Raw genomic sequence first — 55,536 nt, 5'->3', positions numbered from 1 at the left:
AAGCGTCGCTGAGCGGCGTTGCCCAGCGGCTGGTGGACGAGATTGCCCAACAGCTGCACTCCCCGGCCTTTCGCCGACTGTTGGAGCAGACCGCCGACAGCGGCTTCGATAGCTGGCTGCAGGTCGACCAGGGTAGCCAGCAGGTAACCGAGCAGGTGCTGCTGGATATCCTGGAGATGCTCAAGGAGCAGGTAGCGCGACAGCGCTGGAAAGATCGTTACGAGTGAGGCGGCTGGCCACGGGCCCTGGCATCAAACGGTGGTGGTGGCCAGCGGCGGCTGCGCCAGGCTGGCACGTACGGTGTTCAGCGCCGACACCAGGGCGGTCTGGTCCGGTGCTGCACCGATACAGATGCGTATGGCCTGAGGTGCCGGGGCACTGCCCACGCAGAAAGGCTCGGCGCTCTCCACCTTGACTCCCTCCTGCTGAAGCCGCGTACACAGCTCCAGGGCACGCACGCCCTCGGGCAGCGCCAGCCACACATTGCTTCCAGATGGCCGACGGCCCAGGGCATAGCCTGCCAGGAGCTGTTCGGCAAGCGTCTGGCGGGCCGTCAACTCACCGGTTTGCCAGGCCAGCAACTCGCTGGCCGCTGGCTGAGCAATCCAGTGGCAGACAACATCCACCATCAGCGGCGGCACCATCCAGCTTTGCGCCCGCACCCCCGCCGCAAGCCGCTCCAATAGCGCTGGCGGTGCACGCAGCACGCCGATACGCAGGCCACCCGCCAGCACCTTGGCCGTGCTGAACACGAACAGCGTGCGCTCCGGGGCCAGCTGGTAGAGCGGCGTACCGCGCTGCTCTACCGGCAGGTACTGAACGCCATCTTCCAGTAGCCATATATCGTATCGCCGGGCTAGCGCCACCAGCTGGGTGCGGCGCTCTTCGCTGAGGCAGGTGCCCGTCGGGTTGTTCTGATCGGGGGTCAGATAGATCAGCCGTGGCGGCTGGCGCGCGCACTGCGCCTCCAGCGCTGCCATGCTCATGCCCTCCTGGTCGAAGGGGATACCGACCATTTTCAGATGGGCCTGCTGCGCAGCGCTGATGGCGCCGGGATAGGTCAGGGCGTCGGCGGCGACCAGCTCGCCGGGGCGCAGCAGGGTGCTCAGCACCAGGCTGATGGCATGCTGCCCACCCTGGGTCACCAGCAGTTCGTCGGCCGCCAGGGCCATGCCAAGCCGGCCCAGCCAGCGTGCCAGCAGCTGGCGATGGTGCTCGCTCCCTTGCGCCCCGGAGTAGGTAATTCCGCGTTTCAGCACGTCCGGTTCGCTGCTCAGGGCCTGCAGCGCCGTACTCAGCGCCTGGGCTCTCAATGGATGGGGCGGCGGCAGGCTCAAGCTGAGGTCGGTCAGACCGCTCTCCCGCTCATGGAGCGTATCGAAGACGTGGCGAGCTTGGAGCGGCTTGACATAGGTGCCACTGCCCACACGAGCCGTGACCCAGCCGCGGTGCTCTGCTTCGGCATAGCCGCGGGTGACCGTACCTACCGTGACGCCCAACACATCGGCCAGATGCCGCTGAGGTGGCAAGCGCGTACCGGGCGCCAGCTCACCCCGCTGGATGGCCTCTCCGATGGCCAGCGCAATGGCGCGATAGCGAGGACCGCTATGCGAATCAATATGTGGCACCCAAATTGTCATGGTGACAATAAAAACCTTTGACGGTGATCAAGGGGCAATTATGCTGGAAATCAGGCAGGCAAAACAACTCAAACCAAAAATTGTATGGGTACAAAATGAACAGTGAATGGCTAGTATTGGGCCCGGCAGCGCTTTACATGATGTCCATGACACTCACCCCAGGGCCTAACAACCTCATGCTGACCGCCTCCGGGGCCAACTTTGGCTTTCGGCGCACGCTGCCTCACATGTGGGGCATTCTGGGCGGCTGTTTTTTGCTGTTCTCGGCCATAGCGCTGGGGCTTGGCGTTCTGTTCGAACGCTTTCCCGTGGTGCAGAACCTGCTGCGCTGGGCAGGCAGCGGCTACTTGCTGTACCTGGCCTGGAAGATCGCCACGGCACCGCCGCCCAACCTGAACCGCCAGCAGCGCAGTGTGCCGCTCACCTTCTGGCAGGCTGCCATGTTTCAGTTCGCCAATCCGAAAGCGTGGGTGATGGGACTGGCCCTCATGGCCAGCTTTTTGCCGCAGAGCGGGCAGCCCGTGGTGAACGCCCTGGTATTGGCAAGCTTTGCCGAACTGGTCGCGCTACCCTGCATTGCCCTCTGGGCCGCGTTTGGCAGCGCCATCGGGCAATGGATCAAGAGCGACCGGGCATGGCGGGCCTTCAACATCACCATGGGGGTGCTCACCGCTGCCTGCGTATGGCTGATACTGCGTTAGCCGCAGCGCACGGCCTCGATCAGTTCGTCACTGCCCAACACAATGTTCAAACGATCTTCCCGGTAATCCATGGTCGCCGCGCTGTCAGGCCGCAATACCCGCACATGCCGGGAACCGCTCTCGTCGCGCAGCGCTTCGACAAGGGCTTCGTCGAAAGGCGAGCCAATGGCATGGGCCACGGCATCGGCATCACAGACCGCCTCGGCGTCCACCGGCGCGCTGCCGACCACGGGAGGTTCGGGAGCTGGTTCACTGGGAGCCTGGGACGTACAAGCGGCCAGCAGCAAGGCAGCCAGCAGTGCCGTCAGGGCACGTGTATGTCGGAAGGTGAAACGGGGAAGTGGCATGCGTGTTCCTCAAGAAAAGCGCTTAATGGTCGTCCTCTAAAAGCAAGGGTCAGGCATGACTGCCTGACCCTTGCTTGCTCAAAGCCCGCCTTGATCAGCTAGCGGCATCCTGAACGGCACGACCACCTTCCTGAACATCCTGGCCTGCGCCTGCCACGGTATTACAGCCCGCCAGCGCACCGGCAGTGATCAGCAGGATAAAACTTGTCGCCAGTAATTTTTTCATCATGTTCTCCTTAACAAGTGATGTCGCCTTCGAGCCTCCCTTCGTCGAGAACGAAGCGGCTCCCGTCTTAGCGTAACAGATTTTCGGTATTTCGCCTGCTATGCTGCAGCCTTGAACCTACGCTTGCCATCAAGCCCCACCTGGAGACGTCACTTGGCCGACCTGATTCTCGACCCTCGCCTGGAAGCAGACACTTTCCCACTGGCCGACTTGCCCCTGTGTCGTGTGCTGCTCATGAACGATGCCCGTTACCCTTGGGTGGTGCTGGTGCCCCGCGTCAACGATGTCAGCGAAGTCTTCGAGCTAAGCGACACAGACCAGGCCCAGCTGTGGCGAGAAGCTTCGGCCCTGGGAGCGGCCATGAAAGAGGCCTATCACGGCGACAAACTCAATATCGCCACCCTGGGCAATGTGGTGAGCCAACTGCACCTTCACGTAGTGATCCGCTACCGCGACGATGCCAGCTGGCCAGCCCCGGTATGGGGCAACGGCACGCCTGAGCCGTATGAGCTTCCCGGCCAGGGCAAGCAGCGTGAACAGCTGCTCGCCCTGATCAATGGCTTGAGCGTCTAGGCTGCCTCAGCCGCCGGGCAGTACACTGCGACTCGGCGGCTCGCTCAGCAGCGGGCCGCTGGCAGGCTGCGCTGCTCCCGCCAACGACAAGGAGACGCCCAGCGCCACGATCAGCGCGCCCCCCGTGAGGGCGACCCATCCCGCGACTTTCTCCACCACTTGCTGGCTCTGCTGTCGTTCCAGCCGCCGTGTCGCCCAGCCCCGCGCCACGATACTGGCCATGGCCAGCGCCGAAACGGTGATACCGGTACCGAGCGACATGACCAGCACCGAGGCCACCCCCACATGGAACTGCCCCAGCAGGCTGGCAGCCCCCAGCATCAACACGGCCCCGGTACAGGGGCGCATGCCAATGGCCCCCACCGTCATCAACGCAGTACGCCACTCCAGCGCCTGCTGTGGCTCGATATGGTGGGCTCCGCCGCAGCAGTGGGCATGATCGTGGCTGTGGCTGTGGCTGTGCTCATGATGGTGGGGCTCGGCCACCGGCGCCTGCGCACGATGGGCGTGGCGCAGTTGCCTGATGGCACGCCAGCATAGCCAGACGCCCAGCAGCGCCACCAGCAGAAAGCTCGCCTGTTCCACCCAGACCACGCTCCCCATGGCCTGCCGAGTGACCCACCCCAGTCCGTGCACCAGCACCACGACCATGACGATGGCCGTCACACCCTGCAGCAAGGAAGCCGCAAACGACAGCCCCAGTGCACGCCGGGTCGCTCCCCCATGGGAAGCCAGGTAAGTGGCCAGCACCGCCTTGCCATGACCAGGCCCCGCAGCATGAAACACGCCATAGGCGAAGCTGACTCCCAGCAGCGTCATCCACGCACCCGTAGACGGCGTGCGGGAGAGTTCCGTGATGGCCAGCGTCAGGCTGCGATGCAAGTCGCGCTGCCAGCCCAACAACTGATAGCTGACGCCCTGCAGATTGCTTTGCACGACCCAGACCAACAGGATGGCACACAGAATACCGCCTGCTGCCCAGGCCAACTGTTGTCGTGTTACCGGCATCCTCCCTCCACGGCAAAAAAGTTATAAAGTAACAAATTGATATACGATAGCAGGCGTCTGCGTCAGCGGCAATCCACCCTGCCGGTCTCGGCAAAGTGGCGGCCCAGGCCCGGCTCACCCTCTTCGTCCACGTCCAGCAGGGCTGCCTGCAGCACCAGTTCGGGGTCTGGATCGGCCGCGATGATGCTCAGCTCGCAGGCGGGCTCGCCATTCAACACCAGCGCCCCCTTGCTGGGGCCATCGTTATCGGCCTCATGCACCACTTCGATGTAATAGGTAGGGTCAAAGACCTGGTACTCCAGCACGTTGCCTTGCAACGGCTGAGGGCTCTCCAGGGGCAGTATGAACATGAAGGTCAAACGGCCATCCCGCTCCATGGCGGTATACTCCGTCACCTCGCCAAAGGCCAGGCGCTGGCGGTTGATACGCAGCTCGGTAAAGTAATGCTGGGGCACCAGATTGTCGCGGATATCGCTGCCCAGCTGGTCCAGGCCCTCTTCCAGCGACGCGCCGGGCACCTGCTGCAGCTCCTCGAACACCACCAGGCTGTAAAACGGATCCATGCGCCAGGTTTGATGCACGCCAGTGGCCTCACCCGCCTCGTTGGTGATCACGCGCATGCTGAGATCGATCCAGCCATGGGGGTGCGCCCATACGTTACCACTGGCCAGCCCAAGCCCCATGCCCAGGGCTGCTCCTTTCATCCACCCCCAGCGTTTGGCTGTTTTCCACGTCACGGTAACTCTCCTAATCTGCTTTGCAACTCCACCAGCCACGGGTCCAGCACGTACGGGGGAATCGGCTGGCTGCCGCTGAGCGCAGATACCCGCACCAGCGTGCCGCCGCCCGATTCGCTCACTTGAAGCTGCAACCGGTAGCCGGGCCAGCGGGCCAGCACCGCTTCCGCCCGCCCCAGGGACATATCGGCATGGCGCACCACATACCCCTGTTCGATCATCATCGCGACGGCCTCACGGAACGTCTGCTCGGTATCGGCACGGTAGTGCAGGTCGCGGCTTTCCAGCGGCTGCGTCGTTGCACATCCGGCCAGCCACAGCAGTGTGACCAGCGCGGCTCCCCACTTGATGAAACGGCTCATAAGCCCCCCTGCCCCTGGGCCTGTTGAAAGGCCGTTTGAAAGCGTCCGCAAAAGTCATCGTTACTGGCGCTGTAGGCCTCGCGCTGCTCACCGAAGTGATCGAAACGGCGAATGTCCCGAGACAGGCGTAGCTGCGCATCACTGACCAGCACCGATACACGCTCCACTTCCGTGGGCGTTTGCCCGGCGCCCGCACCAAAACGCCCGCCCACGCCCAGGCCGATGCTGGAGCCGCGTCCCACGCCCATCCCGCCAAACAGCCGGAAGCCGCTGCCGTAGGGGGAGTAATAATCATAACGGTCATAATATCCCACCAGCTCGCGCTCGCGGGAGGCGCTGACCAGGCCAAGCCGAGTGTCGGTGGCGTCCAGGCTAAAGCCCCACGCTTCCAGCACATCGACAGCACGAGTGACCGCCGCCAGGGAGTCGGCTGCCTGATGGACCGGGAATGCACAGGCCGCAGCAGGCCCAGGCTCGGCCTGGGGCAAGCGGTCTGGCACTGTCTGGCAGCCGGCCAAGGCCAGCAGGCAGGTCATGCTGATCGGGATAACCTTCATGTGAATTCCTCTTGCCCTTTGTGCGACTGGTGTGCGGTCCAGCAGCACGCTAAGCTCGCTGGCTAACACGAAAAAGAACGACAATACGCTGAGACAACGTTTCAAGGAGATTGTGCGATGAATGTACTGCTTTGCCCGGATAGTTTTAAGGATGCCCTGAGCGCCGAACAAGCGGCCCAGGCCATGGCACACGGCATTACACGGGCGGCACCCTCGGCCATCACGCACCTCTGCCCGCTGGCCGATGGCGGCGAGGGCAGCCTGGATGCCTTGATGGCAGCCACTCAGGCAGAGTGTCGCACGCTCACCGTTCAAGATGCCCTGGGCAGACCCCGCCAGGCCCGCTGGGGCTGGCTTGGCGAGCAGCGTACCGCGTTTATCGAGCTGGCAGAAGCCAGTGGCCTGCAGCACTTGAACAGCGACGAGCGCAACGCACTGCATACCAGCACCCATGGCGTGGGCGAACTGCTCCTGGCGGCCCTGGACGCCGGTGCCACCCAGGCCCTGCTCCTGCTGGGCGGTAGCGCCACCAACGATGCGGGCGCCGGCATGCTTCAGGCGCTGGGGGCCAGGCTGCTCGACCAGCACGACCAACCGCTGCCTCCCGGTGGGGCTGCCCTGCAGCAGCTGGCCACGCTGGACCTCACCACCCTGGACCCGAGGCTGGCCAGCCTGGACGTCACGGCCGCCGTGGACGTGGATAACCCGCTGCTCGGTGAGCGCGGTGCCAGCGCCGTGTTCGGGCCGCAAAAGGGGGCCAGCCCCGACGACGTGGCCACCCTCGACCGCGCTTTGGGGCACTTTGCCACGCTCGCCGTAGAAGCCCTGGGTCGCGATGACCGAGACATGCCAGGCGCGGGTGCCGCGGGCGGCATGGGCTTTGCCGCCAGCAGCTTCTTGAACGCCAGACTCTCGCCGGGTATCGACATGATCATGCAGCAAGCCCAGGTGAGCAGCCTGCTGGCCAAGGCGGATCTGGTGATCACCGGCGAAGGCCGCCTGGATGGCCAGAGTCTCTCTGGAAAGACCCCGATTGGCGTGGCCCGCGCCGCCCAGCGCCTGGGTAAGCCGGTCATCGTGCTGGCGGGCAGCCTGGGGGAGGGCTGGCAGGCCTGCTTGAATGAAGGCGTGACCGCCGCCTTTGCCCTGGCCGATGGCCCCATGGGCCTGGAAGACGCCCTGCCGCGTACCGCTGAACTGCTCAGCGACCGCTGCGACAGCATAGCCCGGCTGTGGCTGGCCCATTGACGGCGGCGGCCCCCTTGAAAAATCGCCGGGTCGCCAACATCTCTTGATAAGTCGCGATGAGTCAGCCGTCGCCAGCTCACCGCCGGTCATGGCAGGCCGCTATGGTAGCGATGCAAAAAACCTGTTTTGCATTGGCCAACCAGGGCCTTAAGCTGGAAAAAACGAAACGATGGAGGAGCAGACAATGGAAGATACCAACAGCATTGGCCTACACGAAGGCAGCGCCAGCCAGCTTGCGGAAAAGCTGAATCATCTACTGGCCAACTACCAGATTTTCTACATGAACGTGCGGGGCTACCACTGGAACGTCAAGGGTAACGACTTTTTCGAGCTGCATGCCAAGTTCGAAGAGTTCTACACCGACCTGCTGACCAAAGTGGACGAAGTCGCCGAACGCATCCTGACTCTGGGGCACAAGCCTGTCCACGCCTACAGCGACTACATCGCCCTGTCGCGCATTCAGGAAGACAAGGACGTTCACGACGGCAAAACCTGCGTCAAAGGCGTGCTCACCGGATATCAGACATTGATCGAGCTGCAGCGCGAACTGCTGTCGCTGGCCTCGGACGCCGACGACGAAGGTACCGCTTCTCAGGCGGGCGATTACATTCGCGAGCAGGAAAAGACCGTCTGGATGCTCAACGCCTACCTGGGCAAGTAGGCCTCTCGGCGGCGCACCGCCGAGACACCACCCACGGCACCCTTGCGGTGCCGTTTTTGTTGCCCGCCAATGTTGCTGGGCGGGCATGGCAGATCAGACCTGGCGACTGGCCGAGTCGGCGGTTTGCCTGGCCAGGGTTTCGATCAGATCACGCAGCATGGCCCAGAACTCCGCCACGGAAGCGATTTCGACGCGCTCGTCCGGTGAGTGAGCCCCGCGAATCAAGGGCCCGAACGAGATCATGTCCAGATGAGGGTACTTGCTGCCCAGAATCCCGCACTCCAGTCCGGCATGAATGACCTTCACCTCCGGAGCATGCCCCATCAGCGCCGCATGGCGAGTGTTGAAGGTGGCCAGCAGCGGGCTTTCCGGGTTGGGCGCCCAGCCTGGGTAACCATTTTCGACCTTTACGCGGGCACCCATCAGCCCGAACAGCGCCTGGAAGCGCCCGGCCATGGCCATCGCTGCGCTGTCGTGCAGCGAGCGCACCAGCGCGCAGAGGTGAAAACGTCCCTGCTCCACGCTCAGCACGCCAAGATTGTTGGAGGTTTCGACCACTCCCGGCACATCGGCGCTCATCCGCTCGACCCCACAAGGAGCCGCATGCAAGGCGGCCAGCAGCATGGCGCTGGCGTCGCGGGTCAGCGGTTCGGCCTCGGCAGGGGCCGCTTGCGTAGCCGTCAGCACCAGGCCAGGATCACCGCTTCCCAGCTCCGCCTTGAGCGTTCTGGCAAGGGTTTCCACCGTGGCCAGCGCGGCCTCGACATCGTCGGCGGGCAGCGCCACCTGGGCAAAGGCTTCACGGGGAATGGCATTGCGCAGGGTGCCGCCCTGATAGCTCACCAGCCGTGCATCGAAGGCTTCCAGCGCCCACAGCACGCGTACCAGCAGTCGGTTGGCGTTGCCCAGCGGCTTGTCGATATCCATGCCCGAATGACCGCCCTTGAGGCCGGTCAAGGAGAGCGAGATGACCTGCTCATCGGGCTGCAGCGCAGTACCAGGCAGCTGGGCATCCACCACCACGTCGGCACCGCCCGCGCAGCCGATGTAGACCTGGCCACGGTCTTCACTATCGAGGTTGAGCAGCAGTGAGCCCTCGAGCCACTGCTCGGCCAGATTGAGCGCCCCACCCATGGAGGTCTCTTCCTCCAGGGTGAACAGCGCTTCCAGCTGCCCGTGGGTCAGTTCCGGGTCCTCCAGCACGGCCAGAATGGCGGCCACGCCCATGCCATTGTCGGCCCCCAGCGTGGTGCCTTCGGCGTGCAGCCACCCCTCCTTGACCACCGTGCGAATGGGGTCCCGCGTGAAATCGTGGGCCTGGCCAGCGTTGGCCTGCGCCACCATATCCAGGTGCCCCTGCAGGATGATGCCCGGCGCTGCCTCACACCCTGGCGACGCGGGCTTCTGGATACGCAGGTTGCCGAAGGCATCCCGGTCATGGGCAAGTCCCAGGCCATCGGCCCAGGCTTCCAGCTTGGCGACCAGCGCTGCCTCGTGGCCCGATGGCCGAGGGGTATTACACAGCGTGCGAAAATGCTGCCACACCAACGTGGGCGCGAGCGCTTCTAGATGTGCGTTCATGGAAACTCTTCGTCATCGATAACCGAGCTACTTTAACCGCTCCTGCCCATCCGAGAAAAGCATCGACGCGGTCATCAGCTGCTGTGTCACTCGGCGCAGTTGCTGCGTGGCTTCGCGCGGGGCATCGGCCAGCGGCTGATTCTGGTAAGCCCAGGCCACCAGCTGCTGATGCGCTAGCCGGGCCTCTCCCAGCGGCGCACGGCTGGCCTCCCGCCCCAGCGCCTGCAAGGCAGCCCGCGCCAGGGCGGGGTCGCGATGGGCATAGGCCACGTCGTGGATCGTTTGTCGCTCCACGGCACTCAGCGGCCGTTCAGGCAGCTCCGACAGCAGCAGCGCTACCACCGGCGCGGGCAAATCGCGTAGCTCGAAGGCCAATAGCCCCTGCAAAGACGCCACAAAACCTTGCTGCATACTGTGCAATACGGCCTGGCCGGTCTCGCTCAACGGCTTGGCGACCATGATGGCATACTCCCCCGTGGCGGCTTCCCGGGTCACGCCCAGGCGTACCGGAGTGAACCCAAGGGCCAGCCAGAATGACAGCAGCCCCGCCTCCGCGCCGAAGGTGGCGCCATACAGCGCGACGCCCTGCTCTGCTGCGCTGGCCATATCGGCTGCCAACAGCCTGCGCCCCAGCCCTTCGCGGCGCCGTTCAGGGTGAGCTGCAATGCGCACCACCCTGCGCCAGCGGGCGGTCAACGCCTCGCGATGCCCTCCGTGAGCCGCCAGGGACTGGGCCAGCAAATGCCCCTGGGGCCGCCGTTGGCCCAGCGCCACCTGTTCGGCCAGCGCCGGGTCAAAGCCGCCCTCCTCCCGAGTGACCAGCACTGCCAGCGGCGCCGTATCGGTGGCCCCCGTGGAAGCAGCCGAGGCGTGCCCCTGGCTTGCCATCACCATGCGCAGCCGCGTACCGGGGCCATCCATCAGCTGTCGCAAGTCGCTGGGGGTGGTGCGATAGTGCGACTGCACCAGCAGGCCAAACAGCTGCTCCAGCAGCGGTTCGTTGGCGGCCAGCTGTGCCTGGTTCAGGCTGAGGGTCTGCGCGTCGATGAGGCCATGCGCGTGGGCCTCAGGCAGCGGCGCGTTCAGCAGCAGTGCCTGTTGAATGACGCTTTCCAAAGAGTCATTGGCTGCCCAGCGAATCGGGGTTTCCAGGGTCAGCTCCCGCCACTGGGGCGTCTGGCGCTCGAGCACCTGCCGAAAGCGCAGCGCAAAGCCCCGGCCAGAGCCCTCGTAACCATGCACCGTCGTGGCAAAGGCCATACGCGGGAACGCGGCCAGCCAGCGGGCCAGCATGGCCGCTGGGAGTGCCGCGGCCTCATCCACCAGCAGCAGCGCCCCGTTGCCTCCCAACGTGCCCTGATCCAGCTGGGTATCGAGCAGGTCGGGTGGCAAGAAGCACAGCGAGCTTCCCGTGGCAGGCAGCTGCACCTCGTGGCCGCGGCGCTGCGCCTCAGGGCACAGCGCCATGACACGCTCGAACAGGCTGTCCAACGCGCTGGCTCTGGGGGCGGTGACCAGTAGCCGCGGGTAGCTCCCCTGTTGCAGCAAGCGCGCACAGGCAATGCCCAGCGCCGCACTTTTCCCGCGCCCTCGGTCGGCCGTGATGACCAGCGGGCGGCGACGCTTGAGCTTGCTCAGGGCCGTGACCGCACGGGCCTGGTCGGGCGTCAGGCAGGCGGGGTCTTCAGGGCGGCGTGGCGAGGGCTGCCCGGCGGGCAGCCTGGACAGCACCAGCGGGCCAGCCACCGGCCAGCGCACCACCTGAGGCGAAGCACCCAGCTGGCGCGCCAAACGTGCCAGGTAAAAGCTGCTCAGCGCGGTCCATTCCCAGGGGTGGTCGGCAAACCGTGCGTAGTTCGGGTCGGGGCGCTCACCCCATGGCTCGGGGGTTACCAGCAGCAGTATGCCGCCCGCCGTCAGCGTGCCGGCCAGCGCCCCCAGGGCGTCCGGGTCCAGCCCGTCACGACCGCTGACGTCCATGACGATCAGCTGATGCTCGGCCCCCAGCCGCGTGCGCGCTTTGGCTGCGGGCAGGCAAGGCGACACGGGGGCTTCCTGCGGGTCGCCCACCCACAGTGGCGCTTGCCACGGCTGGGCGTGCCACAGCGTGAGCGCCAGTCGGCGAACGTGCTCGGCAGGCCCGCTGAGCCACACGAGCCCCCGCCAACGGCGGCGTTGCCAGCGCCGCGCATGGCCCACCAGTAGTGATATGCGGCGGTCATCACTTGCTTCGCTCATCACGCTCCTCAAGGGTCGATTGCTTACAACTTTGGTACAACAAGGCACACATTTTCAACGCTTCAACGCGCCATCCAGACCTGCCTAACCGTTTAAATAATGATACAACCAAATGTTTTTAAACAACTTTTACATCAATCGATGTTTCATGGCGTGCGTTAACTTCCTGCAAACTCTGATATTGCGCCGCAGCGGGGGGAGTGTGCTAGCTTAGCGGTACAGCCTTGGCCGCTTTTACTTTACGTAAACGTCAGGCCTGCTCGCTGTGCTTTCCTGCTTTCAGGTAATCAACACTAATAACGCCAACCGCCAAAGTACCAGGAAATTGATAATGAAAAAGACTACAAAATTTTCCTTGACCAGCCTTGCTGCTGGTGTCGCATTTGCCGCTCTCACCACGACTGCTCAAGCACAAGAGCAGTGGACCATGACCTCCACCTGGCCCGAAAACCTCGACCTGATCAAGCTCGATCAGCACTGGGCCGAGCTGGTCAACCAGCTGGCGGGAGACGAAGTACAGATCAACTTCCGCGCGGGCGGTACGCTGATGCCCGGCACGGAAGTGTTCGATGCCACCGAAACCGGCAGTATCGAAGCCGCCGGTGACTGGCCAGGCTATTGGGCAGGCTTGAACCCCGCGTTCTCGCCGCTGGCCACCACCACCAGCCTGTTCAACGCCGTTGACTACATCAACTGGATTCAGCAGTGGGGCGGCCGTGAACTGTACGAAGAGATTTACGGCCAGTACAACATGATGTACCTGCCCTATGCCGCGCTCAACAACGAGTCCGGCTTCATGGGCCGTACGCCCATCGAAAGCATTGCCGACCTGGAAGGCAAGCGTCTGCGTCTCTCTGGCCGTGACCAGGGACGCGTACTGGAAGCCCTGGGTGGCTCTCAGGTAACCCTGGCCGGCGGCGAAGTCTATCAGGCCATCGAACGTGGCGTGATCGATGCCGGTGAGTTCTCCACCCCCGGCGTGGATTACAACGCAGGCTTTGCCGAAGTGGCCGACTACTGGGCCACGCCTGGCTGGCACCAGTCCGCCAGCGTCTTCGGTGTCATGATCAACCTCGACGCCTGGAACGCGCTGTCGGAAGAGACCCAGCAGAAGCTGCGTATTGCCGCCGACGCCACCATGGCCTGGTCGCTGGCCTGGTCCGAGCGTGAGTCCACCGATGCCACCCAAAGGTTCATCGATGCAGGCATCACCATCAACCAGTTCTCTGACGAAGACCTGGCCCGTATTCAGGAGATCACCAACGAGGTCATCGTGCGCGGCGCCTGTGAAAACAGCGACCACGCCAAGGTCTACCACTCCATGGTGACCTACCTGGAAGACTACGCCAAATGGCGTGACGTCTCGGCTCCTTTCAACATGAGCCGCACCATGGATAACCTGCCCTCACTGGAAGAGATCGAAGCCTGCCTGTAAGGCGTTTCTGCACCGCCCCGGGCTGCCCGGGGCGGTTTTGTGTGCTGACCGCGGAGATCTTCCATGAATGCGATTGCCAAGGCGATCGATGCAATCAATGAGCTGTTTGGGCGATTGATCGCGCCATTGATTGCCATCATTACCCTCATCGTCCTGTACGACATTGCGTCACGCTTTTTCTTCGGCCGCCCCAGCGACTGGGCGTTCGATGTTACCAAGATGCTGTTTGGTGCCCACTTCATGCTGATGGCTGCCTACGGCTTGCGCCACCACGCCCATGTCGAGGTCGACGTGTTGAAACGTTTGCTGTCACGCAAGCGTCAGGCCCTGATCGAAGTCGTGGCCTACGTGATTTTCTTCGTTCCCTTCATCTGGATGCTGCTGACCTACGGCTGGCGCTTCTTCGAACGCTCCTATACCCGGGGTGAAACCACCTACGGCATGGTGTCGATTCCCGTCTACCCGATCAAAGGCGTTATCGTGGTGGCGGCTGCCCTCATCCTGCTGCAGGCCATTGCCATCGTACTGCGGGCCATCATGCAGTTGCGCGAGGAGAAATCAGCATGAACCTGAGTCCTGAACTGCTGGCGCTGGTGATGTTTGGCGGGCTGCTGATCGGCCTGTTCATGGGCCACCCTCTGGCCTTCGTGCTCGGCGGCGTTGCCGTCATCGGCGCTTTTCTCGGCCCTGGCGAGCGAGTGCTGGGCACCCTGATCAACAACATCTTCGGCAACGCCATGGACAACTACGTGCTGGTTGCCATACCGCTGTTCGTCCTGATGGCACGGTTTCTCAACGATTCCGGGGTCACCGAAAAGATGTTCGATGCCATGCGCCTGCTGCTGGCCAACCTGCGGGGCGGGCTGGCACTGACCGTGGTCATCGTCTCTGTCCTGCTGGCCGCCACCACCGGTATCGTGGGCGCCTCCATTGCCGTCATGGGCATGATTGCGCTGGTGCCGATGCTCAAGTATGGCTACAACAAGGAGCTGAGCACCGGGGTCATCATGGCCAGCGGCTGTCTGGGCATCCTGATTCCGCCCAGCATCATGCTGATCCTGATGGCCAGCTACTCGCCGGTATCGGTAGGCGCCCTGTTTGCAGGGGCGATGATTCCCGGCCTGATGCTGGGGGTGATGTACGCGCTCTACGTACTGCTGATCTGCTACTTCAAGCCCTCCTATGGCCCTCCGGTACCCAAGGAAGAGCGTGCGGAAGTCAGCACTCGGCAACTGCTGATCATGCTGGGCAAGTACGTGGTGCCGCCCATGTCGCTGATCCTCGGGGTACTCGGCGCGCTCTTCACCGGCGTGGCCACCGCTACCGAGGCCTCGGCCATCGGCGTGTTCATTGCCTTTATCCTGTTTTTGATCTTTGGTGACCGCCGGGTCTCCACCTGCTTCAAGACACTGCTGGAAGCAGGCAAGACCACTACCATGGTCATGCTGGTGCTGGTGGGCGCGACCGCCTTCACCGGGGTGTTCTCACGGGGCGGCGGCATGCAGGTGATTCAGGACCTGCTGCTGGCCATGCCGGGCGGCACCACCGGCGCGCTGATCATGATGCTGTTTCTGGTGTTCATTCTGGGCATGTTCCTGGACTGGACGGGCATCGTCCTGCTCAGCTTCCCGATCATGCTGCCCATCGTTCAGCAAATGGGCGTCGATCCGCTGTGGTTCGTGGTGATGGTGGCCGTGGTGCTGCAAACCTCCTTCCTCACGCCACCGTTTGGCTATGCGCTCTTCTATCTGAAAGGGGTTTCACCGCCTGGGGTGGAGATCGTCGACCTTTACAAAGCGGTCGTTCCCTTCGTGGCGCTGATCCTGCTGGCGTGCGTATTGATGTCGTTCTTCCCGTGGCTGGTCACCGGCCTGCCCCGCATGCTGCTGGGCTAAGCTGACGCCCTCGCGTTGCCGCCTTGCCGTGCAAGGCGGCAAACTTCATGAAGATGACGCAACACCACGCCCCGTTGCCGGGGCGCTGGCCCTTACGATGGGCGTCACCGGCAATACTTTCCGCTCCCCCGCGACCTGCCCACTGGCGATTTGCGCCAGCAGCAGAGCCACCGCCTCGTCCACCATGGGCTCGACCGACTGTTGAACGGTGGTGAGCCGATAGCTCGGCCAGGCCGCCATGGGGATATCGTCGAACCCCACCACCGCCACGTCCTCAGGCACCCGCAGCCCCAGCTCGCCGCTGAGCGTATCGATCACCGCAATGGCCATATGATCATTGGCAGCAAAGACTGCATCCGGGTAGGGCGCCGCCTCGAACAGCTTGCGGGTCGCCGCCTGGGCTGTCGCGAAGTCATAGTCGCCGCATGCCTCCCCCCAACAGCTGACACCCTGCGCCGCCAGCGCCGCCATGAAGCCATCACGCCGCTGACTGCTGGTAGAAGAGTCGGCAAGCCCGGCCACCAGCGCGATGCGCCGATAACCGCTAGAGACCAGAAACTCACCCACCCAATAGCCTCCACGGTAGTTATCGCTGGCGACCTGGCTGACCCCCTCGAAGGCCACCGTACGGTTGATCAACACCACCGGAATGCCCCGGGAGACGCACTCGCTGGCCAGCGAAGAGGAAAGCGTCGCTGCCAGCATCAGAATGCCGTCTGCCTGGCTCTGCAGAATGTCCGCCATGACGCCCGCCGTCTGCTGCTCGTTGCTGCTCATGAACAGCAGCAGGTGATAGCCATGCTGCTGAAACCGCCGCGCGGCATACTCCAGCATCTGGGCGTAGAACGGGTTGTCCAGCTGGGTCATGACGACCGCAATGGTGCGCGACGAACGCGTAATCAAGGAGCGGGCGATGGCATTGGGGCGGTAGCCCAACTGCTGGGCCGCCGCCAATACCTTTTCCCGGGTCTGGGGGGCAATGCTGCCGTGGGGAGAGAAGCAGCGACTGACCGCCGACTGCGACACCCCCGCCAGTTCTGCCACTTGCCGTGACGTCACGGGCCGTTTTTTCATGCTCATCCTCTGGTTGGTCGCAAGGCCCCGACACCCGCCGCGCTAGGCGTGTTGACGCTGGTGGGCCATCAGCGCCATCAGGCGGCGGTCACGCCAGGCCTGGCGTTCGGCCAGCTGTGCTTCCGACAATATCTCGCGACGCTCCTGCGCCAGGCGTTCGAGTGTTTCGGGCTCCCAGGGGTTGGCCGCGCTGCGCTGGGTATCCACGTCACGGTAGAGCGGGCCATAGCGCCCGGCGTAGTCCACGACACCGGCTGGGGCGTTCAGGTCGATGGTCTCGAAAGGCCCCATGAACGACCAGCGCAGGCCCAGCCCGTGTTTGACCGTCTTATCCAGGTCCTCGGCGGACACATAGCCATCGCGGAAGAGGCGCAGCGCTTCGTTGAGCAAAGCGCCCTGCAGCCGATTGAGAATGAACCCCTGCACCTCACGCTTGACCAGAATGGGCGCCTGCCCCACTTCCTGCATCAGCACCAGGGTACGTTCGACCACCGCGGCATGGGTCTGCTCCGAGGGTGCGACTTCCACCAGCGGCACCAGATACGGTGGGTTGACGGGGTGCGCCACCAGACAGCGCTGCGGATGCTGCAAGTGGCCTGCAAACTGCGACGCCACGATACCTGACGTGGAGCTGGCCAGGATCGTGTCAGGCGTCACGACGCTTTCCAGCTGGCTGTACAGCGCTTGCTTCAGGGCCACGTTCTCCGGCCCGCACTCCTGCACGTACTCGACGTCCGCCACGGCGCTGGCAAGGTCAGCGCAGTAGTGGATACGCGCCGCGATGGCCTCCGGCTGGTCGATCAATCCGGCGTCCTGCAGGTCGAACAGCGACGCCATCACGAGCCCCTTGGCCAGCGTCAGCTGCTGCTCGTCCACGTCATGAAGCCTTACCGTGACGCCCGCTCGGGCAAAGACGATCGCCCACCCACGCCCAATCAATCCCGCGCCAATGACGGCTACCTGTGTACTCATGGCCACTCACCTCATGTGATTTTATTGTTCTTGCCCTGCTGAATCCATGGCGCGACCCGCCCTGGCAGGCGCATTTCAAATGGGGCCTGCAAGACCCGCATCCGGCTCAACATAGCATGCTCCAAAAGTGTTTGCATTCGTATGCAACAGGCCCTAGCCTTATTCTGCTCCATCATGCTGACCCTACCCAACTGACTCTACCCAATAACAATCCTTTCAGGAGAGCGTCATGATTCGCCACCTCAAAGCCGGTGCCTCCCTCGAAACCCGCGCCGAAGCGGACCGCCAGGTACGCGAAACCGTCGAGCGTACGCTGGCCGACATCCAGGCCCGAGGCGACGCCGCCATTCGCGAGCTGTCGGAAAAGTTCGATGGCTGGTCACCGGAAAACTTCCGTTTGAGCGAAGCCGAGATTGCTCAGGCCATGAGCGAAGTGTCCGAGCGTGATCTGGACGACATCCGCTTTGCCCAAGCCCAGATACGTCGCTTTGCCGAGGCGCAGCTGGCCTCCATGCAGCCGGTCGAGATCGAAACCCGCCCCGGCGTCATCCTTGGCCACAAACATCTGCCGATGAACGCAGTGGGCTGCTATATCCCCGGGGGTTCCTACCCCATGGTGGCGTCTGCCCACATGAGCGTCCTGACGGCCAAGGTCGCCGGGGTGAAACGCGTCATCGCGGCGGCGCCGCCCTACAAGGGCAAGCCCCACCCCGCCATCGTGGCAGCCATGCACCTGGCAGGCGCGGATGAGATTCTGGTACTCGGCGGCGTTCAGGCCGTGGGCGCCATGGCCATCGGCAGCGACTCCATCGCGCCAGTGGACATGCTGGTGGGCCCTGGCAATGCGTTCGTCGCCGAGGCCAAGCGCCAGCTATATGGCCGTGTCGGCATCGACCTGTTCGCGGGCCCCACCGAGACGCTGGTGATTGCCGACGAGAGCGTGGACGGCTTGCTGTGCGCCACCGACCTGCTGGGGCAGGCAGAGCATGGCCCAACCTCCCCCGCTGCCCTGCTGACCAATTCCGAAGCGCTGGCCCGGGACACCCTGGCGGCCATCGAGGAACTGCTGCAGAAACTGCCCACCGCCGATATCGCGCGCCAGGCCTGGGAGAGTCATGGAGAAATCATCGTCTGTGACACCCACGAGGAAATGCTGCAAGTGGCCAACGAGATGGCTTACGAGCACGTTCAGGTCATGACCGAAGACCCGGATTTCTACCTGGAGAACATGACCAACTACGGCGCGCTGTTCCTCGGCCCGCGCACCAACGTCGCCTATGGGGACAAGGTGATTGGCACCAACCACACGCTGCCCACCAAAAAGGCAGCGCGCTACACGGGCGGCCTGTGGGTGGGCAAGTTCCTCAAGACCTGCACCTATCAGCGGGTATTGACCGATGAAGCCTCGGCTGAGATCGGCAGCTACTGCTCACGACTCTGCATGCTGGAAGGCTTTGCAGGCCACGCCGAACAGGCCAACGAGCGCGTGCGCCGCTATGGCAAACAGGAGGTGCCCTACGCCTCGGCGGTGGACGCATGAACCTTCCCCAGGCCCCCGGCTTCAGGCTGGACGGCATGCAGGCGCTGGTCACCGGCGCCAGCCAGGGCATCGGGTTTGCCTGCGCCTGCGCGCTGGCCAACGCGGGCGCCAGCGTCACGCTGGTGGCCCGCAACCCGGCCACGCTTGACGAGGCCGTTGGCCGCCTGCAAGCCGCTGGCTGGCAGGCGGAAGGTATCGCGCTGGACATCAACGACCACGCGGCCCTGCAACGGGCCATTGCCGGCAGGCACTTCGATATCCTGGTGAACAACGCGGGCACCAATCGACCCAAGCCCCTGCAGGAGGTCAGCCAGGAGGACTATGCGGCGGTCATGGACCTCAACGTCAAGGCCACCTATTTCCTCACCCAGGCCGTCGTGGCCCACATGCCCGCAGGCGGCAGCATCATCCATGTCTCATCGCAAATGGGCCACGTGGGCGCCGCCAACCGCACCTTGTACTGCGCTTCCAAGGCTGCGGTGGAAGGCATGACCAAGGCCATGGCGGTAGAGCTGGGCCCTCGGGGCATTCGGGTGAATACGCTCTGCCCCACCTTCGTGGAAACGCCCATGACGCGCCCGTTCCTGGCCGAGCCCGGCTTCAAGGAGCAGGTCATTGGCAAGATCCCGCTGGGCCGTCTGGGCCAGCTGGAGGACCTGATGGGGCCCGTGGTGTTTCTGGCATCGCCTGGTGCTGCGCTGGTCACGGGCAGCGCGCTGATGGTGGATGGCGGCTGGACCGCCCACTGAAGGAGCCCCACGGCTACACGCCTCGACCCTGCCCCACGGGCAGGGTTTTTTAATGGGCGGCCGATGAGCTGCACCCCATCGGCGCAGGTGATACTATTTGCAACCGCTATTTTTTCGCATTGACGAGCCACGCAGCCTCTCGTCCAAGGAGATCACGACGTGTCCACGCCCGCTCGCCGCTCATCATCGGCTCTGCTGTCAGGGGTCGCTTCACGCTTTGCGCTGTCGCTCAACCCCTGGTCTATTGCGCTGTTTCTCATCGCGCTGACCGTGGCACTGCCGATTCTGGTGGTTCTGGGCCATATAGTGCTGCCCACCGATGGCATCTGGCAGCACCTGGCCAGTACCGTCCTGCCCCGCTATCTCAGCAATACCTTCTGGCTGGTGCTGTGGGTAGGCCTCGGTACCTTGGTGATTGGCACGGGAACCGCCTGGCTGGTGGTCATGTGCCGCTTTCCCGGCAAGCGCATCTTCGAGTGGGCGCTGCTGCTGCCGCTGGCCGTTCCCACCTACGTGATCGCCTATGCCTACACGGACTTCCTGCAGGTGGCGGGGCCACTGCAGAGCATGCTGCGGGAGTGGTTCGACTGGCGAGTGGGCGACTACTACTTTCCCAACATTCGCTCGTTGGGGGGCGCCATCACGCTGATCACCTTCGTGCTCTACCCCTACGTCTACCTGCTGGCCAGGGCCTCGTTTCTGGAGCAGTCGGTGTGCGTGCTGGACGTGGGACGCACGCTGGGGCGCGGGCCGTGGCACCTGTTTGGCACCGTGGCCCTGCCCCTGGCGCGACCTGCGCTGGTGGGCGGCGTGTCGCTGGTGCTGATGGAAACCCTCAATGAGTTCGGGGCGGTGCAATTCTTTGGCGTGGATACCTTCACCACCGGTATCTACCGCACCTGGTTCGGACTGGGCGAGCCGGTGGCAGCCGCACAGCTGGCGGCCTGCCTGCTGACCTTCGTGATCGTGCTGGTACTGCTGGAGCGCTGGTCACGGGGCAAGCGGCGCTACTTCCATACCTCCAGCCGTTACCAGCAGCTGCCCGAGTACCGCCTGCGCGGCTGGCAGGCCACCGGCGCGTTTCTGGCCTGCCTGCTGCCCATCACCATCGGCTTCCTGCTGCCCAGCGGCCTGCTCTTGAACATGGCGATTCGGATTGGCGACAGCCTGTTCGGCACGCGCTTCATCGGCTTCGCCCTGAACAGCCTGTCGCTGTCGGCCATTGCGGCCCTGATTGCGGTGGGGCTGGCGGTGCTGCTGAGCTATGGCGTACGCCTCAACAACTCCCCTAGCGCACGCCTGTTCACCCGCATTGCGGCCATGGGCTACGCCATTCCGGGCTCCGTGGTGGCGGTCGGCATTCTGATTCCCTTTGCCTGGCTGGACCACACCCTCAACTCCTGGCTGCACGCCAACTACGGCAAGATTATCGGGCTGGTCTTCAGCGGCACGGCCTTCATTCTGATCTACGCCTACGTGGTGCGCTTTCTGGCGGTGTCGTTCAATGCCGTGGAAGCCAGCCTGGGCAAGGTCACCCCCAGCATGGATGCCGCCTCGCGCACCCTGGGCCAAACCGCAGGGGGCACGCTGCGACGCATTCATACGCCCCTGATGCGCAGTAGCCTGTTGGCGGCGGGGATTCTGGTCTTCGTCGATGCCATGAAGGAGCTGCCGGCCACCATCATCCTGCGGCCGTTCAACTTCGATACGCTGGCGGTTCGCGCCCATAACCTGGCGTCGGACGAGCGGCTGGCGGAGGCCTCCACGGCCTCGCTGACCATCGTGGTGGTGGGGATTCTACCGGTGATTCTCCTCAGCTTGGCCATGCGCCGAGCGCGCCCCGGCAGCCAGGCCGAGTAAGTTCAAACACACGTCTTCCCGCGCCTCAGCGTGGGAAGATGAAGACCTGGGAGTGGTCCAGATCGATGTCGATGGGCTGGCCCTCCTGGGGCAGGAACACTCCAGGTACACGGGCATGCAGGTGCGCTTCCTGGCCATCGGTGCCATGGGCACACAGGTGGATCAGGCTGGTGCGGCCCAGCAGCTTGGCCATGACCACGTGGCTATGGCTGTGGGCTTCGGCTGGCAGGTCTCGCTCCTGAATGCGCAGCGCCTCGGGGCGAATCATCACCTGCACGTCACTGCCTTCCGGCAGCCAGCTGGCATCCACCGCGCCCACGGGGGTCTGCACTCGCCCGCCTTGCACCACTCCCGCCAGCTCGTTGACCTCGCCAAAGAAGGTCACCACGAAGGGGTCGATGGGCGCACAGTAAAGCTCGCGAGGCGTGCCGGTCTGGACGATCTTGCCATCGCGCATCAGTGCGATGCGGTCCGCCATGAACATCGCCTCTTCCGGGTCGTGGGTCACCAGCAGCGTGGCTGAACCCAGCTTCTTCAACACGTGCAGCGTGTCGTCTCGGATACGATCCCGCAGCCGGGCATCCAGGCTGGAAAAGGGCTCGTCCAGCAGCATCAGCCGCGGCGTAGGCGCCAGCGCGCGGGCCAGCGCGACACGTTGCTGCTGGCCTCCCGACAGCATGTGCGGGTAAGTCTCGGCATAGGCGGCCATGCCCAGCTGGTCCAACAGCTCCAAAGCACGCGCGCGGCGCTGGCTGGAGGGCAGCTGTTTCAGGCCAAAGGTGACGTTTTCCAACACGCTCAGATGGGGAAACAGCGCCGAATCCTGGAACGCCAGGCCCACGTTGCGCTTTTCGGGCGGCACATGGCGCTTGCCTGGAGCCGCGATGGCCTGCCCGTCCAGGCTGACCTCGCCTTCCTGCACCACCTCCAGGCCTGCCGCGATACGCAGCAGGGTGGTCTTGCCGCAGCCGGAAGGGCCCAGCAGGCACACCACTTCGCCCTGGCCGATCTCCAGGTCGATGCCCTTGACCACCTTGTTGGCTGCAAACGTGTGCTCGACACCCCGCAGCGACAGCGCCGCCGCCGGTGCTGCCACCTCTGAAAATGACACCGTTGCCGTCATTCGTTCACCCATGGTTAGTGCGCAGCGCAGATGCCTGACTGCGAACACGGTTGAAAGTTATTTGCATTCTATTTTCTATTGGCGGCAGATGCACGTACATGCACAAAAAGTGTTGCGTGTCATTAGCATTTCGCTTGACGTCCATGGAACAAGACGTTTCAATAGGCGCAGTTTGCCAATGCAACTTATTATCATAAACATTTAGGGTGTATGTTATGAAAAAGGCACGTCTTGCAGTCTCTGTCGCCGCCGTCATGGCTGGCTCGGCATTTGCCAGCAGCACACTGGCCAACGAGGTCAACATCTACTCCGCTCGCCACTACGACTCAGACGAGATTCTGTACAACGCGTTCACCGAAGAAACGGGTATCAAGGTGAATGTGCTGGAAGGCGACGCCAATCAGTTGATGGAGCGTATGCAGCGTGAAGGCGTGGCCAGCCCTGCCGACGTCATGCTGACCGTGGATGCCGGCAACCTGTGGCGTGCCGAGCAGGATGGCCTGTTCCAGGCCGTGGATTCCGACGTGCTGAACGAGCGCCTGCCGGAGTCCATGCGTCATCCCGAAGGCATGTGGTTTGGCTTCAGCCAGCGCGCACGGGTGATTTTCTACAACCGTGAGAACTTCGACCCGAGCCAGATCGCTACTTATGAAGACCTGGCCGACCCACAGTTCGAAGGCAAGATCTGTATCCGCTCTTCCAACAACATCTACAACCAGTCTCTGCTGGCCTCGATGATCGAGCACCACGGTGCGGAAGAAGCGCAAGAGTGGGCACAGGGCGTGGTCAACAACCTGGCGCGCAACCCGGAAGGCGGTGATACCGACCAGATTCTGGGCGTGGCCAGCGGCGAATGCGAGCTGGGCGTGGCCAACCACTACTACTATGTTCGTCTGCTGCACTCCAGCGAAGCTTCCGACCGCGAAGCCGCCCGTAAAGTGGGCGTGATCTTCCCGAACCAGGATGATCGCGGCACGCACATCAACGTGGGTGGTGCAGGTCTAGTCGCCAACGCGCAGAACGCCGAGAACGGCATCCGCTTCCTCGAGTTCCTGGCTTCCGACCAGGCCCAGGAAGTGCTGGCCGAGCGTAACTACGAGTTCCCGGTGGTCGATGGCGTGAAGAAGAACCCGGTTCTGGAGTCCTGGGGCGACTTCCAGCGCGACGAAGTGAACATCAGCGAGCTGGGTAACAACAACCCGGAAGCCGTGCGCATTTTCGACCGCGTCAACTGGCGCTAAGCGCTGGCCCAGGCAGTATGCAAAACCCCACCGCAAGGTGGGGTTTTTTGTGGATGGCCAGTCAGCCAGGGTTTGAACGGCGCCTGGTACGCTTCTTACTTTAGTGTGCTTCGTCCCAGTTGGCGCCGCTCTGGGCTTCCACGATCAGCGGTACGCTCAGTGTGGCCGCCGACTGCATCCGTGCACTGACCTCCTCGATGAACGCGTCTACCTGCGCTTCAGCCACCTCGAACACCAGTTCGTCGTGCACCTGCATGACCATCAGGGCATCGAACGCCCCTTCCGCCAGCCACGCATCCACATCGATCATCGCCTGCTTGATGATGTCTGCCGCCGTGCCCTGCATGGGCGCATTGATTGCGGTGCGCTCGGCCCCCTGACGGCGGTTGCGGTTCTGCGAGTGGATCTCGGGCAGGTAGAGCCGCCGCCCCATGACGGTCTCGACGAAGCCATTCTCGGCGGCCTGACTGCGAATGCGATCCATGTAGCGGGCAACGCCGGGGTAACGGTCGAAGTAGCGGTCGATGTAGGTCTGTGCCTGCTGGCGTTCGAGATGCAGCTGACGCGACAGCCCCCAGGCGCTCATGCCATAGATCAGACCGAAGTTGATCGCCTTGGCACTGCGGCGCTGGTCGGCGGTGACCTTGTCCAGCGCGGTGCCAAACACTTCGGCGGCGGTGGCGGTATGAATGTCGCGGCCCTGTTCGAAGGCTTCCAGCAGCCCCTTGTCTTCCGACAGGTGGGCCATGATGCGCAGCTCGATCTGCGAGTAGTCCGCGGCCACGATGCGATACCCGGGGCGGGCCACGAAGGCCTGGCGAATCTTGCGCCCCTCTTCGGTACGAATCGGGATGTTCTGCAGGTTCGGGTCCGACGAGGAGAGCCGCCCGGTGGCGGTCACCGCCTGATGATAGCTGGTGTGCACGCGGCCGGTTTTCTTGTTCAACAGGCGCGGCAGCTTGTCGGTATAGGTGGACTTCAGCTTGGCCAGGCCACGGTGCTGCATGATCACCTTGGGCAAGGGGTAGTCCAGCGCCAGCTCCTCCAGCACGGCTTCGGCGGTGGAAGGCGCGCCCTTGGGCGTTTTCTTGATGACCGGAATCTTCTGCTCTTCGAACAGAATCTGGCCCAGCTGCTTGGGGGACCCCAGGTTGAACTCGCGGCCCGCCAGCTCGAAGGCTTCACTTTCAAGCTCGCGAATACGCTGCTCCAGCTGCTGGCTCTGCTGGTGCAGGCGCTCGGCATCCAGCGCCACCCCGTTACGCTCGATCCGCGACAGCACCTTGATCAGCGGCAGCTCCAGATGATCGAGCACCTCGGCCAGGCGGCCTTCCTGCTCGACCTGCGGGCGCAGCGTCTGCTGCAGGCGCAGGGTAATGTCCACGTCTTCGCAGGCGTAGGGCGCGGCCTGTTCCAGAGCTATCTGGTTGAAGGTGAGCTGCTTGGCGCCTTTCCCGGCAATCTCCTCGAAGGAGATGGTCTTTTCCCCCAGGTACTTGAGGGCCAGCGAGTCCATGTCGTGGCGGGTCGCGGTGGAGTTGAGCACGTAGGACGCCAGCATGGTATCGGCAAACGGCCCCATGACGTGAATATCCACGTTGGCCAATACGGAAATATCGTACTTGAGGTTCTGGCCGATCTTGGTTTTGCCGGGATCTTCCAGCAGCGGCTTGAGCGCCTCGAGAACGCTGCGGCGGTCGAGCTGGGCAGGCGCATCCAGATAGTCGTGGGCCAGCGGGATATAGGCCGCTTCACCGGGTTCCAGCGCCAGGCCGACCCCGACGATCTCGGCATCCATGTAGTTGAGGCTGGTGGTTTCCAGATCGAAGCAGAAGCGCTCGGCGCTGCGCAGCCGCTCAAGCCACGTGTCCAGTTCGGCCTGCTCGGTGATCACGTGGTCGTGGCGTGGGCCAGGGGCCGTGCCCGATGCCACCTGCTCGGCCTGCGGGGCTGGCTGGCCGCCGCTGACGTCGTCCACGCCCTCGTCCTTGCCCTCCAGCAGCTCCGCCAGCCACTGCTTGAACTCCATCTCCTTGTAGAGCGCCACCAGCGCTTCCCGATCCGGGTGGGCGATCTCCAGGTCGTCCAGCCCTACGGGCAGGTCGCAGTCGACCTTGATGGTGGCCAGTCGATAGGAGAGAAACGCCTGTTCGCGGTGCTCTTCCAGCTTTTTGGGGAGTGTCTTGGCTCCTCGAAAGCTCAGCGTGGTGACCCGTTCCAGGTCGCCATAGATGGTCTCCAGCCCGCCACCCATGCCTTGCAGCAGGCCAATGGCGGTTTTTTCTCCTACGCCGGGCACGCCAGGAATGTTGTCCACCTTGTCGCCCATCAGCGCAAGGAAGTCGATGATCAGCGCAGGCGGCAGCCCAAATTTCTCCTCGACACCGGCCTCGTCCAGGGTCTCTTCCTTCATGGTATTGACCAGCGTGATATGGCGGTTCACCAGCTGGGCCATGTCCTTGTCGCCAGTGGAGATCACGGCGTCGCGCCCGGCCTGGGTGGCATGATGCGCCAGCGTGCCGATGACATCGTCGGCTTCGACGCCTTCGATGCACAGCAGCGGCAGCCCCAGCGCTTTCACGCAGGCGTGTAGCGGCTCGATCTGGCTACGCAGGTCATCGGGCATCGGCGGGCGGTGGGACTTGTAATCGCTGTACATGTCGTCGCGAAACGTCTTGCCCGGCGCATCGAAGACCACCGCCATGAGGCTATCGGGGTAGTCCTTGATCAGCCGCTTGAGCATGTTCAGCACGCCTTTCACGGCGCCCGTGGGCTGGCCGTTGGAGTTCGTCAGCGGCGGCAGCGCGTGGAACGCACGGTAAAGATACGAAGAGCCATCAACTAGCACGATAGGGGCACGAGCCATAACCAGATTCCATAGTCAGCAGAACAGTAAGAGCGTCTATTCTTCAATGATACGCGTTCGGCGGCGCGACTGCAGAAAAGCACTGCGAAAGCGCCCCTTCACCGTTCACAGCGCTGCCAACTGACGCGCCAAGCCGCTACAATGACCGGCTTAGCAACCTGGGCGAGATTCTCATGGCTGTATTTACTCCGCTGAGCGACGCACAGGTCGCCGCGTTTCTGGAAAAATTCGATGTTGGCAGCCTGGTGTCCCTTCAGGGCGTGGCAGGCGGCACGGAAAACTCGACGTTTTTCGTGACCACCGAGCGCCGCGAGATGGTGCTCACGCTGTTCGAACAAGGCGAGCACGAAGAGCTGCCGTTCTTCGTCGAGCTGCTGGACTACCTGGATGAACACGGCCTACCCGTACCGGGCACCATTCATGACCGCGAAGGGGTGGCGCTGCACAGTCTGGCGGGCAAACCGGCCCTGCTGTTCCCGCGCTTGCCCGGCAAGCACCCCACTGCCCCCAATCTGGTCCAGTGCCAGGCGCTGGGCAGCGCGCTGGGGCGTATGCACAAGGTCTCGCAGCATTTTCCGGGGCATCGTCCCAACCCCCGCGATCTGCACTGGCTGCGCGCCGTGCATCACAAGGTGCTGACCTACATCAGCCCCGACGACCAGACCCTGATGAAAAACGAGGTCGATGATTTCGAGACCGCGTTCAGCCAGTATGGCGCGCTGCCCCAAGGGGCGCTGCACGGTGACCTGTTCCGTGACAACACCCTGTATGAAGGCGACCAGTTGGGCGGCATCATCGACTTCTACAATGGCTGCACCGGCGACCTGCTGTTCGACCTGGCCATCGTCATCAACGACTGGGCCTCCAACGAGGACGGCAGCCTGAACGCCGAGCGCTATCAGGCGATTTTGAGCGCCTACCAGGCACGTCGCCCACTGACCGACACCGAGCGGGCCCTGTGGCCCACCATGCTGCGCTTGACGGCGTTGCGCTACTGGCTGTCGCGCCTGCTGGTGGTATATGTGGACCCGCCTGCCCATGACCTTACCCCCCACGACCCCGAGCGTTTCCGCGTGATCCTCAAGGCACGCATCGCGCTGGGGGCACTCCCTATCCCGGAGGCTTCCTGATGAGTGACATGACCGCAACCAGCAGCCCCGCCGTACGCGCCCGTCGTACCTGGAACATGGACCAGTGGGGCAGCGGTTACTTCGATGTCGATGACCACGGCCAGGCGCTGGTGCGCCCCCTGGGCAGCGATGCCGAAGGCCCTGCCCTGCCGATCAGCGCGCTGGTTCGCCAGCTGCAGCAGGCCGGCCTGCGCTTACCGGTGCTGGTACGCTTCAGCGACATTCTTCACGACCGCGTCGAGCAGCTGTGTGGTGCCTTCGACGCCGCCATGCAGGATGTGGCCTATGAAGGCGGCTACACGGCGGTGTACCCGATCAAGGTCAACCAGCAGCGCCGCGTGGTCGAAGAGATTCTGGCCACCTCGGAGCGGGGCAACGGTCGCGTAGGGCTCGAAGCGGGCAGCAAGCCCGAGCTGCTGGCCGTCCTGGCGCTCTCCGACGGCGGTTCGTCGCTGATCGTCTGCAACGGCTATAAAGACCGCGAATACGTGCGCCTGGCGCTGTTGGGCGAGAAGCTGGGCCACCGCGTCTATCTGGTGGTGGAAAAACTCTCCGAGCTGGACCTGATTCTGGAAGAAGCCCGGGAGCTGGACGTGACGCCGCGTATCGGCCTGCGCGCGCGGCTGGCCTCGGTAGGCAAGGGCAAGTGGCAGAACACCGGTGGCGAAAAGTCCAAGTTTGGCCTCACCGCCAGCCAGATCCTGGAAGTGGTGGACACCCTGCGCGCCCAGGACGCCCTGGCCAGCCTGCAGCTGGTGCACTTCCACCTGGGCTCCCAGATCGCCAACATCCGCGACATTCAGCGCGGCCTGCGCGAATGTGCGCGCTTCTACCAGAACCTGATGGCGCTGGGCGCCCCCATCGACACCGTGGACGTGGGTGGCGGCCTGGGGATCGACTACGAAGGCACCCGCTCGCGCAGCTACTGCTCGGCCAACTACTCCATGCAGGAGTACGCGCGCAACGTGGTCAGCGCCTTCGCTCAGCTGTGCCAGGAAGCCGACTTGCCACAGCCACACCTGATCAGTGAATCCGGCCGCTCGTTGACCGCTCACCATGCGGTGCTGATCACCAACGTGATCGGTGAAGAGCGTATCGACCACACCCCGCCGGTGCGCAGCGTTACCGACGACCCCCAGGTGGATGAGCTGTGGCGCGTGCTGGACCAGCTGGCCGAACACCAGGAGCCCAGGGTGCTGGTCGAAGCCTGGCACGACCTGCTGCAAGCCGTCAGCGAGCTTCAGGATCGTTTCGTACTGGGCTTGAGCAGCATCAGCGCCCGCGCCGAAGGCGAACGCCTCTACATGGCTGCCTGCGCGCGCCTGCGGGGCAAGCTCGATACCCGCAACCGTGCCCACCGGGAAATCATGGACGAGCTGGCCGAGAAACTGGCCGACAAGCTGTTCGTCAATTTCTCGCTGTTCCAGTCGGTGCCGGATGTCTGGGGGATCGAGCAGATTTTCCCGGTACTGCCACTCAGCGGGCTGGACAAGGCGCCCACTCGCCGCGCGGTGATTCAGGACATCACCTGTGACTCCGACGGCCGCATTGACAGCTACGTGGACGGCCAGGGCGTCGAGAGCACGCTACCGCTGCCGGAATGGGCCAACGATGACGAGCGCTGGCTGGGCTTTTTCCTGGTGGGTGCCTACCAGGAGATTCTCGGCGATCTGCACAACCTGTTCGGCGATACCGACTCGGTGGATGCCGCACTGGGCGCCGACGGCGAGTGGGTACTCTCCAACCCGCAGGCAGGCGACACCGTGGCGGACGTGCTGGCCTACGTCAATTTCGATGCCCGCGTCCTGAAGCAGAAGCTGACCGAACAGCTGGTGACCAGCGGCTTCTCGGCCGAAGAGCAGGCGCACTTTGCCGCCAGCCTGACCGAAGGGCTGGAAGGCTACACTTATCTGGAGTAACGCTCTGGGGTAAGGGGGAGGAGTAAGGGGGCAGGAGCCCCCTTCTCGCCTGACATTCCAGCATAAAAAAAGCCCCCGCTGCCCAGAGCAGCGGGGGCTTTTGACGCTCAGCCGATGGGGTCGTTTATTCGACCACGCTGGTGTTGATCTCCAGCCCGCCGGTGAGCGTGAAGCGCAGTGATGCGCCGCGAGTCAGCTCACCCACGCCAGCAGGCGTGCCGGTCAGGATGACATCGCCGGGCTCCAGGGTGAAATGACGGCTCATTTCCGCGACCAGCGTCGGGATCGCAAAGATCATGTCCGAGCCTTCGCCGTGCTGGCGCTCTTCGCCGTCGATCTCCAGCGTGAAGCTCAGCGCGTTCCAGTTGGGCACGCGGCTCAACGGCAGGAACGGGGACAGCGGGCAAGCCCCATCAAAGGCCTTGGCGATTTCCCAAGGATGGCCTTTCTCTTTCAACGTGGTTTGCACATCGCGCAGCGTCAAATCCATCGCCAGGCCGATCCCGGCAATGGCACGCTCCGCTTCATCCTGAGTGGCGTGGGTCAGGGTTTCCCCTACCAGCAGCGCCAGCTCGACTTCATAATGCACTTCACCGCGTGAAAACGGCGGGTCCAGCGGCTTGGTCAAATCCACCACGCTGGTGGCCGGCTTGATGAACAGCAGCGGTTCACTGGGAACCGGGTTGTCCAGTTCCTTCGCGTGGTCGGCGTAGTTGCGGCCTACACACACGACTTTGCCCAGCGCGTGGGGAAACTCCTGGCCATCGGTAAACTGTGGAACAAAACGCATGGCGGGTATTCTCCTTCTCATTATGCGTGCCGCATTCGCAACGACAGGCGCACTAGTCTACCCCACCCTTGCGCTTGTTCCACAACCTTCCCGCTGCTTTTCTCGCACCCTGGCTTATGTACCCAAAGTACGTAAACGTTTAAACGCCCGGCTGCCAAGGCTGGTCAGGCCCATGGGCCAGAAACGCTGGGCGCTGTTTGGGGGCGGCAAACGGCGCACCGCAGCGGTTGTCCGGCCGATTGAACACGAAAAAGACGTTGCTGCGCGGGTCAGGCGACAGGTTCGCATTGGAAGCGTGCAGCGTGTTGCAATCGAACAGCAGCAAGCCCCCTGCTCGCCCCTTCGGCGCTTCGATGCCGTACTGGTCGACCATATGACGCAGTGCCTCCTGGCTGGGCACCCCGACCTCCTGGGCTTTCAACGAACTCTTGTGGTTGTCCTCGGGTGTTTCTCCAAGGCAGGGCACGAACGCTTTGTGCGACCCTGGAATCAGCATCAACGGGCCGTTGAACTCGTGGTTATCGGTGAGAATCAGCGACGCACTGACCGCATGCATGTTGGGCATACCGTCTTCGGCGTGCCAGGTCTCGAAATCCGAGTGCCAGTTGAACCCCTTGCCTGCAAAGCCGGGCTTGTAGTTGATGCGCGACTGATGCACGTAAGGGTCGTCACCGATGATCTGACGTGCCGCCCCTGCCAGCCGCTCGTCGTTGGCCAGCGCCCCCAAACGGGAAGAGAGATGGTGCACGGCGAACAGCGAACGAATCTCCTGGCTTTCCGGCTCGGTGATGCTGAACTCCCGCTCGCGGTAAGCATCGTTGCTCATCAACGACTCGATTTCATCGCGAAGCGCATCCAGCTCGTCGCCATGGATCAGGTCTGGAATAAACAGATAGCCCTTGCGCTCGAACTCATCCAGCTGCGCCTGGGTAAGCGGCCCCGGCAGCGCACGCCCTTTGACCACGTCGTCACGGCGTGCCTGGGTCAATGATGCCGGCGCGGTGGCCAGCCGAGTAGGATAGAGGTCCACTCGCGTATTGCTGGCAGAAGGGGTATCTGCCATGTCGCTGTACTGCTTGTGGGCCGTCAGGTTTTTGAGAGGTGTATTGCCGACTGTCATCTAATCCACTCCTTGTATGATTAAATTTCAGTTAAAACGTGTCTCATTCAGAAACACAGTGCAGGGAGAAGCCTAGCCCACGCATGACGGCTTGCAACCCTTGGGAACCCCGCTCATAACGTGCGTTATGACATTTTTTGCATGCTCATGGACACCCCGTTGAGGCCCACCGCAGCAACCACCCTGCGCACAGCGGACTACGGGTGAATTTCAATGTTTGATAAACATCGGCCCAAAAAAAGCGCCGCTCGAAGGAAGCGGCGCGGGTGGCGGGCGAGGGACGTGCGCTAACCCAGGCATATATGGCCGTAGATGAAATCCCGGTCGAAGCCCGTATTACGCGCCATCTCTTCCGGCTGCAGCAGCTTGATGCTGCTACGCGTCTTGCGGATCAGCTTCTTCTGCTCCAACGCGGTCATGCAGCGGCTGACGTGCACGCTGGTCATGCCCAGAAGCTCTCCTACGATGTCCTGGGTCACCGGAAAGGAGAATACGTTGCTGTTCAGCAGGCCTTTGAAATTGAATCGCGCATAGACTTCCAACAAGAAGTGCGCCACTCGCTCTTCTGACCGATGATGCGTACAACTTCGCAAACGCTCGATGGTAATATTGTCGTTGACCATGACATACGAGGTAATGGCCTTGCGAATTTCGTCGTTGGTTTTAAACAACGCATGCAAATCATCTACCGATACTTTTTCCAACTTGCAATGTGTCAGCGAGAGAATCACGATATCGTGACTTTCAAAAAAGCTTTCTCGCATTCCTATAACATCGCCCGGCATGAAGACGTTACAAATATCTTGCCCACGTGTAGAAGTGGCATGGGATAGACTTGCCCAGCCCTCTTTCACCACGAAGATATCGGCACGCCCCTCACATAGCGAAAAGACTTTCTGGTTTCTCTTCAGCTCGACAGGTTTTTGTCGAAGGTTGGCCAAGGCCTCCAGTGACTCTGCCCCCAGCTCACCGTACAGCCCCAACACTTCACCAATACTTATACAACCACCCTCGGCCCCCAGGGGGCCCGGCAAACCATTGCGACTTCTATCTTCCACTAGATTATACTCTTCTGCAGTAAACTTATTCATCTCTACACTCCTTTGTAGTTAGACAAATGCTATACTCACCCGGAATTGTTTATAATTTCTATACACTAAAAGGAAGATAACGCGACAAAAATATAGACAACTATAAACATACAAACAAGAAACTTTCATAGTTTGCGCTATCAAACGCCAGGAAACCCATCATGATTAACATTTGTTAAGAAAAACACGCAAACCCTAAAAAACCTTAATAACATAACACTACATTGAACCTGCCCAATATCGGCATCAAACCATCAGAACTTTCTTTGTGAAAACGGCCCACTAAAACACTCGACATAAAACCATCAACAAAACACCCCCCTTTCAGCAACATCCAAAAACATTCACTCCTGTAGCTTTAACGCACCTCTGCCACATACATTAATTTTAAAACTGACGACTTATAATAGACTAGCCAATAAACTTTTCATTTCATAATCTTCATCACGGCGACAAGGATCTCACGCCTAACGTTACCTGATGGAGCAGGCCATGAAACGCAATGTCTTTATTATCGCTCTGGAAGAAAAGCAACAAAAAGCACTACAAACATTAAGAGATAGAAAGTCTCTGGAACTGCATGGACTATTGACCGTCGAAAGCGCGGTCGAGGCACCCAATGTCTCATTCAACCAGTTATTGAAACGAGTCGAAAAACAGCTCTCGGCATTTCCCGGCACCATTGATGCCATCATTGCCCAATGGGACTTCCCTACCAGCGTCATGGTGCCCCTGCTGTGCCAGCAGTATCAAATCCCCTCTCCTTCGCTCACCAGCGTCTTGAAGTGCGAGCACAAGCTGTGGAGCCGTATCGAGCAGCAACACGTCATTCCTGAGGTGGTGCCCGATTTTTGCGGCCTCGACCCGTTCGCCGAAGACCCGCTGGCACAGGTCACCCTGCCCTTTCCGTTCTGGCTCAAGCCGGTCAAGGCCTTTTCTTCCCACCTGGGCTTCAAGATCGAGAACGAGGCAGATTTTCACCATGCCATCGGCGAGATTCGCCAGGGCATTCGTCAGTTGGGCGATGCCTTCAACGAAGCGCTGGCCTACGCCGAGCTGCCCGATGACATCGCCCACCTGGGAGGCAATGCGTGCATCGCGGAGTCGCTGATCAGCGGTGTCCAGGCCGCGCCGGAGGGGTCTGTCTTCCAGGGCGAGTTCAATGTGCACGGCATCATTGCTCAGCCCAAGGCAGAGCACTCGGCGTCTCTGTTCGACCGGCTGGAGTATCCCAGCCAATTGCCCGAGCACGTGCATCACAAGATGGTGGATACCGCCAAGCGCTTTTTGACCCACATCGGTTACAACAATGGCTGCTTCAATGCCGAGTTCATGTGGGACGAGGCTCGCCAGCAGCTCTGGCTGATCGAGTTCAACACCCGCATTTCGCAGTCCCATAGCGATATTTTCGTGCTGGTGGACGGCATGTCCAATCACGAGATCGCCGTGGACATTGCGCTGGGCCAACGCCCCTCCCTGCTCAGCCGCCAGGGCGTCGCGCCCGTGGCGGCCAAATGCTTCATTCCATACCCCCACGAGGATGGCGTGGTCAAACGCATCCCCAGCCCTGCCGAGATTGCCGAGCTGCAAGCTCGCCTGCCCCACACGGAGGTGCTCATCGATGTCGCCCCCGGCCAGCAGCTCAGCCAGCTGATGCACCAGGACAGCTTCTGCTATCGCCTGGGCACGCTGCATCTCACCGGCACGACCCATGAAGAAATAGAGGAGCGCTATCAATACTGCCTGGACTTTCTCAATTTCGAGATCGAACCGATCCGCCGATAAGGAGACCCCATGGATATCGTCCGCGACTTTCCCTACCCCGTTCGCCACATCGAAAACGTCTTTATTCCCCTGCGCGATGGCCAGCGCTTGGCTGCCAAGCTGTGGCTGCCCGAAACGCCAGATGACACGCCGTTTCCTGCCATCATGGAGTACATCCCTTACCGCAAGCGCGACGTGACCCGCGGGCGGGATGCCGGCAATCACCCGTACATGGCGGGCCATGGTTATGCCTGTATTCGCATCGACATGCGGGGTAGCGGTGACTCGGATGGCGTGCTCACCGATGAGTACACCCAGCAGGAGCAGCAGGACGCCGTGGAGGCGATTGCCTGGCTGGCCGAGCAGCCCTGGTGCAGCGGCCAGGTCGGCATGATGGGCATTTCGTGGGGCGGCTTCAACAGCCTGCAAGTGGCGGCCCGCCAGCCACCGGCCTTGAAAGCCGTCATCAGCCTCTGCTCCAGCGATGATTTGTACGCCGATAACATGCACTACATGGGCGGCTGCCTGCTGGGCGACAACCTGTCGGAAGCCACCGTCATGCTGGCCTTCAACGCCCTGCCGCCCGACCCGGAGATCGTCGGTGAGCGCTGGCGGGAAATGTGGTTCGAGCGCATGGAGCACAGCGGCCTCTGGATCGACCAGTGGCTGCGCCACCAGCGCCGCGACGACTACTGGACGGCAAGCTCGGTGGGAGAACGCTACGATGCCATACGCTGCCCGGTCTACGCGGTAGGCGGATGGGCCGACGGCTTTACCAATACCGTGCTTCGCCTCATGGAGCACCTCGACGTACCGCGCAAGGGCCTGATAGGGCCCTGGGGCCACAAGTACCCTCATCAGGGCATCCCCGGCCCGGCCATTGGCTTTCTGCAGGAAGCCTTGCGCTGGTGGGATTACTGGCTGAAGGACAAGCAGAACGGCATCATGGACGACCCCATGCTGCAGGTGTGGCAGCAGGACAGCGTGCCCCCCGACAACCGTTATTGCCATCGCCCAGGGCGCTGGGTAAGCGAACCGCAATGGCCCTCTCCGCGCATTCAACCTACGCGCTACTACCTGCAGCCCTATCGCTTGACCACGGTGCCTCCTGCCGAGGAGGCCTCGCCGCCACGCCAGGGCTTGCAGTCGCCCATCAGCGTGGGCATGGCAGCAGGCAAGTGGTGCTCCTACGCCGCCACGCCCGACCTGCCCGGCGACCAGCGTGAAGAAGATGGCGGGTCGCTGATTTTCAGCAGCGGCCCGCTCTCCGAGCCGCTAGACATCGTCGGCATCCCCAGCGTGACCCTCACGGTGACCAGCGACCAGCCCCAGGCCATGCTGGCCGTTCGCCTTTCCGACGTGGCCCCGGACGGCAAGGCCACCCGCGTTACCTACGGGCTATTGAACCTGACCCACCGCGACAGCGATGCTCATCCCAGCCTGTTGACCCCAGGCGAAGCTTACCGGGTGAGCATTCCCATGAACGGCATTGCCCAGCGCTTCCCTGCTGGCCATCAGTTGAGGGTCTCGCTCTCTACCTCTTACTGGCCGCTGGCATGGCTCTCTCCTCGGCCTGCTCAGGTGGATATCATTTACGACCAGTGCGCGCTGCACCTGCCGGTACGGCACGCCCCCGACCACGAGCCCGCGCAGCCCTTTGGCCCACCCGAGCAAGCGCCCCCATTGGCCACGACGCCGCTGGCCCCCAGCCAGCACAATTGGCTGCTGCACCGTGACCTGGCCACCAAGCGCTCGACCCTGGAAGTCATCAACGATCAGGGGCGCTTTTGCATCGACGACACGGGCACCGAGGTACACCGCTGTGCGCGGGAGTACTACAGCACGGTGACGGATGATTTCACCTCGGCTCGGGGAGAAACCCTCACCGAAAGCCACTTCAAACGGGGCGATTGGGATACCGAGGTGTATACCCGCACGGTGCTGAGCTGCACCGACACGCACTTTATCGTCCACGCCCAGCTGGATGCCTACGAGCAGTCGTATCGCGTGTTTTCCAAGAATTGGTCGTCGAGGATTCCTCGGGACCATCTGTAATCTTCGGTACTGACTGTAATCTTCTGACGCTCGGCCCGCTTTTCTGGCGGGCCAACCACAAAAAAACCCCGGCCAAAGGCCGGGGAAGCGGGCATAGCAGGGCTGGGCTAGGCCGCGCTATCTCTTCGCTTTCAGGTCATCATTTTCAGCCCGAGCCAAAAAGGCCTGGGTGGTGTCATCAAGATGCTGGCTCAACCAGTCGGCCATGGCCTGCTCTTCCTGCAGGATTTCCTGGCAGACTTGTACCACTTGAGGCTGATTGGCCTTTTCGGCGGCCGCTATCAGCGCGCGATAGCTGGCAATTTCAAAGCACTCGAAGGCGTAGCTGGCAATGCCGCCTTTCACGACTTCGTCACCTGCCATCATGCCACCCAGCGCCTGGCCAAAGGCAGAGAGCTTGCCGCCCAGGTCTTTCATGGCCGAGGTGTCGATGCCCAGGTCGTGCATGACCCGTTCCAGCTTCTCGGCCTGATGCTCGGTTTCATGCAGGTGCTGGTCGATTCTGGCGCGCAGCTCAGGGTAATGTTCCAGACGTTTCGCCTGTGACTTCAACATATCCTCAGCCTGCTTTTCCATGGCGTGGGCATCGCGCAGCCAGTTTTCCAGATAGTGAGCTTCCATGGTGTCCTCTCCTTGTGTCACAAGCCTACTTGTTCGGGTCGATTTGCTCTTTCTGGGCGCCAGACTTCTCTTTGGCCCCGCCCAGGCTCGGCTCCTGCCCTTCCGGTGATGGCTGGTTGCGCACGCTGAATTCACTGCGGCCATCCAGCGAAGGACCTTCTGCCCAGCGGCCCTGGGGCGCTTCCTTGTCCAGCAGGGTATTGAGGTAGTAGTAGGAGTGCTGCATGGCCTCATGGTCCTGAGGCGTCGCGTTGGGGATCGGCAACTGCTTCTCTAAGCCGCCCAGCTCTTCGATGACCGCCAGCCACTGCTGCTGGTGGTAGGTATCCCGGGCAATCAGGAACGACAGAAAATCCTTCATGCCGTGGTCGTCGGTCCAGTTGTATAGCCGCGAGGCCAGCACGCGGCCACCCGCTTCGGCGGTGGCATTGGCCAGCATGTCGGCGGCAATATTGCCGGTGGCGTATACATGGCTCATGTCGAAAGGCACGCCGTTGGCGTTCACCGGCATGGCCGACAGCCCCGACGAAAGCAGGTGGCGGGGGTTGGCGCCCCCCAGAATGGCGTTCATCACCGGGTCCTGAGCCGTGGCTTCCTGGTAGGCCACGGGCGCGCCCTCCAGGTTCAAGGCGACGGCATGCCCCAGCATCTCGATATGCGACAGCTCTTCCGTCGCTGTAGACATCAGCATGTCTCGAATTCGATCATCGCCCCGCGCGCCCATTGCCTGAAAAAAATACTGCATGGCCACGCGAATTTCCCCTTCGATGCCGCCAATGGCCTGTTGCAGCAGCATGGCGAACTCGGGGTTGGGCTTATCCACTTTCACGGGATACTGAAGCTTGCTGGAATGGTGGAACATAGCGCGATCTCCTCCTTGATAGCCGAGGTGATGGCCAGGGGGTACTCCCCTGGCCAGTCACTCAAAGCTTCTGTTTCAGTTGCTTCCGTGCCTGCTCGGCAATGTCCTCATAGCTCTTGGCCACTCGGTCGAAAAACTGCTGCGCTTCGTCGTCCGAGTGCTGTTTGGCATCTTCCGAGAACTGCGAACACAGCTGAACACCTTTGGACGCATGATAAAGCGTGCTCACCATGTCGAAGTTCTTGTCATTCACGGGACTATTCATCCATCTCTCCTTGAGTCGTGAGTGCATACCGGTATCCGTGGCTTCGAACCCGTTCAACCAACGGGATCAAAGAGAGCGCCAACGGCACATTGGCGCTCCTGGACGGGCATCAACGCCACGCCTGGCGTGGCCGAGCCCGATGCGGTCAGCGCTGGTTGCCACCACCGCCATGGCTATTTTCGCCGCCCTTCTTGCCTGCTTCCGAGGCACGCTCAGGGTCGTTGGCAAAATTGCCACCGCTGTTCTGGCCGCCTTTCTGGCCAATCTCTTCGTAAAACTCTTTACCGTGGTTGCGGGAAGTCGCCTCACCGCCTTTCTGTCCTGCCTCTTCGCGACTCATTCCGCCATCGTTGCGATTATTCGCCATGATCAATCTCCTTATTGCATGTAATCGGCAAAACTCATTGATTGAGAACGCTCGATTTATCGCTCGAGCCCTTTGAGGTTAGTGAACGCCGAGGGCATATCAAGGAAAGAGAACGACAATCATGAACGTTTAATGTTTATGATTGGGTGTTGGCATATGTATTAAAGAAAGAGAACAAACAAACATTAATCACAAGAATTAAAAAAGATACAAAGGCGGCAAACAAAAAGAGCAACACGCCAAACCGATGAATTCAGGTAGGAAGGATTACCTACAAATGTTGTGCGATGGGCGCCTATCATCATGACCCCCATCCACATGCCATCGAGATTGAAACGGCTGTGTGAGGTGGAGCCGCTAGCCGCACCAATCCGATGCATTGAGCGACGCGCCTGATCTATATCGGCCAGCCCTGCTGGAATGTGGATGAAGATGAGGTACTCTTTGGCATAGAACAGTACGAGGAAATGGCGAACATGCTGGCCAAGCTGAAAGGCAAGGCCATCATCAGCCTCAACGACCACCCAGACATCCACCGGATCTTCGCGGACTACCACATCGAAACCACCGATATACGCTACACCGTCGGCGGCGGCAAAGGCCCACACACCAAAGAGGTGCTGATCTTCAGTTGGGATGTGGATGCGGAGCCTGCGGGGTTGTTTTAACCAGAAAATCCAGAAGGATAAAGCACTATGCTATTTAAGGAATGTAAAGAGCGTGATATTGCTCAAATCAATGAGTGGTTCAAGCAGTGTGAGAAGCAGGATCAGCCTTATGTGCTCTGCCTGAACAGAACAACCTACAGCAAAGTTCAATGGGATTTCATCAACCTTTCGCATGAGAAGACAGAAAAGCTATTAACGAATGAAGAGTGGGTTCGGAAAGGCCTGATCGATATCTTCAATCGTTACGCCAATAAAAAGTCAACCTACCAATTCAGTGTGCAGGTCGGCTATATGGATACCCTTGATCAACATAATGCGGCGGCAGCGGCGGAGGAAGTTGCCAAGCTATTAAGAGAGGGGTCGGTTTGAGCTGATTTAGCAAGTGCCAAACGCATTGCAAAACAGTGCTGCTATTAATTAAAAATTGTGTGCCAAACATAGCGCCAGATCATGCCAAAGCTGGCGCGCGCTTACACAAGCTCAACCCCTTGGCAGTGTCTACAGCTGTAGACACTTTGTAGACACATACGAAAAAGCCGCCCCAAAGGGCGGCTTGATCATGTTCTCTAACGCTTTGCTTTTGAACCACTTTTAGTGGTGCCGACACCAGGAGTCGAACCCGGGACCTACTGATTACAAGTCAGTTGCTCTACCAACTGAGCTATGTCGGCGCGTCGCGTTTTCTTGAGAATTTGATTGGGTTGCCGTTAAGCTAGCCAATCAACAAGAAATCTTGTTGGCAATGGCTGGGGTACCAGGATTCGAACCTGGGAATGCCGATACCAAAAACCGGTGCCTTACCACTTGGCGATACCCCAACGTTGTGGTGGCCAGAGACGGAATCGAACCGCCGACACGGGGATTTTCAATCCCCTGCTCTACCAACTGAGCTATCTGGCCCTTGCCAACGGTGCGTATTAAACCAAAAGCTTCGGTTTTCGTCAACACCTTTGTGAAACTTTCTTTCTCGTCACATGCTTAGGGCACATTGGGCCGCGTGAGCCACGGCCACGCCTGCGCCCTTTGCGGGTAACGGCGGAGCCCCGGCGGGGGCTTATGCCTGGCTGGGGGGCACGTACCCTTCGGCCTGGTCGGTGGCTTCGTTGTTCAGGAAGCGTTCCATCTGCTCCATCAGGTAGGCGCGTGCTTCGGGGTCGAGCATGTTCAAGTGCTTTTCATTGATCAGGCGGGTTTGCAGGGCCTGCCACTCTTGCCAGGCGGGCTGTGACACCGTGGCCTGTATTTCCTGGCCCTGCTTGCCGGGCAGCGGCGGGAAAGGTAGCGCGGGCAGCTCTTTTTGGTACTTGCGGCAAAAAACGGTGTTGCTCATGGAATAGCTCCTGGGCGGATGCCTAATGAAAATCGTGCCAGTCGTCAGCGCGCTGGCCCCGGTGCCGGGTCGAGGTCAAACGGCGCCAGCTGGCTCAGCAGCGATTTGACGGGTGCCGCCAAGCCTAACGCAGGTGGCTGGTGAACGTCATACCATAGGCCATTTTCGCGCACTCCGGTGAGCCGTTCACAGCTCACTGGCTGCGGGGTGATCAAAAGCTTGAAGTGGCTGAAGGTATGCGTAAAGGCGGGCAGCGGCGCCAGGCGCCGGGCGGCGACGACATTATCCTCCAGCCAGTGGTTCAGCTCGCCGTGGCGCTCGAACTGCGGCAGGCTCCAGAGCCCGCCCCACAGGCCGCTGGGCGGGCGTTGTTCCAGCCACACGCGCCCCTGGGGGTCCTGCAGCATCAGCATGAGGGTTTCACGGGTGGGGGTAACTTTTTTGGGCTTCGATTCCGGGAAGCGCTGCGGTTCGCCCTGGGCGTAGGCGCGGCATATGTCATTGAACGGGCAGATGGGGCAATCAGGCTTGCTGCGTTTGCACAGCGTGGCGCCAAAATCCATCACCGCCTGGGTGTAGTCGGCCAACCGCGTGGTAGGGGTGAAGTACTCGGCCAGCGCCCACAGGGAGCGCTCTACCGCAGGCTGGCCGGGCCAGCCCGCCACGGCGTGCAGCCGTGTCAGCGAACGCTTGACGTTGCCATCCAGAATGGCGGCCTGCTGGCCGGTGCTTTGGGCAATGATCGCCCCGGCAGTGGAACGGCCGATGCCGGGCAGCGTCATCAGCATATCGACGCTCTGGGTGGGCAGCTCGCCGCCATGCTCGGCCATCGCCAGCTGGGCCGCCTTGTGCAGGTTGCGAGCGCGGGCGTAGTAGCCCAGCCCTGTCCAGAGGTGCAGCACTTCATCCTGAGGGGCGCAGGCCAGGGCCTCCAGCGTGGGGAAGCGCTCCATGAAACGTTCGAAGTAGGGAATTACCGTGGCCACCTGGGTTTGCTGCAGCATGATTTCCGACACCCAGACGCGGTAGGCGCTGCGGGGTGACTGCCAGGGCAGGTCGTGGCGGCCATACTGGTCGAACCAGCGCAGTAGACGGTGTTGAAACTCATCGGCCGCCAGGCACGGCGTAGGCATCTCGGCCATGGTCACTCCTGAAGTGCTTGCCATGAAAAAAGCGCCGGCGGTAAGGCCGGCGCATGCAGGGGGTGGTGCCTCCTTCTCTATAAGAAGGCAGGCGTATCAATTGAACAGGCGGCGAATACCTTCGCGCAGCTCCTGGCCCGCGCCCTCGCCCAGGCGCTCGTCGATGCGCTCGATGGTGGTGCCCAGGCGCTCTTCGAGCTCTTCTTCCAGACGGCCGCCCGCTTCAGTGCGCAGCAAATCTACCACGCTGGCCTGGAACGCGGTGCGGTCGAAGCGGCACCATTCGGCTTTATCATCCCCCAGGTGGCCTTCACAGCGGATGGGCAGCGGCAGCTGCTCCAGACGCGGGTTCACCTGGCAGGCGGCGTCGGCGGTATCGACAAGGCGTGCATTGGCCAGCGTCATGAAGTCCTGAGAGGTCAGGTTGAGCTCGCCCTCGCCTTGCACTTCGATACCCGGCAGAGTGATCGACAAGTCATCGCTGTGCACGACGCCGTTGCGTACCTGGAACGTGGCGTCGAAGCGCTCGAAGCGCGTATCGGGATGCCACTCACGGGTGGTGCCCTGGCCTTCCAGCAGCGCCGCCAGCTCGCACATCTCACGGGAGATATTGGTACGCAGGATAGCGCCTTCGTTCAGCCGGGCATCCAGCTCGCCGTTGAGGTTGCTGAGCAGCACCTGACGGCTGTTGCCCTGGGTCGTCAAGCTGCCTTCCAGATTGAAGCGGCCGCGCAGCGGGGCCTCTTCGTCACTGAAGGTTTCGATCAACGGGGCCACTTGCACATTGCTGATGCGCGGCGCGAATTGCCAGGTCATCACGCTGTCGGTGGCGTCCAGCGCGCCGGTGGCGTTGAGCTCGCCGCCATAGAAACGCGATTCGAAGCCGGTCAGGCGATGGTTGCCCTCGTCACCGCGCAGCGCCAGCTGGGTGTCGTTGAAGGTCATGCCCGCCAGCTGCAGCTCGCCGACGCTGAGGTCACCCTGCAGCGTCAGGCCGCTGAGCCACTCCTGGGGCAGCAGGGCTTCTTCGGCCTGGGCAAAGGCGCTGCGCAGCAGGCCTCGGCTGGCTTGCTCAGGGGCGGCAGGCCGCGGCAGGTAGTGGTCCAGGTTGAGCTGGTCACCGTCCAGATTGAAGCTCAATTGGCTGCCATCCAGAGCAGCACTCACGTCGCCGGTAAAGGTGCTGTCATCGATGACCAACGAGAGGCGTGGCAAGGCGATGCGCGAGAGATCACCTTCGACCGGGCTGGTCAGGGCCACGTCGCTCAGCGCCGCTTCGCTGGTGGTATTGAGCGTTGCGCCGGTGCGCGAGATCCAGGGCCGCAGGGTAAAGGGGGCTGCGGTGAGCTGGCCGCTGTACTGGGGCGCTTCCAGCAGCTGTTCGAGGTTGAGGTGGCCGCTGACCCGCAGGCCATCCGGCCCGGTCAGTTGCAGGTCCTTCAACTGGGCGGTCTGAGCGGCCAGATCGCCTTCCAGGCCGAATGCCAGCGAAAGGGCCAGGCTTCCCTGCCAGTTGTCGGCATGGCGCAGGCCGGCATCCAGCACGCCCTGGCGAATGCTGAGCTGCTGCTCACCCATGCGCGCCACGATTTCAGCCGCTTTCAGGCTGAGCTGCTGGGGCTCGCTGTTGGCGCCAGGGCGGGTCTGCGTGGTGAGCTGGGTATTCTCCAGAGTGATCTGCTCATCCTGCAGGCCAAGGCGCAGGCGAGTTTCCAGGTTGACCTCGCTGGTCATGTCCGGCGTGCGCTCCAGCACTTCGGCATCCAGGCGGTTGTGCCGGGAGAGCGTGAACATGGCCTTGAGCGGGAAGGAGCGCACCGGGTTGACGTTGGTACCCGAAATGTTCAGCGGCTGTACCCGCCACAGGGCCTGGCTCTGTTCGTCGCGGTAGCGAATATCCGCCCCTTTGACTTCTACGCTGGCGATGTTCAGCACCACCGAGAGGTTGCCCGCATCGGCATTGGGGCCTGCGCTTGCAGGTGCCAGCACGGTTTCGGCGGACTCGTTGCTGTGTTCGGAGAGGCGCTCCAGCAGCGGCTCCCAGTTGCCCTCGCCTTCGGCGTTTTTCACCAGGTTCAGGCGCATGCCGTCGAGCGTCAGGCCATCCACGGCGATTTCACCCCGTAGCAGCGGCGCGAAGGCCACGCTCACCTCGGCCCGGTTGATCGCCGCGAAAGCAGACTCGTCCACCGACTGTTCGGGCAGCCAGGCACGGGCCTGCTCGACGCTGACACCGATACGCGGGTAGAACGACCAGCTGATCGGGCCTTCCAGCGCCAGATTGAGCCCTGTCTGCTCTTCCACCACGGCGGTCAGCCGGGGCTTGAAGTCTTCCGGGTCCAGAAAGGTGGTGACATAGACCACGGCAGCGACGGCGGCAATGGCAAGAATGCCGATGGCCGCCAGTAAAATACGGAGTAGCTGTTTCATTAACCTTTCCCTTGGGGGTCTAGCTCTACAAAATCACTGGTGGCCGGGAGGCCCGGTTCCGTTGGCTCGGCATCGGCGATGGGCCGATAGCCCAATTTGGATAGCAGCACGCGGTCGGCCAGCGGCAGCGTGGTGGTGGCAATACGCAGTACGCGGCCCTCTTCCTTGGCCTGTTCGCCCATCAGCGCCATCAGCCGTGAGCCCACGCCACGCCGCCGCGTGGTCTTGCGCACGCACAGCTCGGATAGCCACCAGGCGCGGTCATCGCCTTCCTGCACCGCCACGGCTCCCAACAGGCGTTCGTTGAACAGGGCGCAGGCAAACACGTGCTGCCCTTGTAAATGCTGCTCTATGAAGGGCAAGACCCTGGGGGGTGGCATGCGCTCTTGCGGTGCGTCTTCATAGATACGCACGAGGTCGATACGCACTTGCTCATCGGCGTCCCATCGGGCCTGGTCGACGTATTGCAGTGTCACCGGCATGGTGAAATCCTCGTTGCCAATGCAGCCAGGCTGCTGTTTGAGCGCCGCAATGGGCGGCGACATTTCACGCATTGTAGCGGATGGGGGGGCCGATTCTCTATAATGCTTGTTTTGGCCGCAGCCGCCGCCCGCCGATTATTCCTCAGAGTGCGCCTCGGCGCAGGAGATGCAACATGTCAGCGCGTATTGCCACGGTTAGCCGTGACACCAACGAAACGCAGATCACGGTCAGCGTCAACCTTGATGGTGAAGGCCGTCTTCGCTGCCAGACGGGCGTTCCGTTTTTGGACCATATGCTTGACCAGGTGGCTCGGCACGGAATGGTCGACCTCGATATCGACGCCAAGGGCGACCTGCATATCGACGACCACCACACCGTCGAAGACCTGGGCATCACCCTGGGCCAGGCCTTTCATGAGGCGATTGGCGACAAGCGCGGCATTTACCGTTACGGCCACGCCTACGTGCCGCTGGACGAAGCGCTCTCACGGGTGGTCATCGATTTCTCCGGGCGTCCCGGCCTCTTCATGAACGTGGAATTTACCCGCGATACCATCGGCAGCATGGACACCCAGCTGTTCTGGGAGTTCTTCCAGGGCTTCGTGAACCATGCCCGGGTGACGCTGCACATCGACAACATCAAGGGCTTCAACGCCCACCACCAGGCAGAAACCATCTTCAAGGCCTTTGGCCGCGCCCTGCGCATGGCCGTGTCGGAAGACCCCCGCATGGCCGGGCAGATGCCCTCCACCAAAGGGTGCTTGTAATGCCTAACGCAGCGATCAGCCATCGCTCGATGACCTCGACAAGGAGCGCTTCATGACCATTGCCGTGATCGATTATGGAATGGGCAACCTGCACTCGGTCGCCAAGGCGCTCGAACACGTCACCCATGAGAACGTGATCATTACCCGTGACCCACGGCGCATTCTGGGCGCGACCCGCGTGGTGCTGCCTGGCCAGGGGGCCATCCGCGACTGCGTGGGCGAGCTGGAGCGTACCGAGCTGCGCGGGCTGGTGGAGGAGATTCTGACCCGCCAGGCCAAGCCGCTGCTGGGTATCTGCGTGGGTCAGCAAATGCTGATGGAGCGCAGCGAAGAGAATGGCGGCGTGGACTGCCTGGGCTTCTTCCAGGGCAGCGTCGACCGCTTCCCGGCGGACATGCGCGATGCCCAGGATCAGCGTTTGAAAGTGCCGCACATGGGCTGGAACCTGGTCGCCCAGCATCATGACCATCCGCTGTGGGCCGGCATCGATGACCGCGAGCACTTCTATTTCGTGCACAGCTACTACGTGAATGCCGCCGACGATGCCCAGGTATTCGGCACGACGGACTACGGTCGCGTCAGCGCCCACGTGGCGATTGGCCGCGATGCCACCTTCGCGGTGCAGTTTCACCCGGAAAAAAGCTCCCGCGCAGGCCTTCGCCTGCTGGAAAATTTTGTCACCTGGACGCCCTGAGAGGTTTCACTATGTTGGTAATTCCCGCGATTGATCTCAAAGACGGCCAGTGTGTGCGCTTGAAGCAGGGCCGTATGGACGAAGCCACTTCCTACGGCGACGACCCGGTGGCCATGGCCGCGCGCTGGGTAGAAGCCGGTGCGCGTCGCTTGCATCTGGTGGACCTGAACGGCGCTTTCGAAGGCAAGCCGGTCAATGGCGACGCGGTGACGGCCATTGCCCGCGCCTACCCGAACCTGCCCATTCAGATCGGCGGCGGCATCCGCTCGGCGGACACCATCGAGCACTACCTGAACGCCGGGGTCTCTTACGTGATCATCGGTACCAAGGCAGTCAAGGAGCCGGAATTCGTCGGTGAAATGTGCCGCGCCTTCCCGGGCCACATCATCGTGGGCCTGGATGCCAAGGATGGCTTCGTGGCCACCGACGGCTGGGCCGAGGTGTCCACCGTGAAGGCCACCGAGCTTGCCAAGCGCTTCGCCAACGATGGCGTCTCCAGCATCGTCTACACCGACATCGCCCGCGACGGCATGATGCAGGGCGTGAACGTGGAAGCCACCGCGGCGTTGGCCCGCGAAGGCGGCCTGCCGGTGATCGCCTCGGGCGGCGTCACCAACCTGGATGACATTCGCGCGCTATGCGACGTGGCCGACAGCGGCATTCTGGGGGCGATTACCGGACGCGCCATCTACGAAGGCAGCCTGGATGTCGCCGAAGCCCAGCGCCTGAGCGACGAGCTGAGCGGAGGCCGAGCATGAGCCTGGCCAAGCGCATTATTCCCTGCCTGGATGTCGATGCCGGGCGCGTGGTGAAGGGCGTGAACTTCGTCGGTATCCGCGATGCCGGTGACCCAGTAGAGATCGCCCAGCGCTACAACCAGCAAGGCGCCGACGAAATCACCTTCCTCGACATCACCGCCAGCCACGAAGACCGCGCCACCACCGTGGACATGGTCGAGCGGATTGCTGGCGAGGTGTTCATCCCGTTGACCGTGGGGGGCGGTATTCGCACCTGCGACGATATTCGCACCATGCTCAACGCGGGCGCCGACAAGGTGTCGATCAACACCGCCGCCGTGACCAACCCGGAGTTCGTGCGGGAAGCCGCCGACCGATTTGGCAGCCAGTGCATCGTGGTGGCCATCGACGCCAAGAAGGTTTCTCAGGAGGGCGAACCCGACCGCTGGGAAATCTTCACCCACGGTGGGCGCCGCCCGACGGGCCTGGATGCTGTCGAGTGGGCCAGGAAAATGGTCGAGTTCGGCGCAGGCGAGCTACTGCTGACCAGCATGGACCGCGACGGCACCAAAATCGGGTTCGATCTGGGCGTGACCCACGCCATTTCCGAGGCCGTCAGCGTGCCGGTGATTGCCTCGGGCGGCGTCGGCAACCTGGACCATCTGGTGGACGGCGTATTGAAAGGCGGTGCGGATGCGGTATTGGCCGCCAGCATTTTCCATTTCGGCGAGCACACGATTCCCGAGGCCAAGCGTTACATGGCCGAACGTGGCATCGAGATGCGCCTTTAGGAGAGTGACATGCCGCGTGCCTGCACCTGGTTAGGTGGCCTGGCAATGATTTGGCTGAGCGCATCTGCCTCGGCCTTTTCTATGCCTGACTGGCCACCGGCCTTCGAGCTGGACCACACGCTGGTGCAAACCAGCCTGTTGACCCGGCACTTCAGCCCCGACCCGGAGCACACCAACCAGCAGGATCTGGTGAGTGTAGAGCTGCACAACCCTGACCGCTGGCTGGCGGGTGCCGCCTGGTTCAAGAACTCCTTCGACCAGCCCACCTGGTACTTCTACGCTGGGCGGGAGTTTCCGCTAGGGCAGTTGGGCGACAACATCAACGTGCGCGCCAAGCTCACCGGCGGGCTGCTGCGGGGCTACAAGGATGAGTTCCGCGACAAGATCCCCTTCAACCGCTACGAAATCGCCCCCGCCCTGCTGCCCAGCGTGGGCATTCAGTGGGGGCGCGTCGAGTCGGACCTGATCGTGTTCGGCACGGCGGGCATGATGATCACGGCGGGCGTCCGTTTTTAAGGCCGTTCGTTCGCAAGACCCAAGGGCGGCTACTCGTCGCCCTCTTCCAGCGAAAGCCCCAGGTTGCTGATGCCGTTGTTGCGCCCCAGCAGGCGAATCTCTTTTAGCGCCGCTTTGGTGAGCGGCTCGCTGACGGCTTCCAGCACCGCATCCTGAAAGTCGTTTTCATCGGCCATCAGCGGGTGGTCGCGGATGATCAGCGCCAGCGCCTGTGCATCCACCTCTCCCTCGGTCAGCTCGATGAATGCCCGCACTCCTGCCCGGGAAGTGCGGCTCACGTCCAGCACCGCTTCCGGCGACTCACCCTGCAAGGTATCCAGCAGCGCCGAGATCGAGACCACGGCGTCCAGCGCGCGGCGCGCCCCGAAACTGTCATCGTTGGCCGGTGGCTCGCACTCCGCCAGCTTTTCCGCCTGACGGGCAAAGTCGATACTGGCATTGGGCACGCTCAAGCGCTCCCACACCAGGCTCAGCACGGTACGCAGGGTATGCCCATCACCGTGGCCCGTGGTTTGCTCGTAGAGGGCGTAGTTGGGTAGCAGCCGCTCGCACAAGGCCGCCATGAAGGCTTGCTGGGCGGGCAGCGGCAGCAGTTGCAGACGCTGATAGAATCCTGTGGGTTTTGCCACCATGCTGATGTCCTGGGTCACTGTGTTGATGAAGAGGGTATTGATGAAACGGTATTGATAAACGGTATTGGTGAAGTGGACGCGATACGTTATCGTCCCACACTCGCGGCGGGCAAGCTCCGCCGCGCTTGATGTGTGCGGCCGGCGAGGAGATTACCATGCATATTCATCTGCTACAGCACGGCCCTGACCATGGACCCGCTCGCCTGCAAGACTGGCTGGAGAGCATGGGCCATAGTTACACCGTTTTTCATCTATACGCAGGGGAGCTGACCCCGCGCCCTGGCGAGTGCGACGCGCTCATCGTGCTAAGCGGCCCTGACGCGCTGTTCAGCGCCCCGCCTGCCTGGCAAAAGGCAGAGCGCAAGCTCATCCACCGCTACCTCGATGGCCAAAAACCCGTCATGGGCATTGGCCTGGGGGCGCTATGGATCGCCGAAGCCCTGGGCGCCGTCATCGCCCCCGGCACCTACCCCGAAACGGGCTGGCACCCTGTCACCCTGGCGCCAGAGAGCACCTTTGACCTGCCCGAGCAGTTCGATGCCTTCATGTGGCACCGCCTGGTATTTAGCCTGCCTGACGACGCGCTGCCCCTGGGCGGCAGTGCGGCGGCGCCGCTCCAGGGGTTCAGTTGGGATGCTGGTCGCGTGGTGGCGCTGCTATGCCATCTCGAAATGACCCAGGCCAGCGCGGCTTCCTTGCTGAATGCCGAGGCGCTCCCCACGGCCAAGAGCCCTTCCGCCGGGCGCTTCCTGCAAACCGGCGAGCAGATACAGGCAGACCCCAAGCGCTTTCAGCGTCTGGCGCCGCTGCTGGACCGGGTCATGACCCAGTGGCTCAAAAGCCTCTGATGCGTATCGGCCGCCGCTAGGCACTCCACTGCCGAGCGGCGGCCAGGCAGCTTTCCCAGTCCCCCACGTGCAGCTCGGGCGGCCGGTGGCTCTGCTGTTTCTCCAGGTGGTAACGATAGAGCGGGTCGTAATACTCGGTGAGCAGCGGGGCCAGCCACGCCTCGTGAGCCTGGACGTCGCCCGCCTCGTGGGCACGAAACGCCATGGCCTGCAGCCGCTGCAAGCGCTGTAGCCGTGCATGCCCCAGCCGCTTGGCCAGCCGTTCCAGGGCGCTTGCGAGCTGTCGCTGCATGCGTTGCCGCCCCTCATCGGGGCCAAAGCGAGCCGTATAGCCTCTCTCCAGCGCTTCGATATAGTCCCGGCGCAGCTGGTCCAACCGCCAGTCCAGCGGCATTTCAATGCGGATGCGCGGCGATTGTTGCAGTGCCTGCCATAGCGGCAGCGGGATATTGGCATTGCCGATCTGCCGCGACTCGTCCTCCATCACCAGCTTGCCCGGCTGGCCAATCAGCCGCTGAGCCAGCGCATGCTCAAAATCGATCTGCGTGGCGGGCTCCTCCGGCTGACGCCCAAACGCGGAACCCTTGTGTTGGGCGCACGCCTCCAGGTCGATGCCATTGGGCAACTGGTTGATCAACGGCGTCTTGGCGCAGCCCGTCAGGCCAGACACCACCAGCAGCGGCTGGTGGGCGGCCTCGTCGATGCGCTGGCAGAGCTTTTGCCGCAGGGCTTTCCAGCCACCTTCGATGCGGGGCCGCAGCAGGCCCGCCTCGGCCAGCCACTGCTGGCTGATTTGGGAGCGCAATCCGCCACGGTAGCAGTAGATCAGTGCATCCGGATAACGCGCCAGGTGAGCCTGCCAGGCCAGCACTCGGGACTGCTTCACCGCACCGCTGACCAGCCGTTCACCCAGCGCAATCGCCGCCTGCTGGCCCTGCTGTTTATAGGCAATGCCAACCTGGCGGCGCTCTTCATCGTCCATCAGCGGCAGGTTCACCGCTCCCGGCAGGCTGCCCTGGGCGAACTCCACCGGCGCACGCACATCGATCAAGGGCGTATTACGCGCCACCAGCTCCAAAGAAGCAGGCAGCGTGGGCAGCGTCATCCGACCACCTGGATCACGGCGTTGCCCTTGGCAGGCTGCATCTCGCCAAACGGTTCCAGCGTGACGCCGTGCTCGCGACCAATGCGCTCCACGTCGTCCTGCCAGGCGGGATCGACACTCAGCAGCAGCCCTCCCGAGGTTTGCGGGTCGCATAGCCACTGCCAGTGGGCTTCGTCCATGGCGGGCAGGGCGCTGCCCAGCGCCTGCTGATTGCGCTGGGTGCCACCGGGAACGGCTCCCTGGCGGCGGTAGCCTTCGGCCTCGGCCAGGCGCGGCAAGCGGCGAAAGTCCACGTGGGCCTTCACGCCACTGGCGCTGCACATTTCCGCCAGATGGCCTGCCAACCCGAAGCCGGTCACGTCGGTCATGGCGTTCACTCCTTTGACACCGGCCAGCGCAACGCCAATGGTGTTGGGCTTGAGCATGGTTTCACGGGCAAGCCCCTGGTGCCCTGCTTCCAGCAGGCCGCGCTTTTCAGCGGTGGTCAACAGCCCCACGCCCAACGGCTTGGTGAGATACAGCAGGTCACCGGGCTTGGCCTGGCTATTGAGCTTTAGCTGGTCAAGCGACACCAGGCCATTGACGGCCAGGCCAAAGATCGGCTCTGGAGCATCGATGGAGTGCCCGCCCGCCAGCGCAATGCCCAGCTCGCGGCATACCGCCTGTGCTCCGGCCACGACGTCTCCGGCTATTTCGGGCGCGAGTTTGTCGAGTGGCCAGCCCAGAATGCCCAGCGCCATCACCGGCGTGCCGCCCATGGCGTAGACATCACTGATGGCGTTGGTGGCCGCAATGCGTCCAAAATCGAAGGGGTCATCGACGATGGGCATGAAGAAATCGGTGGTAGCAATCATGCCCCGCCCATCGCCCAGATCGTACACCGCGGCGTCTTCTCGCCCCTGGTTGCCCACGATCAGGCGCTGATGCCCCGCGGCGGGGCCCGCCTTGGCCAGAATGCCGTCCAGCACGTCTGGGGCAATCTTGCAGCCGCAGCCTGCTCCATGGCTGTACTGGGTCAATCGAATCGAACTCATGGTGACTCTCCTTTGCTGTGCTCGGGGCTGGCGTTTCTGCTATCCAGCATAGTCCATGTCACAACGCCTCAAGGGCATCGCTAAGCTTGTCGACCGGGATGACCTCCATGCCCTTGGGCGACTGCTTTGGCGCATTGGCGCGCGGCACGATGGCGCGCAAGAAGCCATGCTTGGCCGCCTCGGTAATACGCTCCTGCCCGCTGGGCACGGGGCGAATCTCGCCGGAAAGCCCCACTTCGCCAAACACGACCAGCTCCTTGGGCAGCGCACGGTTTTGCAGGCTCGACACTACCGCCAGCAGCACCGCCAGGTCGGCACTGGTTTCCAGCACCTTGACCCCGCCCACCACGTTCAAGAACACGTCCTGATCACCGGTGAATAGCCCACCATGCCGGTTCAATACCGCCAGCAGCATCGCCAGGCGATTCTGATCGACCCCGACGGCGACCCGGCGCGGGTTCCCCAGGGCTGACTCATCGACCAGCGCCTGCACTTCCACCAGTATCGGCCGCGTGCCTTCCCATACCACCATCACCAGGCTGCCGGGAGCCTGCTCTTCCTGGCGCGACAGGAAGATGGCACTGGGGTTTTTTACTTCCTTCAAGCCCTGCTCCAGCATGGCGAACACACCCAGCTCGTTCACCGCGCCGAAGCGGTTCTTCTGGCCACGCAGGGTGCGAAACCGCGAGTCCGCCCCGCCCTCCAGCAGCAGCGAGGCATCGATCATGTGCTCTAGCACCTTGGGGCCTGCCAGGGTGCCATCCTTGGTGACATGCCCCACCAGCAGCAGCACGGTGTTCGTCTGCTTGGCAAAACGGGTCAGCGCTGCGGCAGACTCGCGCACCTGCGCCACGCCGCCGGGCGCCGAGCTGATATCCTCCAGGTGCATGGTCTGAATGGAGTCGATGACCAGAATCTCGGGCTTTTCACGCTCGGCAACGGCCAGAATGGTCTCGACGCTGGTTTCCGCCAACATTTTCAAGCCGTTGGTGGGAAGCTGCAGGCGATGCGCTCGCATGGCGACCTGGGAAAGCGACTCCTCGCCGGTCACATAGAGGATGCGGCGTTGCTGAGCCAGCTTGCAGGCCGTTTGCAGCAGCAGCGTCGACTTGCCTGCCCCAGGGTTCCCCCCCAGCAGCACGGCCGAGCCCGGTACCAGGCCGCCTCCCAATACACGGTCGAACTCGGCAAAGGTGGAGGTCAACCGTGGCACTTCGCTGAGGTCGACGTTACTGAGATCCACGACTTCCTTCGAGAGGTTGCCCGCATAGCCAGCGCGCCCGGTCGCCGTCGTTCCGCTGCCAGGCCGCGCACTGGTCAACCGGATCTCACTGAGCGTATTCCACTCCTGACAGCTGGTGCACTGCCCCTGCCACTTGCGATACTCGGCACCACACTCGGTACACACAAAGGCGCTCTTTGCTTTTGCCACCGCTAGCCGCTCCTGTCTCGCATGACTGTACTTGCCACTGTTGTTGCAACAGTTGTTACAACAGTTGTTACAACGGTTGTTGCGACGGTCGTTAAGACGGTTGTAACGACCGTCATTGCTACTGTTTCACCACCGCCAGACATACAAAAGGCGGCCAATGGCCGCCTTGATGCGATGCGCTCAGCGATTACTGGCGACGCAGTTGCAGCATCTCGCCGTTTTCAAAGCGACGACGCTCCGGGTCGATCAGCTCGAGCGTACGCTCGTCGATCCGCTGGAAGTAGTAGATCTGGCCGTCACCGTCCGGTGTCAGTTCGTAGACCGTCGCGTCGGGGTCGGCAGGCGTACCCGTCAGCACTTCCCAGTTACCGGCGTAGTTTTCATCGGGCGGTGTCTGGGGGTGATTGCGGTAAGTCGCATTCAAGGTAAAGGTACGCTCTTCCGGAGCGGCCATTTCTTCACCCTGCATGGTCACATCCAGGTCAATGCCGTCACAGTTACGGCAGGGCAGAGTACCCTGATAGTTAGCCTGTGAGGCGCTCATGCCTGCGTCGTCGCGCTGATCCGTCGGGCCAGCTGCGCAGCCCGCCAGCAGTGCCAACATAGCCGAACCGGCTAGCAAACTCCTGAATTGCATTGCGTGTCTCCTTATGGTGTTGGACATACATTTCTTTCGCGCGCTTATGACAGCATAACCGCTACAAGGTGCGACGCCCACCCCTTCACAGGAGAAGTATGGGCCGAATCGCGGCCAATGGGAATGCTTGCGCTCTTGCGGCCATCAGGCGACCATGGGGATATTCACATCCGCACAATCAGGTTACCCCCATGAGCCAGTACTGGAGCCCTGCCGTCAGGGATCTTACCCCGTATATTCCCGGCGAACAGCCCCGCGAGCGCGTGATCAAGCTCAACACCAACGAGAACCCCTACCCCCCGGCTCCTGGTGTCAGCCAGGCGCTGGCCCAATACCCTACCGATCATTTACGACTCTACCCCGACCCTACCTCTCTGGCGCTGCGTGAAACCCTGGCCAGCCGCTACGGCGTCAGCGTCGCGGAAACCTTCGTGGGCAACGGCTCCGATGAAGTCCTGGCCTTCGCATTTCAGGCGTTTTTTTGCCAAGGGGCACCTCTCGATGTACCCAGCATCACCTACAGCTTCTATCCGGTATATGCCAACCTTTACGGCGTAGAGCTGCGCAAGCATCCCTTGAATGCCCAGTGGGAAGTGGATATGGATGCGTTGGCCAGCGCGAGTGAGCGAAGTGGCGTCATTTTTGCCAACCCCAACGCCCCCACGGGCCATGCTCACCCGCTGGAAGCTATCGAGGCGCTTCTTCAGAAAGTCACCGACCGAGTGGTGCTGGTGGATGAGGCGTACGTGGATTTCGGCGCTGACAGCGCCGTGTCGCTGATTAGCCGCTACCCGAACCTGCTGGTCACGGGCACGTTCTCCAAGTCACGTAGCCTGGCAGGATTGAGGCTGGGCTATGCGATTGGCTCCAGCGAGCTGATCGAAGGCCTGCAGCGAGTCAAGGACTCCTTCAACTCTTACCCCGTAGATAGCCTGGCCAGCCTGGTGGGCATCGAAGCCCTGAAGGATACCGAACACTTCGACGCATGCCGCAATAACGTGATCGCCACCCGGGAGCGCACCCGCCAGCGCCTGGAGCGGCTTGGATTCGAGGTATTGCCTTCCAAGGCCAACTTCCTGTTCGCCCAGCACCCTCACCATGAAGGCGCCCAGCTCTTCGCTGGCCTGCGTGAGCGCGGCATTCTGGTCAGGCACTTCAACACCGAGGCGCTGAACAACTTTCTACGCATTACCATCGGCACGGACGACGAAATGGACAGCTTTATCGAAGCCATGGAAACGCTCTGCGCCTGACGATGCTCACACCCAGCCTTTAGCTGGGTGTTTCGACGTATGCAACGCACAGCAAAAAGCCCCGAACACAATGTGCTCGGGGCTTTCTACGATATAAGTGCCTGACGATGACCTACTCTCACATGGGGAGACCCCACACTACCATCGGCGCTAAGCGGTTTCACTTCTGAGTTCGGCATGGGATCAGGTGGTTCACGCGTGCTATGGTCGTCAGGCGTAACAGGTAATGCATATCATGCTGAGTATTCGTTGACGTGTATTGTGTGCGTCTCTTGTCAGCAAGCGCTCTGGCTCACTGCGGCGTATCCGGTGTGTCGAGTGCGTTCACACTCCTCGTTATCATCACGACCAGACCCCTTGGGTGTTATAGGGTCAAGCCTCACGGGCCATTAGTACACGTTAGCTCAACGCCTTGCAGCG

54 protein-coding genes, 3 tRNA genes and 1 rRNA gene (1 of these 58 only partly in view) are annotated in these 55,536 nt (G+C 62.2%); 25 read left to right on the top strand and 33 right to left on the bottom strand.

The window, feature by feature from the left end; all coding sequences use genetic code 11:
* A protein-coding gene (locus IE061_RS03640; RefSeq protein ID WP_193461010.1) for an ion transporter crosses the window boundary here: on the top strand, positions 1–227 show its end. The gene continues 778 nt to the left of window position 1, outside the view; 227 of the gene's 1,005 nt are visible here — the last part of the coding sequence; its start codon lies off the left edge, out of view; it ends in the stop codon at positions 225–227.
* A 24-nt stretch (positions 228–251) separates the two neighbouring features.
* Here the strand turns inward: IE061_RS03640 and IE061_RS03635 are convergent, their stop codons facing one another.
* Positions 252–1,640, bottom strand: coding sequence for an aminotransferase-like domain-containing protein (locus IE061_RS03635; RefSeq protein ID WP_193461009.1), 1,389 nt, complete (start codon positions 1,638–1,640; stop codon positions 252–254).
* Positions 1,641–1,735: 95 nt separating this feature from the next.
* Between IE061_RS03635 and IE061_RS03630 the strand changes: the two genes are divergently transcribed.
* Positions 1,736–2,341, top strand: a complete 606-nt coding sequence (locus tag IE061_RS03630; protein ID WP_039182856.1) for a LysE family translocator — start codon at positions 1,736–1,738, stop codon at positions 2,339–2,341.
* On the opposite strand, the gene IE061_RS03625 is transcribed toward IE061_RS03630, so the two are convergent.
* On the bottom strand, positions 2,338–2,688 hold the full coding sequence (locus tag IE061_RS03625; RefSeq protein ID WP_039182853.1) for an I78 family peptidase inhibitor: 351 nt from the start codon (positions 2,686–2,688) through the stop codon (positions 2,338–2,340). The genes IE061_RS03630 and IE061_RS03625 overlap by 4 nt on opposite strands.
* 94 nt (positions 2,689–2,782) lie before the next feature.
* Positions 2,783–2,914, bottom strand: a complete 132-nt coding sequence (locus IE061_RS03620) for an entericidin A/B family lipoprotein (protein ID WP_039182850.1) — start codon at positions 2,912–2,914, stop codon at positions 2,783–2,785.
* A 153-nt stretch (positions 2,915–3,067) separates the two neighbouring features.
* Here IE061_RS03620 and IE061_RS03615 point away from each other — a divergent pair, with 153 nt between their 5' ends.
* On the top strand, positions 3,068–3,487 hold the full coding sequence (locus tag IE061_RS03615; RefSeq protein ID WP_096921495.1) for an HIT domain-containing protein: 420 nt from the start codon (positions 3,068–3,070) through the stop codon (positions 3,485–3,487).
* Positions 3,488–3,493: 6 nt separating this feature from the next.
* On the opposite strand, the gene IE061_RS03610 is transcribed toward IE061_RS03615, so the two are convergent.
* From IE061_RS03610 to IE061_RS03595, 4 genes are all read right to left on the bottom strand, one after another.
* A complete protein-coding gene (locus tag IE061_RS03610; protein ID WP_193461008.1) occupies positions 3,494–4,495 on the bottom strand; it encodes a nickel/cobalt transporter in 1,002 nt (333 codons plus the stop codon).
* A 62-nt stretch (positions 4,496–4,557) separates the two neighbouring features.
* On the bottom strand, positions 4,558–5,199 hold the full coding sequence (locus IE061_RS03605; protein WP_039182841.1) for a DUF1007 family protein: 642 nt from the start codon (positions 5,197–5,199) through the stop codon (positions 4,558–4,560).
* Between the two features lie 29 nt (positions 5,200–5,228).
* On the bottom strand, positions 5,229–5,594 hold the full coding sequence (locus tag IE061_RS03600; RefSeq protein WP_016916090.1) for a lipoprotein: 366 nt from the start codon (positions 5,592–5,594) through the stop codon (positions 5,229–5,231).
* The gene (locus IE061_RS03595; protein WP_081136385.1) at positions 5,591–6,151 is read right to left on the bottom strand and encodes a hypothetical protein; all 561 of its coding nucleotides are present in this window, start codon (positions 6,149–6,151) and stop codon (positions 5,591–5,593) included. The genes IE061_RS03600 and IE061_RS03595 overlap by 4 nt, the downstream gene beginning before the upstream one ends.
* Positions 6,152–6,268: 117 nt before the next feature.
* Between IE061_RS03595 and IE061_RS03590 the strand changes: the two genes are divergently transcribed.
* Complete coding sequence (locus IE061_RS03590) at positions 6,269–7,399, top strand: glycerate kinase (protein WP_193461007.1); 1,131 nt, start codon at positions 6,269–6,271, stop codon at positions 7,397–7,399.
* A gap of 184 nt (positions 7,400–7,583) precedes the next feature.
* Complete coding sequence (locus IE061_RS03585) at positions 7,584–8,060, top strand: Dps family protein (protein WP_039182832.1); 477 nt, start codon at positions 7,584–7,586, stop codon at positions 8,058–8,060.
* 93 nt (positions 8,061–8,153) lie between these two features.
* On the opposite strand, the gene IE061_RS03580 is transcribed toward IE061_RS03585, so the two are convergent.
* Positions 8,154–9,641 (bottom strand): aminoacyl-histidine dipeptidase, encoded by a 1,488-nt coding sequence (locus tag IE061_RS03580; protein WP_193461006.1) that lies wholly within the window; start codon positions 9,639–9,641, stop codon positions 8,154–8,156.
* Between the two features lie 27 nt (positions 9,642–9,668).
* Positions 9,669–11,879: a GNAT family N-acetyltransferase gene (locus IE061_RS03575; protein ID WP_193461005.1), complete on the bottom strand. Its 2,211-nt coding sequence runs from the start codon at positions 11,877–11,879 to the stop codon at positions 9,669–9,671.
* 331 nt (positions 11,880–12,210) lie between these two features.
* Here IE061_RS03575 and dctP point away from each other — a divergent pair, with 331 nt between their 5' ends.
* The 3 genes from dctP to IE061_RS03560 all read left to right on the top strand — a co-directional run bounded on the left by dctP (position 12,211) and on the right by IE061_RS03560 (position 15,209).
* A complete protein-coding gene (gene dctP / locus IE061_RS03570; RefSeq protein ID WP_193461004.1) occupies positions 12,211–13,314 on the top strand; it encodes a TRAP transporter substrate-binding protein DctP in 1,104 nt (367 codons plus the stop codon).
* Positions 13,315–13,377: 63 nt separating this feature from the next.
* Positions 13,378–13,881: a TRAP transporter small permease subunit gene (locus IE061_RS03565; protein WP_039182820.1), complete on the top strand. Its 504-nt coding sequence runs from the start codon at positions 13,378–13,380 to the stop codon at positions 13,879–13,881.
* Positions 13,878–15,209 (top strand): TRAP transporter large permease, encoded by a 1,332-nt coding sequence (locus tag IE061_RS03560; protein WP_144979458.1) that lies wholly within the window; start codon positions 13,878–13,880, stop codon positions 15,207–15,209. The genes IE061_RS03565 and IE061_RS03560 overlap by 4 nt, the downstream gene beginning before the upstream one ends.
* 45 nt (positions 15,210–15,254) lie before the next feature.
* On the opposite strand, the gene IE061_RS03555 is transcribed toward IE061_RS03560, so the two are convergent.
* Together IE061_RS03555 and IE061_RS03550 are read right to left on the bottom strand one after the other, a co-directional pair.
* Positions 15,255–16,283 carry a LacI family DNA-binding transcriptional regulator gene (locus tag IE061_RS03555; protein ID WP_193461003.1) on the bottom strand — a complete coding sequence of 343 codons (1,029 nt, stop codon included), beginning with the start codon at positions 16,281–16,283 and terminating at the stop codon, positions 15,255–15,257.
* Between the two features lie 42 nt (positions 16,284–16,325).
* Positions 16,326–17,255 (bottom strand): 3-hydroxyacyl-CoA dehydrogenase, encoded by a 930-nt coding sequence (locus IE061_RS03550; protein WP_193461002.1) that lies wholly within the window; start codon positions 17,253–17,255, stop codon positions 16,326–16,328.
* A 229-nt stretch (positions 17,256–17,484) separates the two neighbouring features.
* On the opposite strand from IE061_RS03550, the gene hisD reads away from it, so the two are divergent.
* The 3 genes from hisD to IE061_RS03535 all read left to right on the top strand — a co-directional run bounded on the left by hisD (position 17,485) and on the right by IE061_RS03535 (position 21,404).
* On the top strand, positions 17,485–18,795 hold the full coding sequence (hisD, locus tag IE061_RS03545; RefSeq protein WP_039182810.1) for a histidinol dehydrogenase: 1,311 nt from the start codon (positions 17,485–17,487) through the stop codon (positions 18,793–18,795).
* Positions 18,792–19,544 carry an SDR family NAD(P)-dependent oxidoreductase gene (locus IE061_RS03540; RefSeq protein ID WP_193461001.1) on the top strand — a complete coding sequence of 251 codons (753 nt, stop codon included), beginning with the start codon at positions 18,792–18,794 and terminating at the stop codon, positions 19,542–19,544. The genes hisD and IE061_RS03540 overlap by 4 nt, the downstream gene beginning before the upstream one ends.
* A gap of 159 nt (positions 19,545–19,703) precedes the next feature.
* On the top strand, positions 19,704–21,404 hold the full coding sequence (locus tag IE061_RS03535) for an ABC transporter permease (protein ID WP_039182805.1): 1,701 nt from the start codon (positions 19,704–19,706) through the stop codon (positions 21,402–21,404).
* A gap of 25 nt (positions 21,405–21,429) precedes the next feature.
* Here the strand turns inward: IE061_RS03535 and IE061_RS03530 are convergent, their stop codons facing one another.
* On the bottom strand, positions 21,430–22,527 hold the full coding sequence (locus IE061_RS03530; protein WP_039182802.1) for an ABC transporter ATP-binding protein: 1,098 nt from the start codon (positions 22,525–22,527) through the stop codon (positions 21,430–21,432).
* A gap of 215 nt (positions 22,528–22,742) precedes the next feature.
* On the opposite strand from IE061_RS03530, the gene IE061_RS03525 reads away from it, so the two are divergent.
* Positions 22,743–23,768, top strand: a complete 1,026-nt coding sequence (locus IE061_RS03525) for a Fe(3+) ABC transporter substrate-binding protein (protein ID WP_039182799.1) — start codon at positions 22,743–22,745, stop codon at positions 23,766–23,768.
* 100 nt (positions 23,769–23,868) lie between these two features.
* On the opposite strand, the gene polA is transcribed toward IE061_RS03525, so the two are convergent.
* On the bottom strand, positions 23,869–26,634 hold the full coding sequence (gene polA / locus IE061_RS03520; RefSeq protein ID WP_193461000.1) for a DNA polymerase I: 2,766 nt from the start codon (positions 26,632–26,634) through the stop codon (positions 23,869–23,871).
* A 173-nt stretch (positions 26,635–26,807) separates the two neighbouring features.
* Here polA and IE061_RS03515 point away from each other — a divergent pair, with 173 nt between their 5' ends.
* Together IE061_RS03515 and speA are read left to right on the top strand one after the other, a co-directional pair.
* A complete protein-coding gene (locus IE061_RS03515) occupies positions 26,808–27,764 on the top strand; it encodes a homoserine kinase (RefSeq protein ID WP_039182791.1) in 957 nt (318 codons plus the stop codon).
* Positions 27,765–27,772: 8 nt separating this feature from the next.
* Entirely contained in the window at positions 27,773–29,683 is a 1,911-nt protein-coding gene (gene speA / locus IE061_RS03510) for a biosynthetic arginine decarboxylase (RefSeq protein WP_373294942.1), read from the top strand.
* Positions 29,684–29,807: 124 nt separating this feature from the next.
* On the opposite strand, the gene IE061_RS03505 is transcribed toward speA, so the two are convergent.
* The 3 genes from IE061_RS03505 to IE061_RS03495 form a co-directional block, all read right to left on the bottom strand.
* Positions 29,808–30,473 (bottom strand): fumarylacetoacetate hydrolase family protein, encoded by a 666-nt coding sequence (locus tag IE061_RS03505; protein ID WP_039182787.1) that lies wholly within the window; start codon positions 30,471–30,473, stop codon positions 29,808–29,810.
* Positions 30,474–30,612: 139 nt separating this feature from the next.
* Positions 30,613–31,593, bottom strand: a complete 981-nt coding sequence (gene thpD, locus IE061_RS03500; protein WP_189463893.1) for an ectoine hydroxylase — start codon at positions 31,591–31,593, stop codon at positions 30,613–30,615.
* A 287-nt stretch (positions 31,594–31,880) separates the two neighbouring features.
* Complete coding sequence (locus IE061_RS03495; RefSeq protein ID WP_193460998.1) at positions 31,881–32,684, bottom strand: Crp/Fnr family transcriptional regulator; 804 nt, start codon at positions 32,682–32,684, stop codon at positions 31,881–31,883.
* Positions 32,685–33,176: 492 nt separating this feature from the next.
* Between IE061_RS03495 and IE061_RS03490 the strand changes: the two genes are divergently transcribed.
* Positions 33,177–34,469 carry an ATP-grasp domain-containing protein gene (locus tag IE061_RS03490; protein ID WP_096923337.1) on the top strand — a complete coding sequence of 431 codons (1,293 nt, stop codon included), beginning with the start codon at positions 33,177–33,179 and terminating at the stop codon, positions 34,467–34,469.
* A gap of 9 nt (positions 34,470–34,478) precedes the next feature.
* Entirely contained in the window at positions 34,479–36,503 is a 2,025-nt protein-coding gene (locus IE061_RS03485; RefSeq protein WP_096921511.1) for a CocE/NonD family hydrolase, read from the top strand.
* Between the two features lie 117 nt (positions 36,504–36,620).
* Here IE061_RS03485 and IE061_RS03480 read toward each other — a convergent pair whose 3' ends face one another.
* The 4 genes from IE061_RS03480 to IE061_RS03465 all read right to left on the bottom strand — a co-directional run bounded on the left by IE061_RS03480 (position 36,621) and on the right by IE061_RS03465 (position 38,618).
* Entirely contained in the window at positions 36,621–37,124 is a 504-nt protein-coding gene (locus IE061_RS03480) for a ferritin-like domain-containing protein (RefSeq protein WP_039182776.1), read from the bottom strand.
* Between the two features lie 25 nt (positions 37,125–37,149).
* Complete coding sequence (locus IE061_RS03475; protein ID WP_096921512.1) at positions 37,150–37,986, bottom strand: manganese catalase family protein; 837 nt, start codon at positions 37,984–37,986, stop codon at positions 37,150–37,152.
* A 61-nt stretch (positions 37,987–38,047) separates the two neighbouring features.
* The gene (locus IE061_RS03470; RefSeq protein ID WP_039182769.1) at positions 38,048–38,251 is read right to left on the bottom strand and encodes a hypothetical protein; all 204 of its coding nucleotides are present in this window, start codon (positions 38,249–38,251) and stop codon (positions 38,048–38,050) included.
* 145 nt (positions 38,252–38,396) lie between these two features.
* On the bottom strand, positions 38,397–38,618 hold the full coding sequence (locus IE061_RS03465; protein ID WP_039182913.1) for a con-10 family general stress protein: 222 nt from the start codon (positions 38,616–38,618) through the stop codon (positions 38,397–38,399).
* Positions 38,619–39,094: 476 nt separating this feature from the next.
* Here IE061_RS03465 and IE061_RS03460 point away from each other — a divergent pair, with 476 nt between their 5' ends.
* Positions 39,095–39,286: a hypothetical protein gene (locus tag IE061_RS03460; protein WP_205738335.1), complete on the top strand. Its 192-nt coding sequence runs from the start codon at positions 39,095–39,097 to the stop codon at positions 39,284–39,286.
* Positions 39,287–39,313: 27 nt separating this feature from the next.
* Positions 39,314–39,655 (top strand): hypothetical protein, encoded by a 342-nt coding sequence (locus IE061_RS03455; protein WP_096921513.1) that lies wholly within the window; start codon positions 39,314–39,316, stop codon positions 39,653–39,655.
* Between the two features lie 226 nt (positions 39,656–39,881).
* On the opposite strand, the gene IE061_RS03450 is transcribed toward IE061_RS03455, so the two are convergent.
* The 7 genes from IE061_RS03450 to IE061_RS03420 form a co-directional block, all read right to left on the bottom strand.
* Positions 39,882–39,957, bottom strand: a tRNA-Thr gene (locus IE061_RS03450).
* Between the two features lie 72 nt (positions 39,958–40,029).
* Positions 40,030–40,104, bottom strand: a tRNA-Gln gene (locus tag IE061_RS03445).
* A 6-nt stretch (positions 40,105–40,110) separates the two neighbouring features.
* A tRNA-Phe gene (locus IE061_RS03440) sits at positions 40,111–40,186 on the bottom strand.
* 154 nt (positions 40,187–40,340) lie between these two features.
* Positions 40,341–40,616, bottom strand: coding sequence for an oxidative damage protection protein (locus IE061_RS03435; RefSeq protein ID WP_039182763.1), 276 nt, complete (start codon positions 40,614–40,616; stop codon positions 40,341–40,343).
* A gap of 44 nt (positions 40,617–40,660) precedes the next feature.
* Positions 40,661–41,758 carry an A/G-specific adenine glycosylase gene (gene mutY / locus IE061_RS03430; protein ID WP_193460997.1) on the bottom strand — a complete coding sequence of 366 codons (1,098 nt, stop codon included), beginning with the start codon at positions 41,756–41,758 and terminating at the stop codon, positions 40,661–40,663.
* 96 nt (positions 41,759–41,854) lie between these two features.
* Positions 41,855–44,188, bottom strand: coding sequence for an AsmA family protein (locus IE061_RS03425; protein ID WP_193460996.1), 2,334 nt, complete (start codon positions 44,186–44,188; stop codon positions 41,855–41,857).
* Positions 44,188–44,670: an acetyl-CoA sensor PanZ family protein gene (locus tag IE061_RS03420; protein ID WP_039182907.1), complete on the bottom strand. Its 483-nt coding sequence runs from the start codon at positions 44,668–44,670 to the stop codon at positions 44,188–44,190. Before IE061_RS03420 ends, IE061_RS03425 begins: the two co-directional genes overlap by 1 nt.
* A 173-nt stretch (positions 44,671–44,843) precedes the next feature.
* On the opposite strand from IE061_RS03420, the gene hisB reads away from it, so the two are divergent.
* Genes hisB through IE061_RS03395 form a run of 5 tightly spaced genes read left to right on the top strand, consistent with a single transcriptional unit; the run spans position 44,844 to position 48,175 of the window.
* Positions 44,844–45,437, top strand: coding sequence for an imidazoleglycerol-phosphate dehydratase HisB (hisB, locus tag IE061_RS03415; protein ID WP_039182755.1), 594 nt, complete (start codon positions 44,844–44,846; stop codon positions 45,435–45,437).
* Positions 45,438–45,489: 52 nt separating this feature from the next.
* Positions 45,490–46,131: an imidazole glycerol phosphate synthase subunit HisH gene (gene hisH / locus IE061_RS03410; RefSeq protein WP_096921517.1), complete on the top strand. Its 642-nt coding sequence runs from the start codon at positions 45,490–45,492 to the stop codon at positions 46,129–46,131.
* Between the two features lie 11 nt (positions 46,132–46,142).
* The gene (gene hisA, locus IE061_RS03405; RefSeq protein ID WP_016916062.1) at positions 46,143–46,889 is read left to right on the top strand and encodes a 1-(5-phosphoribosyl)-5-[(5-phosphoribosylamino)methylideneamino]imidazole-4-carboxamide isomerase; all 747 of its coding nucleotides are present in this window, start codon (positions 46,143–46,145) and stop codon (positions 46,887–46,889) included.
* Positions 46,886–47,659, top strand: coding sequence for an imidazole glycerol phosphate synthase subunit HisF (gene hisF, locus IE061_RS03400; protein WP_081136412.1), 774 nt, complete (start codon positions 46,886–46,888; stop codon positions 47,657–47,659). The genes hisA and hisF overlap by 4 nt, the downstream gene beginning before the upstream one ends.
* Positions 47,660–47,668: 9 nt before the next feature.
* On the top strand, positions 47,669–48,175 hold the full coding sequence (locus IE061_RS03395; protein ID WP_039182746.1) for a hypothetical protein: 507 nt from the start codon (positions 47,669–47,671) through the stop codon (positions 48,173–48,175).
* Between the two features lie 29 nt (positions 48,176–48,204).
* On the opposite strand, the gene IE061_RS03390 is transcribed toward IE061_RS03395, so the two are convergent.
* A complete protein-coding gene (locus IE061_RS03390) occupies positions 48,205–48,807 on the bottom strand; it encodes a YjaG family protein (protein WP_039182743.1) in 603 nt (200 codons plus the stop codon).
* Between the two features lie 155 nt (positions 48,808–48,962).
* On the opposite strand from IE061_RS03390, the gene IE061_RS03385 reads away from it, so the two are divergent.
* Positions 48,963–49,655, top strand: a complete 693-nt coding sequence (locus IE061_RS03385; protein WP_193460995.1) for a type 1 glutamine amidotransferase — start codon at positions 48,963–48,965, stop codon at positions 49,653–49,655.
* A 16-nt stretch (positions 49,656–49,671) separates the two neighbouring features.
* Here the strand turns inward: IE061_RS03385 and mnmH are convergent, their stop codons facing one another.
* The 4 genes from mnmH to IE061_RS03365 all read right to left on the bottom strand — a co-directional run bounded on the left by mnmH (position 49,672) and on the right by IE061_RS03365 (position 53,863).
* Positions 49,672–50,760, bottom strand: coding sequence for a tRNA 2-selenouridine(34) synthase MnmH (gene mnmH / locus IE061_RS03380; RefSeq protein WP_193460994.1), 1,089 nt, complete (start codon positions 50,758–50,760; stop codon positions 49,672–49,674).
* Positions 50,757–51,794 carry a selenide, water dikinase SelD gene (selD, locus tag IE061_RS03375; RefSeq protein ID WP_039182732.1) on the bottom strand — a complete coding sequence of 346 codons (1,038 nt, stop codon included), beginning with the start codon at positions 51,792–51,794 and terminating at the stop codon, positions 50,757–50,759. The genes mnmH and selD overlap by 4 nt, the downstream gene beginning before the upstream one ends.
* 58 nt (positions 51,795–51,852) lie before the next feature.
* Complete coding sequence (radA, locus tag IE061_RS03370; protein ID WP_026001971.1) at positions 51,853–53,226, bottom strand: DNA repair protein RadA; 1,374 nt, start codon at positions 53,224–53,226, stop codon at positions 51,853–51,855.
* 187 nt (positions 53,227–53,413) lie between these two features.
* Positions 53,414–53,863, bottom strand: coding sequence for a copper resistance protein NlpE N-terminal domain-containing protein (locus tag IE061_RS03365; RefSeq protein WP_026001970.1), 450 nt, complete (start codon positions 53,861–53,863; stop codon positions 53,414–53,416).
* Between the two features lie 191 nt (positions 53,864–54,054).
* Between IE061_RS03365 and hisC the strand changes: the two genes are divergently transcribed.
* Positions 54,055–55,116, top strand: a complete 1,062-nt coding sequence (hisC, locus tag IE061_RS03360) for a histidinol-phosphate transaminase (RefSeq protein ID WP_016916055.1) — start codon at positions 54,055–54,057, stop codon at positions 55,114–55,116.
* 99 nt (positions 55,117–55,215) lie between these two features.
* On the opposite strand, the gene rrf is transcribed toward hisC, so the two are convergent.
* Positions 55,216–55,331 (bottom strand): 5S ribosomal RNA (rrf, locus tag IE061_RS03355).
* Between the last annotated feature and the right edge of the window lie 205 nt (positions 55,332–55,536).

This window comes from Vreelandella hamiltonii (assembly GCF_014651795.1).
In the GTDB taxonomy this organism is placed as follows: Bacteria; Pseudomonadota; Gammaproteobacteria; order Pseudomonadales; family Halomonadaceae; genus Vreelandella; species Vreelandella hamiltonii.
The sequence above is the reverse complement of the archived record's forward strand: the minus strand, read 5'-3'. Positions and strand labels throughout refer to the sequence as shown.

Excerpts from the sequence above, each read along its gene's own strand:
- IE061_RS03635 (WP_193461009.1), bottom strand. The coding sequence starts at position 1,640 with ATGACAATTTGGGTGCCACATATTGATTCGCATAGCGGTCCTCGCTAT.
- IE061_RS03630 (WP_039182856.1), top strand. The coding sequence starts at position 1,736 with ATGAACAGTGAATGGCTAGTATTGGGCCCGGCAGCGCTTTACATGATG.
- IE061_RS03625 (WP_039182853.1), bottom strand. The coding sequence starts at position 2,688 with ATGCCACTTCCCCGTTTCACCTTCCGACATACACGTGCCCTGACGGCA.
- IE061_RS03620 (WP_039182850.1), bottom strand. The coding sequence starts at position 2,914 with ATGAAAAAATTACTGGCGACAAGTTTTATCCTGCTGATCACTGCCGGT.
- IE061_RS03610 (WP_193461008.1), bottom strand. The coding sequence starts at position 4,495 with ATGCCGGTAACACGACAACAGTTGGCCTGGGCAGCAGGCGGTATTCTG.
- IE061_RS03605 (WP_039182841.1), bottom strand. The coding sequence starts at position 5,199 with ATGAAAGGAGCAGCCCTGGGCATGGGGCTTGGGCTGGCCAGTGGTAAC.
- IE061_RS03600 (WP_016916090.1), bottom strand. The coding sequence starts at position 5,594 with ATGAGCCGTTTCATCAAGTGGGGAGCCGCGCTGGTCACACTGCTGTGG.
- IE061_RS03595 (WP_081136385.1), bottom strand. The coding sequence starts at position 6,151 with ATGAAGGTTATCCCGATCAGCATGACCTGCCTGCTGGCCTTGGCCGGC.
- IE061_RS03590 (WP_193461007.1), top strand. The coding sequence starts at position 6,269 with ATGAATGTACTGCTTTGCCCGGATAGTTTTAAGGATGCCCTGAGCGCC.
- IE061_RS03585 (WP_039182832.1), top strand. The coding sequence starts at position 7,584 with ATGGAAGATACCAACAGCATTGGCCTACACGAAGGCAGCGCCAGCCAG.
- IE061_RS03580 (WP_193461006.1), bottom strand. The coding sequence starts at position 9,641 with ATGAACGCACATCTAGAAGCGCTCGCGCCCACGTTGGTGTGGCAGCAT.
- IE061_RS03575 (WP_193461005.1), bottom strand. The coding sequence starts at position 11,879 with ATGAGCGAAGCAAGTGATGACCGCCGCATATCACTACTGGTGGGCCAT.
- dctP (WP_193461004.1), top strand. The coding sequence starts at position 12,211 with ATGAAAAAGACTACAAAATTTTCCTTGACCAGCCTTGCTGCTGGTGTC.
- IE061_RS03565 (WP_039182820.1), top strand. The coding sequence starts at position 13,378 with ATGAATGCGATTGCCAAGGCGATCGATGCAATCAATGAGCTGTTTGGG.
- IE061_RS03560 (WP_144979458.1), top strand. The coding sequence starts at position 13,878 with ATGAACCTGAGTCCTGAACTGCTGGCGCTGGTGATGTTTGGCGGGCTG.
- IE061_RS03555 (WP_193461003.1), bottom strand. The coding sequence starts at position 16,283 with ATGAAAAAACGGCCCGTGACGTCACGGCAAGTGGCAGAACTGGCGGGG.
- IE061_RS03550 (WP_193461002.1), bottom strand. The coding sequence starts at position 17,255 with ATGAGTACACAGGTAGCCGTCATTGGCGCGGGATTGATTGGGCGTGGG.
- hisD (WP_039182810.1), top strand. The coding sequence starts at position 17,485 with ATGATTCGCCACCTCAAAGCCGGTGCCTCCCTCGAAACCCGCGCCGAA.
- IE061_RS03540 (WP_193461001.1), top strand. The coding sequence starts at position 18,792 with ATGAACCTTCCCCAGGCCCCCGGCTTCAGGCTGGACGGCATGCAGGCG.
- IE061_RS03530 (WP_039182802.1), bottom strand. The coding sequence starts at position 22,527 with ATGACGGCAACGGTGTCATTTTCAGAGGTGGCAGCACCGGCGGCGGCG.
- IE061_RS03525 (WP_039182799.1), top strand. The coding sequence starts at position 22,743 with ATGAAAAAGGCACGTCTTGCAGTCTCTGTCGCCGCCGTCATGGCTGGC.
- polA (WP_193461000.1), bottom strand. The coding sequence starts at position 26,634 with ATGGCTCGTGCCCCTATCGTGCTAGTTGATGGCTCTTCGTATCTTTAC.
- IE061_RS03515 (WP_039182791.1), top strand. The coding sequence starts at position 26,808 with ATGGCTGTATTTACTCCGCTGAGCGACGCACAGGTCGCCGCGTTTCTG.
- speA (WP_373294942.1), top strand. The coding sequence starts at position 27,773 with ATGACCGCAACCAGCAGCCCCGCCGTACGCGCCCGTCGTACCTGGAAC.
- IE061_RS03505 (WP_039182787.1), bottom strand. The coding sequence starts at position 30,473 with ATGCGTTTTGTTCCACAGTTTACCGATGGCCAGGAGTTTCCCCACGCG.
- thpD (WP_189463893.1), bottom strand. The coding sequence starts at position 31,593 with ATGACAGTCGGCAATACACCTCTCAAAAACCTGACGGCCCACAAGCAG.
- IE061_RS03495 (WP_193460998.1), bottom strand. The coding sequence starts at position 32,684 with ATGAATAAGTTTACTGCAGAAGAGTATAATCTAGTGGAAGATAGAAGT.
- IE061_RS03490 (WP_096923337.1), top strand. The coding sequence starts at position 33,177 with ATGAAACGCAATGTCTTTATTATCGCTCTGGAAGAAAAGCAACAAAAA.
- IE061_RS03485 (WP_096921511.1), top strand. The coding sequence starts at position 34,479 with ATGGATATCGTCCGCGACTTTCCCTACCCCGTTCGCCACATCGAAAAC.
- IE061_RS03480 (WP_039182776.1), bottom strand. The coding sequence starts at position 37,124 with ATGGAAGCTCACTATCTGGAAAACTGGCTGCGCGATGCCCACGCCATG.
- IE061_RS03475 (WP_096921512.1), bottom strand. The coding sequence starts at position 37,986 with ATGTTCCACCATTCCAGCAAGCTTCAGTATCCCGTGAAAGTGGATAAG.
- IE061_RS03470 (WP_039182769.1), bottom strand. The coding sequence starts at position 38,251 with ATGAATAGTCCCGTGAATGACAAGAACTTCGACATGGTGAGCACGCTT.
- IE061_RS03465 (WP_039182913.1), bottom strand. The coding sequence starts at position 38,618 with ATGGCGAATAATCGCAACGATGGCGGAATGAGTCGCGAAGAGGCAGGA.
- IE061_RS03460 (WP_205738335.1), top strand. The coding sequence starts at position 39,095 with ATGCTGGCCAAGCTGAAAGGCAAGGCCATCATCAGCCTCAACGACCAC.
- IE061_RS03455 (WP_096921513.1), top strand. The coding sequence starts at position 39,314 with ATGCTATTTAAGGAATGTAAAGAGCGTGATATTGCTCAAATCAATGAG.
- IE061_RS03435 (WP_039182763.1), bottom strand. The coding sequence starts at position 40,616 with ATGAGCAACACCGTTTTTTGCCGCAAGTACCAAAAAGAGCTGCCCGCG.
- mutY (WP_193460997.1), bottom strand. The coding sequence starts at position 41,758 with ATGGCCGAGATGCCTACGCCGTGCCTGGCGGCCGATGAGTTTCAACAC.
- IE061_RS03425 (WP_193460996.1), bottom strand. The coding sequence starts at position 44,188 with ATGAAACAGCTACTCCGTATTTTACTGGCGGCCATCGGCATTCTTGCC.
- IE061_RS03420 (WP_039182907.1), bottom strand. The coding sequence starts at position 44,670 with ATGCCGGTGACACTGCAATACGTCGACCAGGCCCGATGGGACGCCGAT.
- hisB (WP_039182755.1), top strand. The coding sequence starts at position 44,844 with ATGTCAGCGCGTATTGCCACGGTTAGCCGTGACACCAACGAAACGCAG.
- hisH (WP_096921517.1), top strand. The coding sequence starts at position 45,490 with ATGACCATTGCCGTGATCGATTATGGAATGGGCAACCTGCACTCGGTC.
- hisA (WP_016916062.1), top strand. The coding sequence starts at position 46,143 with ATGTTGGTAATTCCCGCGATTGATCTCAAAGACGGCCAGTGTGTGCGC.
- hisF (WP_081136412.1), top strand. The coding sequence starts at position 46,886 with ATGAGCCTGGCCAAGCGCATTATTCCCTGCCTGGATGTCGATGCCGGG.
- IE061_RS03395 (WP_039182746.1), top strand. The coding sequence starts at position 47,669 with ATGCCGCGTGCCTGCACCTGGTTAGGTGGCCTGGCAATGATTTGGCTG.
- IE061_RS03390 (WP_039182743.1), bottom strand. The coding sequence starts at position 48,807 with ATGGTGGCAAAACCCACAGGATTCTATCAGCGTCTGCAACTGCTGCCG.
- IE061_RS03385 (WP_193460995.1), top strand. The coding sequence starts at position 48,963 with ATGCATATTCATCTGCTACAGCACGGCCCTGACCATGGACCCGCTCGC.
- mnmH (WP_193460994.1), bottom strand. The coding sequence starts at position 50,760 with ATGACGCTGCCCACGCTGCCTGCTTCTTTGGAGCTGGTGGCGCGTAAT.
- selD (WP_039182732.1), bottom strand. The coding sequence starts at position 51,794 with ATGAGTTCGATTCGATTGACCCAGTACAGCCATGGAGCAGGCTGCGGC.
- IE061_RS03365 (WP_026001970.1), bottom strand. The coding sequence starts at position 53,863 with ATGCAATTCAGGAGTTTGCTAGCCGGTTCGGCTATGTTGGCACTGCTG.
- hisC (WP_016916055.1), top strand. The coding sequence starts at position 54,055 with ATGAGCCAGTACTGGAGCCCTGCCGTCAGGGATCTTACCCCGTATATT.